The sequence below is a fragment of the Dyella sp. genome (assembly GCF_051954575.1).
In the GTDB taxonomy this organism is placed as follows: Bacteria; Pseudomonadota; Gammaproteobacteria; order Xanthomonadales; family Rhodanobacteraceae; genus Dyella_B.
Map to the genome: position 1 here is coordinate 1 of NZ_JBQCHP010000050.1, position 55,921 is coordinate 55,921.

The following is a 55,921-nucleotide window of genomic DNA, read 5'->3' on the forward strand; positions in this document are numbered from 1 at the left end:
TTGCGCAACGTCGATCGCATCCGGCGCATTCCGGCGGTGATCGTGCAAGGGCGCTACGACGTGGTATGCCCGATGCGCAGCGCGTGGGATCTGCATCGTTCGTGGCCGGAGTCGGATCTGCGCATCGTGCAGGATGCGGGGCATTCGGCGTTCGAGCCTGGCATCACGCATGAGCTGATCGAGGCGACGGATCGCTTCGCGCGTCGTTGAGGCTCAACGCTTGGCTCGCTGACTGATCTTTAGCCGATCGTCATTCCGGCGAAGGCCGGAATCCAGTCAAAATACGTTGTGCGAAGCACTTAAAACCGGTGTTGTGCCCTTCGGGCTCATGTTTGAACTGGATTCCGGCCTCCGCCGGAATGACGGAGAGGGGACGTGGGGTTTTCTGCAAGGACAGCCCCTCACCCCAGCCCTCTCCCCGGAGGGGAGAGGGTGCAAAAAGCATTACGCAGGCAGTTGTTTCGTCCCGAAAATCTTGTCCCCCGCATCACCCAATCCCGGCAAGATGTAGCCGTACTCATTGAGCCGCTCATCGATCGCAGCGGTGTAAATCTCCACATCCGGATGCGTCGCCTCGATGTGCTTCAAGCCTTCCGGCGCAGCCACCAGGAACAAGCCTTTGATGCGCTTGCACCCAGCCGCCTTGAGCATATCCACCGTGGCGACCAGGGTACCGGCGGTGGCCAGCATCGGGTCGACGATCAGCGCGATGCGTTCGTCCATGCGGCCGGTGAGTTTTTCGTAGTAGGTGATCGGTTGCAGTGTCTGTTCGTCGCGCTGCAGGCCGACCACGCTCACCTTGGCCGAGGGGATCAATTCCAGCACGCCCGGAAGCATGCCTAAGCCTGCGCGCAGGATCGGCACGATGGTGATCTTCTTGCCCTTGATCTGCTGCACGCGCACCGGACCGGCCCAGCCTTCGATCTGCGTCTCGACGGTTTCCAGGTCCTTGGTGGCTTCATAGGTGAGCAGCGAGGCGACTTCGGATGCCAGCTCGCGGAATTCCTTGGTGCTGATGCCGGCCCGGCGCATCAGGCCGAGCTTGTGCTGGATCAACGGATGGCGGACTTCGATGATCTTCATGCGGGCGGTTGTGCGAAGGATGTGTGCCGCAAGCATAGCCGGAAACGAAAAAGGCGCCGCCAACGGATGGCAGCGCCTCGAGCCTCGATGTCTGGGAATTTCAGTGCGCTTTTAGGCAGGCACTGACGGCGCTCTTGTAGTCGGCGCCCTTCTTGCCGGCGTTTTCCTTGCTGCATGCGGCCATCTTCTGCTGCTGGGTCATCTTGACCGGCGCAGCGGCAGCGGTATCGCTTTTCATGCAACTGCTGACGGAGCTCTTGTAGTCGGCGCCGGTCTTGCCTTTGGCAGCATGGCTGCAATCGGCCATTTTCTGTTGCGACGACGAGAGCGGTTTGGCTTGCGGTGCGGCGGCGAAGGCGGCGCTGGCGAAAACCAGGGCGGTACCGGCGACGAGCAGGTTCAGGCGCATGGACATGATGCTTCCTCCTGTAGGGGTGACCGGTGCGGATACCGGCTGGCGCAGTCTATGCCGTGCGAAGAAGGAGGGGAACGGGGGAGCTGGGAGCGTTTCGCGGAGCTTTATCTTCCGTAGGTTGGGGTGCAAACCCCAACATTGCCATCTCGATGGAGATAACGATGTTGGGGGTTTGCACCCCAACCTACGATTCAATCCTCTCCATAGGGAGAGGAGGCGCATCAAGCCGCCTGCGCTTCGCTCTTGCGCGGCCCTTCGCGCAACGCATGGCGTACATGGTCGATCACCATGTCCACTTCCGCGCTGGTGATCTTGAAGTGCGGGGTGAAGCGCAGCGAGTTGGCGCCGCCGTGGATCACGCCGATGCCGCGTTCGCGCAGGTATTCCTCGGTGGAATCCGCGCCGTAGCACTTGAACTGCGGCGCCAGTTCGCAGGAGAACAACAGGCCCGTGCCCTGCACCTTGGTGATCAAGCCGCCCAGCTCGTCCTTCAATGCATTGAGCTTGTCGACAAATTCCTTGCCGCGCGCGCGAATGTTGGCGCGCACCTCGTCGGTGAGCTGGTCCAGTGTCGCCAGCGCCACGTCCAGCGCGCGCGGATTGGCGGTCATGGTGTTGCCGTAGATGCCCTTTCGGTACAGGCCGGCGACGCGATCGGTCACCGCCAGCACCGAGAGCGGATATTGGCCGGCGTTGAGCGCCTTGGAGAAGGTTTCCATATCCGGCGGCGCGAGTTTTTCGAAGCCGGGATAATCGATGATCGACAACACGCCATGCGCGCGCAGGCCCGCCTGGATCGAATCGATCATCAGCAGCGAACCGTGTGATTCGGTCAGCTCGCGCGCGGCCTGATAGAACGCCGGCGTCACCGAGCGACCCGGATCGCCTTCGCCCATCACCGGCTCCAGGAACATCGCTTCGATAAACCAGCCATGTTTGTCCGCATCGGCAAACACCGCTTCCAATTGCGTGGTGTCGTAAGGCGCAACGGTAAGCAACGTGTCTTCGTGCCGATAGCTCGCCAGATGCTGCACATACGTGCGGCGCGAGGAATCCGAATACAGCGCCGGACGATCGGTACGGCCATGGAACGCGCCTTTCACCGCGATGCGCTTGATCGTGCGACCGGCATAACGCGCGCCCGGATCGGTCATCAGCTTGGCGTTCACGTCGGCGATGCGGCAGGCCAGGCCGACTGATTCCGAACCGGAGTTCAAACACAGGTAACGCGTGTACGGATTGCTGCCGCGATGGCGGCCGAGTTCGCGCTTCATCGCCTGCGCAAAACGCATCTGCGACACGCTCGGCGTCATCACGTTGGCCATTACTTGCGGACGCGCCAGCGCGGCATCGATGGCAGGGTTGTTGTGGCCGAAACCGAGCATGCCGTAGCCGCCGTTGTCGTGCACCACCGCGCCTTTCATCGTGATCACCCACGGACCGCGCGCGGCGGCCGGCAGATACGGATTGATGGCGTCGTCCGGATAGAAATTCACGAAGTCGCGCTGCGCCTGGGTCATTTGTTCGGCCTCATCCAGCTGCAGGAAATCGCCAAGCTCGGCGCGCAATTCGCGGTGACGGGCAACTGCATCGTTAATGGCTTGGGTCAGTTGCGGATCCAGCGCGGCCATACGCTCGATAGTGGCGTCGTCCAGGCCGGTGGTCCGCGGCTTGCCGCCAAATTCGCGCAGTTCGCGCAGCTGATCGATGACACCCATGACTACTCTCCTCGAATCTGACAGCGCCTCGCGCCCAAAGCGAAGCAGGCCGGCAGGATGTATTGCGTGCGTGAAAGCCGGGCGATCCGCCGGTTCGCACTGCGCCGCGTAGGGAAACTTGGGATGCACCGATCCATTTTGCGTAGGCGGCATGAACTGCAGAAAGCCCGCAGGGTGTGTTGCGTGGTGCAGATAAGACTGGCCGTCTTTTCAAGCCGCGCGACACACCCTGCGGGCTTTCTGCAGTTCACCTTTCGGGCCGTTACTGTCTGTCCGCATTCCTTCGGCTCGTCGGCTCGACAGACGGCCAGTCTGCCTTCGCCGACGAGCCTGTGGTCTGCGAACAGACAGTAACGGTGACGCCCACGCAAAATGGGTCGGCGCATCCCTTGCGCACGGGCATCAGGATAACGGGTGGAAAAGGGCGGCGGTACCCCCGCGGATGACGGCTGTCATGTCCGATCGCTGACGCGGACAACTGCAGAAAAGCGCTTGCCGTGCTTACGCTGCAGTGCAAGGAGGATCACCATGCACACTTCATCCGATGCAGTGGCCCGTCTTGCGGGCGTGGCGAAGCGTTACGGCAGTGTTACCGCGCTCGACGGCGTGGACCTTGTGTTGCAGCGCGGCGAGCTGCTGGCGGTGCTCGGGCCCAATGGTGCCGGCAAAAGCACCAGCATCGGCCTGCTGCTCGGCCTGATCCGCCCGGACGGCGGCCGGGCCGAATTGTTCGGCGTGGACCCGCAGCAGATCGACGCGCGCCGGCGCATCGGCGTGATGCTGCAATCGGCCATGCTGCCGACCACCCTGCGCGTGGGGGAACTGCTGCGCCTGGTGGCGAGCTACTACCCGCATCCGCGCACGCTCCAGGAAAGTGCGGCGTTGGCGGGCATCGGCGATCTGCTCAATCGCCCTTACGGCAAGCTGTCGGGTGGCCAGCAGCGCCGCGTGCAATTCGCGCTGGCCTTGTGCGGACGCCCCGAGTTGGTGTTTCTGGACGAACCTACCGTCGGCATGGATATCGATGCACGCCGCAAGCTGTGGAACGCGATGCGCAACCTGGTTGCCGAAGGCTGCTCGGTGGTGCTCACCACGCATTACCTGGAAGAGGCCGAGGCATTGGCGCAACGCGTGGTGGTGATGGCCAAGGGGCGTGTGCTGAGCGAAGGCAGCGTCGATGCGCTGCGTGCGCAAGTGCCGGTCACGCGCATCCGTTGCGCCACCGATCTGGATGCGCAGGCGGTATCCGCATGGCCACAGGTCAACATGGCGCAACGCGAGGGCGATCGTCTGCTTATCCATACCAGCGAACCGGAAAACGTGCTGCGGCGCCTGCTCGACGCGGACAGCTCGCTGAGCGCGCTGGAAGTACAGCGCGCCGGACTTGCGGAAGCCTTTACCGAGTTGACGCGCGAAGAAGATCAACAACAGGAGGCGGCGTGATGAACAGTTTGTCGATATCCGTGACTGCGACGCCCAGCGCCAACGAGATGCCTGCTCGCCGTGTCATCGGCGCCTATCTTGCCGAGGCGCGCAGCGAATGCCTGCGGTACATGCGCGCACCAGCGTTCATGCTGCCGATCATGCTGTTCCCCACGATGTTCTACTTGCTGTTCGGCCTGGTCATGAATGGTTCCGCCGGTGCACAAACCCTGCGTTACTTGCTGGTGAGCTACGGCGTGTTCGGCGTGATCAGCCCGGGCCTGTTTGGCTTCGGCGTCTCGCTGGCGCTGGAGCGTGATGGCGGCCTGCTCACGTATAAGCGCGCGCTGCCGATGCCGCCCGGTGCCTATCTGCTAGGCAAGATGCTGATGGCGATGGTGGCCGCAGCGGTGGTTGTCTTGATGCTGCTTGCGATCGGCTTGACGCTGGCACACGTCGCCTTGTCCTGGCCGCAGGCCGCCTTGCTGTTGCTTACCGGCATCGTGGGTGTATTGCCCTTTTGCGCGCTTGGCATGCTGGTGGGCACCTTCATCAAAGGCCAGGGCGCACCGGGCACGCTCAACATGGTGTACCTGCCAATGTCGTTCCTGTCGGGCCTGTGGGTGCCGATCGGCATGCTGCCGAAAGTTCTGCAGCAGATTGCCCCGATATGGCCGAGCTATCACCTGCACCAACTGGGTCTGGCGGCGCTGGGGATGACGCATGGCAATGTCATGCAACACATCGCAGCGCTGGCGGGTTTCACGGCAGTGTCTTTCTTCATTGCCGCGCGCAGGCTGCGGCGTTACGGTTGAAGTAGGATGTGGCCGGATGAGGGGAGGAAAGCAGCCATGAACGTTACGACCGCGGTGCGCGCATGGTTTACGCCGGCGCCGGATTCGGAGGCTGCGCGCAATATCCGCAAGGGCAAGTCGCCATGGGCCGATGCCATCCATCTGCTATGGTCGTTCTGGATTCTGGTGGGGCCGATCTTCGATCGTTTCACCTGGACGTGGTTCTGGCTTACGCTGGCGAGCTATCCGATTTTCCTCGCGCTTTACGCCAAATGCTGCGTAGCGTCGCAACGCCAATCGCTGATCTATGCGATGGCGATCATCGTGCTCTCCCTGGTGCTGCTGCCCTGGTATGCCAGCGGCCTTACTTATTTCTGTTTCGGCTGCGTGATGTTCCGCACCTGCCGGATGAGCCTTCGCCGCTATCTGAGTTTCCTTGCTTTGGTCAACGCGCTTTGTCTCGTCGAGGCGTGGCTGGTGCACTACCCGTGGCAGGCGGTGATATGGATGCCTATAACGACATTCATCGTCGCCATGATCGTCTGGGTTGAGCGAACCAATGACGAAAAGGATGCGCAATTGCGGCTCTCGCATGAGGAAGTACGCCGCTTGGCGGCAACGACGGAGCGTGAACGTATCGGGCGTGACCTGCATGATCTGCTTGGCCATACGTTATCGCTGATCACCTTGAAGCTGGAACTGTCGCGCAAGCTGTTCGATCGCGACAGCCAGGCCGCGCGGCGCGAGCTGGAAGAAGCCGAGCGCGTGGCGCGCCATGCACTGGCGGAAGTGCGCGCGGCGGTGACCGGCATTCGTTCCACCGACCTTGCCGCAGAACTGGCTTCGGCGCGCTTGCTGCTGGAATCCTCTGCGGTGCGGCTGGAATACGGCAGCTTGCCCGATTCGCTACCGCAAGAGGTCGAGCGTGCGCTGGCGCTGATCATTCGCGAAGCGATCACCAACGTTCATCGCCACGCTGCCGCCACCGAGGCCCGCGTGCGCTTCACACACACTACGGACAGGCTGGATATGCAGATCAGCGACAACGGCAAGGGAGGACTCACCGAGCTCGGCAACGGCGTCACCGGCATCGGCGAGCGCGTGCGCGCGATCGGCGGAAGCCTTCAGATCGACTCACCGCCGAAGCGCGGTACGCGCCTCTCGATCAGCGTACCCTTGCGCGGACGCAGCGAGCTGCCGCTTTCGGATGCGCTGCCGATGGAGAATCATCTGGCCGGGAGCGCCGCATGATTCGCGTATTGCTGGCCGAAGACCAGGCCATGGTGCGCGGTGCATTGTCGGCGCTGCTCAATCTGGAATCGGATATCGAAGTGCTCGGCTCCGCGCCCGACGGCGAAACGGCATGGCGCGAAGTGCAACGGCTCAAGCCTGACGTACTAGTCACCGACATCGAAATGCCCGGCCTCACCGGCCTGGAACTGGCGCAGCGCATCCACCGCCAGGAACTGCCGGTGAAATGCATCATCGTAACTACCTTCGCGCGCCCCGGGTTTCTGCGCCGTGCACTGGACGCGGGCGTGTCCGGTTATCTACTGAAAGATGCACCAGCGGAAAATCTCGCTGAAGCCTTGCGCATGGTGCACCGTGGCGGGCGTTCGATCGATCCGCAGCTTGCGCTGGAAGCATGGTCCGAAGCCGATCCCTTGAACGATCGCGAACGCCAGGTACTGCGTCTTGCCGGCGAAGGCCAATCGGCCAGCGATATTGCGATGAAGCTCAATCTCTCGCATGGCACCGTGCGCAATTATCTCTCCGAGGCAATTGGCAAGCTTGGCGCAGCCAACCGCATCGAGGCGTATCGCTTGGCAAGGCAGAAAGGTTGGTTGTAGCGAGCTGCATCGTAGGTTGGGTTAGCGCAGCCTAACCCAACATGTTCGAGGCGGCATCGTTGGGTTACGCTGCGCTAACCCAACCTACGATGGCGTTGCCAAGATAGCTGTGACGGTTGACGTGCCGGTGGAATCGGCGGGCCGGTTGTTCGTCGATGGCAAGCTGGTGCGTACGCTCGCGCCGGGCGCCTACGCGTTCTGGAATTTCCGATCCGGTCACGACGCGTACCAAGCACGTCGGGGTTTGCACCCCAACCTACGGGGCGGCAAAACTTCCTGCATCTCCCGGAAATACCACCGGGCTTTCATAACCATCGGCAGAGATGGCCGAGACCCCAAAGAACCAGTCGTCGATCACCACATCTTTCAATACGTAGCGATCGACGTCACCCACGTCACGGCTGTACTGCCATTGCGGCGCGGTCGTGTCACGCCAGTGCACGCGATAACCCGCCGCGCCAGGCACTTTCCGCCAGCTCAGTGTGGTGTCGGTGGTTACGGCGCCGCTGATCGAAACCGGTGACGGCGGCGCCGGTGCGCGTGCAAGCGATGCCATGGCGACGGTGTTCAAGGCCGTGACGCGAGCGAGATAGCGAAAGTCGATGCCATCGATGGTGTCGCCGTACTTGATGCCATGTTCCTCGCGCAGGTCCTGATGCTGGTGCGTGTAGTCTTCGTGGCTTTCGGTGACGCGCACGGCGGGATAGCCGGCTTCCAGAAACGGCACCTGATCGCCGCCGCGTCCATAGCGGTCCGTGCGATAAATCATGCGCACGCGCAGGTCGGGCAGATAGCGGTCGGCGAGCGCCGCCATGTAGCGCGCCACGTTGCGCGAGGGTGAATCGACTTCGCCACCGAAGTAGTTGCGCGTCTTGGCTTGCTCCGGCGTTTCCGTGCTGCGCGTGCCCTCGCTGAAGACGCGCACGGTAGTGTTGTCCTGCGAACCATTCTGGCCGCGGCTATTGCCGACGATGTCGTTGTTGAGATCGGCTTCCACGCGCCAGCCCTGCGCCTTGGCGTAGCCGGCCAGCGCCTTGCCGCCGTACAGGCCTTGCTCTTCGCCGGACAGCGCGGCGAACACCAGGGTGGCGCGGTTGTCCTGCCTGGACAGCAAGCGCGTGGCTTCCAGCAGTGCCGCCACACCGGAGGCATCATCGTTCGCGCCGGGCGCGTCGCTGGTGGCGTTCATCACGTCGCTGACGCGCGAGTCCAGATGCCCGGTCATGACGATCACCCGCTGCGGATCGCTGCTGCCGCGCTTGATCGCCACCACATCCATCACCTCGGTGGGTTTGGGGATGCGCTTGCCGGTGAAAACCTGAGAAGGTGTAACGATCTGCAGACAACCGCCGCACTCGCGCGAGATGCTTTCGAAGCGCGCTTTCACCCAACGCCTGGCCGCACCAATGCCGCGTGTAGGCGAGGTGGTATCGGAAAGGGTATGGCGGGTGCCGAAGCCGGCCAGCGCGGTAATGGTGTCGCGCAGCTGTGCTTCGTCCGGTGCGCTGGCCAGCGCGTGCAAATCGGGCTGGTCGTGCGGATAGGCCGCCGTGGTTTGCGCCAGGGAGGCGCCGGAAAGAGTGAGCAGAAAAGCCAGCGAGCAGGGGATGGCGTAGCGAGGCATGGCGTTGTCCGTGGCTGAGGTGGCGGCCGACTCCAGGTGATTCGGCCGTTTGAGCGATAATCGCCCGCCTCACATCATTGCGCACCCTCTTGAAAAAGTCCGACTTCCATTTCGACCTGCCGCCGGAGCTGATCGCCCAGGCGCCGCTGCCCGAGCGCAGTGCCAGCCGCCTGCTGGTGCTGCAGGCGACGGCACGTACATGGCAGGACCGCATGTTCCGCGACCTGCCCTCCCTGCTGCGCAAGGGCGATCTACTGGTGTTCAACGACACACGCGTACTGCCGGCGCGCCTGTACGGACACAAACCCAGCGGCGGCGCGGTGGAGATTCTTATCGAACGCGTCACCGGTGCGCACGAAGCGACCGTGCAGTTGGGCGTAAGCAAGAAGCCGCGCGAAGGTACGGTGATCGTGCTGGGCGATGGCAGCCATGCCACGGTGCTGGGGCGTGACGAAGGCTTTTTTCATCTGCGCTTCGAATCGCCGGAGCCGCTGGAGCGCCTGCTGCTGAAACTCGGCGAGATGCCGTTGCCGCCTTATATCTCGCGCCACGCCGATGCCAGCGACATGGAGCGCTACCAGACGGTGTACGCGCGCGAGCCCGGCGCCGTGGCCGCGCCCACCGCCGGCCTTCATTTCGACGCGCCGCTGATGAATCAGTTGCGCGGGATGGGTGTGGATTTCGGCTACGTGACCTTGCACGTCGGTGCGGGCACGTTCCAGCCGGTGCGCGCGGAAGAGCTTTCCCATCACACCATGCATCGCGAGTGGCTCAACGTCGGCGCGGGCTTGATCGAGCAGATTCACCGCGCGCGTCGTGCGGGCGGCAGGGTGATCGCGGTGGGCACCACGGTGGTGCGCGCGCTGGAAAGCGCCACGGTGGATGGCCAATTACGTCCGTTTGCGGGCGAAACGCAGATTTTCATTTTTCCTGGTTATCGCATCACCAGCATCGATGCATTGATCACCAACTTCCACCTGCCCCAATCGACCCTGCTGATGCTGGTGTCGGCGTTCGCGGGGCGGGAGTTCATCCTGGATGCCTATCGGCATGCGGTGCAGGAGCGGTATCGGTTTTTCTCGTATGGGGATGCGATGTTGATCTGGCCTGGGGGCGTGTGATTTCGAAAGATATCTCCCTCCCCTGCATGCAGGGGAGGGGAAGATCGCGGCGCGTTTGCGGATTCCGCCTAGGGAAAACGACGTTCAATGTCATAATTCCCCGATGACCTCCATGCACTTCAACCTCCTCACCACCGACGGCGCCGCGCGCCGCGGCCGTCTCACCTTCGACCGCGGCATCGTGGAAACCCCGGCCTTCATGCCGGTAGGCACCTATGGTTCGGTCAAGGCGATGACGCCGCGCGACCTGGTCGAGGTGCATGCGCAGATCATCCTTGGCAATACCTTCCATCTGTTCCTGCGGCCGGGTCTGGATATCGTCGGCGAGTTCGGCGGTCTGCATCGCTTTATCGGCTGGGACAAACCTATCCTCACCGACTCCGGCGGATTCCAGGTGTTCTCGCTGGCGCACAAGCGCAAGATCACCGAGCAGGGCGTGACGTTCGCCTCGCCGGTGGATGGCTCCAAGGTGTTTTTGTCACCGGAAGAGTCGATGCGCATCCAGACGGTGCTGGATTCGGACATCGCGATGATCTTCGACGAATGCACGCCGTATCCGGCCACGGAGAAGGTCGCGGCCGAATCGATGGAGCTGAGCCTGCGTTGGGCCGAGCGTTCTCGCCAGGCCTTCAACGATCTGAACAATCCCAACGCGCTGTTCGGCATCGTGCAGGGCAGCGTGTACGAAAACCTGCGCAAACGCTCGGCCGAAGGCCTGGTCCAGATCGGCTTCGACGGCTACGCAGTGGGCGGGCTGGCGGTGGGCGAGCCGGAAGCGGAGCGCAACCACACGCTGGATGTCACCGTGCCGCTGCTGCCGAAAGATCGGCCGCGTTACCTGATGGGCGTGGGAAGGCCGGAGGATATCGTTGAGGCCGTCCGCCGCGGTATCGACATGTTCGATTGCGTGATGCCTACCCGCAATGCGCGCAACGGTTTCCTGTTCACCGCCAGCGGCACGCTGCGCATCCGCAACGCCAAATACGCCAACGACACCCGCGTGATCGAGGAAGGCTGCGCCTGCTATGCCTGCAGCCAGGGTTTCAGCCGCGCGTACCTGCGCCACCTGGACCGCTGCAACGAAATCCTCGGCAGCCAGCTCGCCACGATCCACAACCTGCATCACTACCAGCAATTGATGGCCGGCCTGCGCGAGGCGATCGCGGCGGGGGGCTTGGAGGATTTCGTGGCCGGGTTCTACGCGCGGCGGCAGGGCGGGGCCGCCGATTGACGCCCGCTCCCCTCCGGGGAGCGGGCCGGGTGAGGGGGCAACCTCGCGAGGGTCTTGCCGATGGCGAACTTTTTTGCGGTTTCCGCGGACAAAACCGGAGATGTGCGGCCAGGCTTGCCGCCCATCCCGCCACTCGCCTCCGTGGGCGGTGGGCAAACGCAAAAAGCCGTACTCATGGCATAATCCAACGTCTTTTTATTGGGCTTGCGACAAAAACTCCAGTCGCAGCCACAACTTGCGGGATAAGCAGATGACTCTTCCGACGACTTTCGTGCTGGCGCAGGCGGCGCCAGGCGCAGCGGCCAATGGCGGCATTTCCATGATCATCATGATGGTCGTGCTGTTCGGCCTGATGTATTTCATGATGATCCGCCCGCAGATGAAGCGGCAGAAGGAGCACCGCCAGCTGGTGTCCAGCCTGGCCAAGGGCGATGAAGTGGTCACCAATGGCGGCATCGCCGGCCGCGTCGACGACGTGGGCGAGACCTTCATCACGGTGGAGATCGCGCCGAACGTGAAGATCAAGCTGCAGAAAAGCGCCGTGCAGCAGGTGTTGCCGAAGGGCACGCTGAAATCGTCCTGATCGCGGTGCGCCGCTCTTTCGATTCAATCAATTCACGCTCCCCGCGGCGACGTCGCCGCGGTTTATCCGGATGCAAGGCATGAGTGATTTTCCACGCTGGAAATACTTCCTGGTCGCCATCGTATTGGTGCTGGGCATCCTCTACGGGTTGCCCAACGTGTACGTGCCGCTGCAGGCGGTGCAGGTAACGCCCGCGCAAGGCACGTCGCTGGATCCAACGGTGCAGCAGAAGGTCATCACCACGCTGCAATCGGCCAAGGTTCCCTACGTCAACGAAAGCCTCAAGCATGACGCCAACCGCGGCGACTACCTGGTGATCGGCTTCGCCAACGGCGACCTGCAGAAAAGCGCGGCCGATACGCTGAAGACCGCGCTGGGTGATACCTACACGGTGGCGTTCAACCTGGAATCCACCGTACCGCGCTGGCTCACTGCGATCGGTGGCCGCGCCATGCCGCTGGGCCTGGACTTGCAAGGCGGCGTGCGCTTCCTGATGGCGGTCGACCAGAACGACATCATCGACCGGCAGGAAAACCGCTATACGCAGGACATCACCGCGCTGCTCAAAGACAAGAAGATTCCCTTCATCTCCGTAACGCGCAACGCCACGCGCGGGCAAGGTGTGAACGTGGTGCTGAATTCCGCTGCCGACCGCACCGCGGCCGGCGACGCCATCGCCGCCGAGTACACCGACCTGGCCATCACCGACGGCGCCAGCACCGGCGATCGCTTCGTGCTCAACGCCACCATCAAGCCGGACAAGCTGCGCGATCTGCAGGTCAACGCGATCCGCCAGAACCTTGCCACGCTCAGCAACCGCATCAATGCGCTTGGCGTGTCCGAGCCGATCATCCAGGCGCAGGGCGAAGACCACATCTCGGTGGAACTGGCCGGTGTGCAGGATCCGGCTGAGGCGAAGAAGGTAATCGGTGCGACCGCCACGCTGGAATACGTCGCCGGTCTCGGCGATGCGCGCGATCCGGCTGTGCAGGATGCGGTGAAGACCGGCAACATCCCGCCCGATGCGCATCTGTACTATGGCCAGCACGGCGAACCTTACCTGGTCAGCAAGAACATCATCGCCAGCGGCGACGAACTGGTCGACGCCGCCTCCGGCAACGATCCGCAAAGCGGCTCGCCGATGGTCAGCGTCACGCTGAACTCGGCCGGCGCGGCCAAGATGCTCGACTTCACGCGCGACAACGTCGGCAAGCCGATGGCGGTGGTGTACGTGGAAAGCACCACCGACACCAAGGTGGTCGACGGCAAGGAAGTGCGCACGCCCAAGACCACCTACACGGTAATCAATTACGCCACCATCAACGGCGTCTTCAGCAACAAGTTCCAGACCACCGGCCTGGCCAGCTCGAAGGCGGCGTCGGAACTGGCGCTGATGCTCAAGGGCGGTTCGCTCGCCGCGCGCATGGATATCGTGCAGGAAGGGGTGATCGGCCCCAGCCTAGGCCAGGACAACATCGACAAGGGCCTGAAGGCGGTGCTGCTCGGCCTCGCGCTGGTGCTGGTGGCTGCCGCGATCTACTACAAGCTGTTCGGCCTGGTCGCGGACGTGGCGCTGTTCTTCAACCTGGTGATCCTGGTGGCGGTGATGTCGATGATCGGCGTCACGCTCACCATGCCGGGCATTGCCGGTATCGTGCTGACGCTGGGCATGGCGATCGACGCGAACGTGCTGATCTGCGAACGCGTGCGCGAAGAGTTGCGCAACGGCTCCACGCCGCTGGCGGCGATCCGCGCAGGCTATGAAAAAGCCTGGGCGACCATTCTGGACGCCAACGTCACCCACCTTATTGCCGCGCTGGCGCTGACCACGATGGGCTCCGGTCCCATCAAGGGCTTCGGTGTCACGCTGCTGATCGGTATCCTCACCTCGATGTTCACCTCGGTCACGGTTACCCACGCAATCACCGCGCTCATCCATGGCGGACGCAAGCTCAAGACGCTGTCGGTGTAATCGGAGAGGGTCATGGAAATTTTCAATCACAACGCCAACGTCCACTTCCTGGGGCTGCGCAAGATCAGCATCGGCATCGCTATCTTGCTGATGATCGCCTCGATCGCGCTGTTGGCCACGCGCAGCCTCAACTATGGCCTGGATTTCACCGGCGGCGTCAGCGTGGACGTTACCTATGACAAGCCCGTCTCGGTGGAAGACGTGCGCGGCGCGCTCAGTACGGGAGGCATCGACAATGCCGTCGTGCAGAGCGTGGGTGGCACGCGTCAGGTATCGATTCGCTTCCAGCCCAAGGACGACAAGCACTACGTGCTGCAGGAAGGCAAATCGCCCAATCTCGACCTGATCTCCAACGACGTGTCCAAGGCGCTGCAAGCCGCACGGCCCGACGCCAAGATCGCCGGCAAGAACTATGTCGGCCCGCAGGTGGGTGAACAGCTGCGCAGCGATGGCGTGACCGCGGCCGTGTTCGTGATCATCGGCATCGGCCTGTACCTGTGGGTACGCTTCGAGCGCCGCTTCGCGATCGCCGCACTGGCCACCGAAGTGCACGACGTGCTGGTGACCCTGGGCGTGATCTCGCTGGTGCAGCGCGAATTCGACCTCACGGTGCTGGCTTCGGTGCTGGCGGTGATCGGCTACTCGATCAACGACAAAGTGGTGGTGTTCGACCGTATCCGCGAACTGTTCCGTTCCTCGCGCAAGGCCGATCCGGAAGAAGTACTCAACCGCTCGATCAATAGCACGCTGTCGCGAACCATCATCACTTCGCTGTTCACCAGCATCGCGATGGCCGCGCTGTATTTCTTCGGCGGCCCGTCGGTGCATGGCTTTGCCATCACCATGCTGATCGGCATCCTGGTCGGCACGCTCTCGTCGATCTTCGTGGCCAGCCCCATCCTGTTGTGGCTGGGCGTATCGAAGAAGGACCTGATGCCGGTGACGAAGGAAAATCCGGAGCTTGCGCGTCGTCCGTAATTTTTCGCGATACGCGAACATGCAAACGGCCCGGTTCGTCCGGGCCGTTTTGTGTTGTGCCGCAGGTGACGAAAAGCGACGGGTTTGTAGGTTGGGTTAGCGCAGCGTAACCCGACGTCTTCGAAGCAACATCATTGGATTACCTTCGGATCAAGCCCGGAGCAACCCAACCCACGCGTACAGTGACTGACGTAAAGCGACAGCTTTGTGACAGCCATTCGCGCTTGATGCACATCACATGGCGCGCACCGCGCGATCTAAATTTCATCCCGCATCGGTCGATAAGCAGGCAGGGCATTGTCGTCCTGAATGGAGTTCTCATGCTTGTCCTGATCGGTTCCGTGGTGGTGCTTGCCTGTGTGCTCGGCGGCTATCTGATGGCGCACGGCCATCTGCTTGCGCTCTGGCAGCCCTGCGAGCTGATGATCATCGGCGGCGGCGCGATCGGCGCGTTCCTTTCCGCCAATCCGCCCAAGATCGTCAAAGGCGCGCTGCAGAACATGCTTGCGCTGTTCAAGGGGCCGAAGTACCGCAAGCAGGATTACGTCGACCTTTTGGCCATGCTCTACGACATCTTCGGCGTAATGCGCAAACAAGGGCTGCTCGGGCTGGAGTCGCATATCGAGGATCCGCAATCGAGCTCGATCTTCAGCGCCTACCCTCGCCTTATCAAAGAGCACCACCTGATCGAGTTCACCACCGACTGCCTGCGCTTGATGGTCGGCGGCAACATGAATCCGCATGAGCTGGAACAGCTGCTGGAAGTGGAACTGGAAACGCATCACCACGAGGCGGAAGCGCCCGCGCTGGCGGTGACCAAGATGGCCGATGCCTTGCCGGGCTTCGGCATCGTGGCGGCGGTGCTCGGCATTGTCACCACCATGTCGCAACTGGGCGGCGATACCTCGCAGATCGGCGAACACATCGCCGGAGCGCTGGTCGGCACCTTCCTCGGCATTCTGTTGTGCTACGGCTTTGTCGGTCCGCTCGCCGCCGCGATGGAAAGCCGCGTGCAGGAAGACGGCAAGGCGTTCGAATGCGTGAAGGTGGCCTTGCTGGCCAGCCTGCGCGGCTACAACCCGAAAGTTTCAGTGGAATTTGCGCGCAAGACGCTGTCGCCGCAGGCGCGGCCGAACTTCCAGGACTTCGAAGATCATCTCAAGGATGCCACCCGCGTGGGAGCGGCGGCGTGAGCGAACAGCAACGGGACATGGTGATCGTGGTGCGCCGTTCGCGGCGCAGGAAGCACGGTCATCATGGCGGCGCGTGGAAAGTGGCCTATGCCGACTTCGTCACCGCGATGATGGCGTTCTTCCTGGTGATGTGGCTGCTCGGCATCGGCTCGCGCCAGCAACGCGCAGCGATCGCCGAGTACTTCAAGAACCCCAGCATGGCGCAAGGCACGGCGACGATGGCGCCGCCCGGCAAGATCGGCCCTGGCGGCGCGAGCGACAGCATGATCAAGCTCGGCGGCGCGATGGACATGCCGCACGGCCCTGGCAAGGACCGTCGCGCCTTGCGCGCGGACGCCGCAGAGATCGAGAAGCTGGCGCGCGAGCGCGAGAAAGAGCGCCTGGAAAACCTGATGCAGCAATTGCACGCTGCCATCGAAAAAAGCCAGGCACTGGAACCGTTCAAGGATCAATTGCTGCTGGACATCACGCCGGAAGGCTTGCGCATCCAGATCGTGGACAAGCAGAACAGGCCCATGTTCGACACCGGCAGCGCAACGCTGGAACCCTACACCGTGGCGATCCTGCACGAGCTGGCCGGCTTCATCGGCCAGGCGCCGAACAAGGTGAGCATTTCCGGGCACACCGATGACGCGCCTTACAGCGGCGTCAGCCACTACAGCAACTGGGAACTGTCCGCCGATCGCGCCAATGCGGCGCGGCGTGCGTTGCTGGATGGCGGCCTGGATGAAACGAAGATCGCGCGCGTGGTCGGGCTGGCGGCATCGGTGCCGTTCGACAAACTCAATCCGGGCGATCCGATCAATCGGCGCATCAGCATCATCATGATGACCAAGCAAGCGCAGGATGCGGCGTTTTCGCAGGAGGCGAGTGCTGTGACGATTGCGCCCAACGCGCCGCATGCACCGTAGGCTGAGTGGCAATCCCAGCATACGCGCGATCCCAGTCACGCCCCGCCGTCATTCCGGCGTTCGCCGGAATGACGATGAGGGGAACAAGCACTACGGACTGGTTGTAGGCTGGGTCTACGCGTTCTCGCCACTGTGTTGCACATTCAACGCAGCGAGCCGCTCCGGCGAGCCCACATCCGTCCACTCGCCACGGTGGTGACTGCCGCTTATCTCGCCCCGTTGCATCGCCGCTCGCAACAGCGGCGCAAGCTTGAACCGCGGATGCTTGTCGTCCGTCGTATCGCCATGGCCGGCAACATCACGCCAATCATCCAGCAACTCACGCCGAAAAACCCCAATGCCGCTGTACGTCAGCCGCGCATCACCTTCGTCACGCAGTTTGCCATCGTCACCCAAGGCGAAATCCCCACGTGGATGATGCGGCGGATTATCCACCATCAATAAATGCGCAACACCATCCGGTTCCGCCGGCAGCGCGCCGAAATCGGCATCGGTCCACACGTCGCCATTGATCACGATAAACGGCTCCGCTCCAAGCAGCGGCAGTGCGTGCAGCATGCCGCCGCCGGTTTCCAGTGGCGTAGGACCTTCATAGGCATAACGGATGCGCAAGCCCCAGCGCGCGCCATCACCCAGCGTTTCGGGAAACTGTTCCGCCAGGTGCGAGGTGTTGATTACCACATAATGCACGCCGATCGCCGCGAGCTTTTCCAGGTGCCACACGATCAGCGGCTTGCCACGCACCGTCAGCAGGGGCTTGGGGGTGTGGTCGGTGAGCGGGCGCATGCGCTCGCCAAGGCCTGCGGCGAAGATCAAGGCGTGCCTCACGTGTGGGCCACCTGGGTGAGGTCGCGGCCTTGCGCGTGGCGTTCGATCAGTGCGGCGAAGTCGGCCAGCTCCGGATAGCTGCGCGCCACCGACACCACGTAGTGATACACGCGCGGCACGTCGGCGAGGTAGCCCGGTTTGCCGTCGCGGTACCACAGGCGATAGAACTGGCCGAGCACGCGCACATGGCGATGCATGCCGGTGAGATCAAACCAGCGCAGGAAGCGTTTGGCGTCGAGGTCAGTACCGATCACACCTGCGTCGCGCAAGCGCTGGCGATAGGATTCCACCCAGCCTTCCACGCGCTCGCGCGGCCATACGATGTAGGCGTCGCGCAACAACGATGCGAGGTCGTAGGTGATGGGGCCGGCCAGCGCGCCCTGGAAATCGATCACGCCGGGATTGTTGTGTTCGACCACCAGCAGATTGCGGCTGTGGTAATCGCGATGCACGAAGACGCGCGGCTGTTCCTGCGCATTGCCGATGATCAACGCGAACGCCGCCTCCAGCACATCCCATTCATCGCTGGTGGGCGTGTGGCCGAGATGGCGGCCGAGAAACCATTCCGGCATCACCTCCAAGCCGCGGACCAGCACGTCGCGATCGAACGGCGGCAAATCGCGGTGATCCATCTGCGTCTGCATGCGCAGCAGCGCGTCCATCGCATCGCCGTAGAGCGCGTCGGCGTTGTGTTCTTCAAGTTCGCGCAGATAGAGCCGGTTGCCGAGATCTTCGATCAGCAGAAAACCTTGTTCGAGATCCTGCGCGTGCACGGCCGGCACATGCAGCCCGGCCGTGGCGAGCTGCTGGCCGATCTTCAGCCACGGACGCGGGTCTTCCTGCGCGGGCGGCGAATCCATCACGATCCAGCTTTGCCCGCCGTGATGCGTGCGCCAATAGCTGCGGAAGCTTGCGTCCGACGAAGCGGACTGGAGCGTGAGCGAATTATCGCGGAGCGTGGCGCGCGTCCAGGCGAGGCGGGCGGCGGCGCGATCGGTTGTGGTTTGCATGCAGGGGTTCGGTGCGGACACGCGGGAAGCTTAGAGCCTGTGTCTGCCGAACGCACGATGCCCGTAGGTTGGGGTGCAAACCCCAACGTCGCCATGCGGCATGACGACGTTGGGGTTTTTGATTCGCTCAGGACAGGTTGTACGCCCGCTCCTCGTGCTCGGCGATATCCAGGCCCACCTGTTCCTGCTCCGGACCCACGCGCAAGCCGATCGCCAGATCCAGCGCCTTGAGGATCACCCAGCTCAGCACACCGCTCCACACGATGGTGAAGCCCACGCCCTTGGCCTGGATCCACAACTGCAGCAGCGGCGAGGTGACGGCGCTATCGAAACCGCCCAGCTTCGGTGCGGCGAACACGCCGGTGAGCAGTGCGCCGATGATGCCGGCGACGGCGTGCACGCCGAACACGTCCAGCGTGTCGTCGTAGCCGAGCTTGTGCTTGAGTTTCGTCGCCGTGAAGAAGCAGGCCGAGCCGGCGGCGAAGCCGATCACCAGCGCGCCGCCCGGCCCCGCGGTGCCTGCGGCTGGCGTGATCGCGACCAGTCCCGCCACAGCGCCCGATGCCGCCCCCAGCACGCTGGCGCGCTTGTGCACCAGCCATTCCACCGCTACCCAGCCGATCACGGCGGCGGCGGTGGCGATCTGCGTCACCAGCATCGCCATGCCCGCGTTGCCGTTGGCGGCCACGGCGGAGCCGGCGTTGAAACCGAACCAGCCCAGCCACAGCAGGGCCGCGCCGATCACCGTGTAGCCCAGGTTGTGCGGCGGCATATGCGTATGCGGAAAGCCGCGGCGCTTGCCGATCACCAGGCAGGCGACCAGGCCGGCAATACCGGCGTTGATGTGCACCACCGTGCCGCCGGCGAAATCCAGCACGCCCAGGTCGCCCAGCAGCGAACCCGGCCCACTCCACACCATGTGCGCGATCGGCAGGTAGACCAGCGTCAGCCACAGGCCGCTGAACCACAGCATGGCGCTGAACTTCATGCGCTCGGCGTACGCGCCGATGATCAGCGCGGGCGTGATGATCGCGAAGGTCATCTGGAACATCACGAACACGCTTTCCGGCACCGTCTGGTACAGCGTGGAAGGCGTGAGTCCGGCCAGCATCGTGCGATCGAACGCACCGAGGAACGAATGCCAGTTCGTCACGCCCGCGTGCATGCCTTCAGTGCTGAAAGCGAGCGAATAACCGTAGACGATCCACTGCACCGTCACCAGCGCGGTGATCGCCAGGCACTGCATCATCACCGACAGCAGGTTCTTCGCGCGCACCATGCCGCCGTAGAACAGCGCTACGCCGGGAATCGTCATCATCAATACGAACGCGCTGGCTACCAGCATCCAGGCGGTGTCGCCAGCGTTGAGGGTGGGCGCGGGCGCGGCTTGCGCGAAGGCGGGCAACGCGAAGCCCGTCGCGGCCAGCGCGGCGATCGGCCGCAAAAGTTGTCGATGCCTGCCCATCTGCTGTTTCCCCTTGTTTGCGTGTATCTCAAAGCGCATCGGCATCCACCTCCTGCGTGCGGATGCGGATCACCTGTTCCAGGTCGCTCACGAAAATCTTGCCGTCGCCCACTTTGCCGGTGCGCGCGGCGCGGACGATTGCCTCCACCGCCAGTTCGACCTGATCGTCGGCCACGGCGATCTCGATCTTCAGTTTGGGCAGGAAGTCGACCACGTACTCGGCGCCGCGGTAGAGCTCGGTATGCCCGCGCTGGCGGCCGAAACCCTTCACCTCGGTGACCGTCATGCCTTGCACGCCGGCCTCGCCCAGCGCCTCGCGCACGTCGTCCAGGGTGAAGGGTTTGATGATGGCGGTAACCCATTTCATGCGCGACGGCTCCGTGAAGGTGGTTTTGCTGCAACACAGCAGCTTGCGTGCCAAGCCGGGGCGGGGCGCGGGAAGCCGCGCCGCAGCGCGGTTTCGGGCCGATTAGTGGGGTGAACCGGGCGTCGTTGTGAATGATTTGGTGCACGGTTTGCATTGTTATGGTGCAAACAGAGGCCGGCGCGGACGAGGTGGGCGTCGCGCGCCGCCGTTGCTGGGCTCTGGCGTTCACCGCGGCGACGGCGTGCAGGTTTGACCCTCCGGTCGCTAATCAGTACCATTTCAGTCCGAATTAGCCCGCGTCCTCTTTTCCCCATGTTTCGTGTCAGCCGACTAACGGACTACGCCACCGTGGTGATGACCTGCATCGCCGCGCATCCGGGCGATGACGTGCTCAGCACGGCCGCGATCGCCGAGCAGGCGCACCTGGAACTGCCCACCGTCAGCAAGCTGCTGAAGTCGCTGGGGCACGCGGGCCTGGTGGAATCCTTCCGCGGCGTCAACGGCGGCTACCGCCTGGCGCGGCCGGCTCAGCAGATCAGCCTGGCCCAGATCGTCGAGGCGATCGAAGGCCCGCTCGGCATGACCGAATGCACGCTCAGCGAAGGCCAGTGCGAACGCGAAGCCCAATGCGGCGTGCGCGGCAGCTGGCAACGCATCAATCACGTACTCGAGAACGCGCTGCGCACGATGAGCCTGGCCGACATGCTGCATCCGGCGGCACCGGCAGTCGTCACTGTGGCACTTACCGAATTGAAAGGCAGGACAGCATCATGACCATCGAGAACGATAGCCCCGTCGTGCTGCGCGACAACGCCGAAGTCGCCGCCGCGCTCGGCCGTCGCTACGAAGCCGGCTTCGTCACCGACATCGAAACGGACAGCCTGCCGCCAGGCCTGTCCGAAGACATCGTGCGCCAGCTTTCGGCGCTGAAAGGCGAGCCGGAGTGGATGACCGGGTGGCGCCTGAAAGCCTATCGCCATTGGCTGACCATGCCGACGCCACACTGGGCCAAGCTCAACATCGCGCCGATCGATTTCCAGGCGATCAGCTACTACGCCTCGCCGAAGAACAAACCCAAATCGCTGGACGAGGTCGATCCGAAACTTTTGGAAACCTACGACAAGCTCGGCGTGCCGCTGCACGAGCGCGCCAAGCTCGCAGGCGTGGCGGTGGATGCGGTGTTCGATTCGGTTTCCGTCGGCACCACCTTCCGCAAGGAGCTGGCCGAAGCGGGCGTGATCTTCTGCTCGATGAGCGAAGCGATCCGCGAACATCCAGAGCTGGTGCAAAAATACCTCGGCAGCGTGGTGCCGACCGGCGACAACTACTTTGCCGCATTGAACTCGGCGGTGTTCTCCGATGGCTCGTTCGTGTTCATTCCCAAGGGCGTGCGCTGCCCGATGGAGTTGTCCACCTATTTCCGCATCAACGCCGGCCACACCGGTCAGTTCGAACGCACATTGATCATTGCCGAAGATGGCGCCTACGTGTCGTATCTGGAAGGCTGCACCGCGCCGATGCGCGATGAGAACCAGCTGCACGCCGCGGTGGTGGAACTGGTCGCGCTGGAAAAAGCGCAGATCAAATACTCCACGGTGCAGAACTGGTACCCCGGCGACGAAGAAGGCCGCGGCGGCATCTACAACTTCGTCACCAAGCGTGGCGATTGCCGCGGCGACGACTCGAAGATTTCCTGGACGCAGGTGGAAACCGGCTCGGCCATCACCTGGAAATACCCCAGCTGCGTGCTGCGCGGCGATCGCTCGGTGGGCGAGTTCTACTCGGTGGCACTGACGCATCACCGCCAGCAGGCCGACACCGGCACCAAGATGATCCACATCGGCAAGGGCACCAAGTCGAAGATCGTGTCCAAGGGCATCAGCGCCGGCAAGAGTTCCAACAGCTATCGCGGACTGGTGAAAGTGGAGAAGGGTGCCGAAGGCGCGCGCAACTACACGCAATGCGATTCGCTGCTGATCGGCAAGAAGTGCGGTGCGCACACTTTTCCGTATATGGAAGTGAAGAACCCCACGGCGATCGTCGAACACGAAGCGACTACTTCGAAGATTTCCGACGACCAGCTGTTCTACTGCCGTGCGCGTGGCATCGGCGAGGAAGACGCGGTGTCGATGATCGTGGATGGCTTTTGCAAGCAGGTGTTCCGCGAGTTGCCGATGGAGTTTGCGGTGGAGGCGAAGAAGTTGCTGGAGGTTTCGCTGGAAGGTGCGGTGGGTTAGCTCTTCTCCCTCTCTCCTATGGGGTGAGGGGCGAATCTAGCGGGAAAGCTCTTCAGGCAAGCTCACCAAAAAAGCAAATCATTGGTTATGACTACAAGCATCACGGTAAGCCTAGCTAATGCCTTCGGAAGGAGTCGCCCAGTGAAAACCTCATGGCTGCTGTTGCTAGCTCTTGCATTTCCCCTCAGCGGGCTTGCTTCCGATTTGCCCTGTTACAACGCTCCTTCGCAAGCCGGCCTCAACGCCTGCGCTGCTTCCGAGTTCACCAAGGCCGACCAGCAACTCAACAAAGTGTGGAAGGCCATCCTGGTCAAGTACAAAGACCAACCGGTTTTCCTGGAAAAACTTAAAGCTTCGCAAAAGCTGTGGCTGCAATTTCGCGATGCGGAAGTTGACGCGCATTTCCCGATAGACAAAGGCGAGGATGCCACGCAATACGGTTCGGCTTATTCCATGTGCGTGAGCCAGGCGCAAACCGAGCTTACGCAGCAGCGCATCCAGCAGCTGCAAGCCTGGCTGAATGGCGCACAAGAAGGCGATATATGCGCCGGTTCCATCAAAAACTCTGCGGATTTGAAGTGACATGCTGAAGATCGAAAACCTGCACGCCCGTGTCGAGGGCAAGGACATCCTCAAGGGCCTCACGCTCACCGTGAACCCGGGTGAGGTGCACGCCATCATGGGGCCGAATGGCGCCGGCAAATCCACCCTGGGCAATGTACTGTCCGGGCGCGAAGGCTATGAAGTCACCGAAGGCTCGGTGATCTTCGAAGGCCGCGACCTGCTCGCGCTGGAGCCGGAAGAGCGTGCTGCCGCCGGGGTGTTCCTCGCGTTCCAGTATCCGGTGGAAATCCCCGGCGTGAACAACACCTACTTCCTGCGCGCCGCGCTCAACGCACAGCGCAAGCAGCGTGGCGAGGCGGAACTGGATTCCATGCAGTTCCTCAAGCTGGTGCGCGAGAAGCTGAAAATCATGCAGATCTCGGACGAGCTGCTGCATCGTGCCGTCAACGAAGGTTTTTCGGGCGGCGAGAAGAAGCGCAACGAAATCTTCCAGATGGCCGTGCTGGAACCGAAGCTGGCCATTCTCGACGAAACCGATTCGGGCCTGGACATCGATGCGCTCAAGCAGGTGGCACAGGGCGTAAATGCATTGCGCTCGCCGGAGCGCGCCTTTCTGGTCATTACGCATTACCAGCGCCTGCTCGACTATATCGAGCCGGATTTCGTGCACGTGCTGGCCGATGGCCGCATCGTGGAAAGCGGCGACAAGACGCTGGCGCTGAAATTGGAAGAACACGGTTACGCCTGGGTCAACGACCGCGATCCGGCCTTGGCCGATGGAGCGCGTGCATGAGTCCGTCACCGGCATCCGTGCCCTTCATCGACGCGCTGCGTGAAGCAGGTAGCCTGCGCCTGCCCGGTAGCGGGTTGGCATGGCTGGATGCGGCGCGGCGCGAAAATCTGGAAGCGTTCATCGCGGCCGGATTGCCGGATACGCGCGCCGAAGCGTGGAAGTACACCGCGTTGCGCGCATTGGGGCAACGACGCTTCGCGCTGGGCGATGTGGCGGCGGTTTCGCATCCGGTCGATCCTTATGCGCTGACGTTGCCCGGCATCGACGGCCCGCGCCTGGTATTCGTCAACGGCGTGTTCCGTGCCGACCTGTCGCGGCTCGAAGCCTTACCGCCGGGCCTGTCGCTGCAACCGCTCTCCCGCGTACTGGAGAACGATCCGGAACCGCTGCGCTTTGCGCTGAACAGGCACTACCGCGAAGCCGGCGATGCGTTTGCGCAGCTCAACGCGGCGCTGGCTGGCGATGGCGTGGTGCTTCGCGTTGCACCGGGCGTGCGGGTGAACAAGCCGATCCACCTGTGCTTTGCCGGCACGCCGGCGCAAGGCGATGCCGCGTGGCACGTGCGCAATGTGATCGAACTGGGTGAAAACGCGCAAATCGATCTGGTCGAACATCATCTGGCAACGGCGCAGCACAAGCACCTGGGTACGCTGGTCAGCGATATCGTGCTGCGCGATGGCGCGAAATTGCAGCATGCGCTGCTGCAGAACGCGGCGGACGAAAGCACGCTGATCCGTCGCGGCAGCGTGCATCTGGGCGCCAAGGCGCACGCCGCCATGCACGTGCTGGAACTGGGCGGCGCGCTGGTGCGGCACGACCTGCATGCGCAACTGCGCGGTGACGGTGCGCGGTTCGATACGCGCGGCGTATTCGTGCTGCGCGGGCGCCAGCATGTCGATACCCAGTTGTCGATCCGCCACCAGGCGCTCAACACCGCGTCTGAATCGATCTGGCGCGGCGTGGCGGACGAACGCTCTCGCGGTGTGTTCCGCGGCGCGATCGTCGTGGCCGAAGGCGCCGACGGCAGCGACGCCAGCCTCAGCAACAAGAACCTGCTGCTTTCGGCACAGGCCGAGATCGACACCAAGCCGGAGCTGGAAATCTACGCCGACGAGGTGAAGGCCGCGCACGGCGCCACCGTCGGCCAACTCGACGAGCGTGCGCTGTTCTACCTGCGTTCGCGCGGCCTGCCCAATGCCGAGGCGCGCGGCCTGCTCACGGCCGCGTTCTGCCGCGCGGTGTTCACCGCGCTGCCCAACGAAACCCTGCGCGATCATTTCTCCGACGCGCTACTGGCACGCTTACCCTCATGACCGCCAAGCCCAGCCATCCTTCCGTCGATTTCGATGTCGAGCGCATCCGCGCTGATTTTCCGCTGCTGTCGCGCACGGTACACGGCAAGCCATTGGTGTATTTCGACAACGCCAACACCAGCCAGAAACCGCGGCAGGTGATCGAGGCGGTGGACGAGCACTATCGCGTGCACAACGCCAACGTGGCGCGCGCGGTGCATCAGCTGGGCGAGGAAGCGACTGCCGCGTACGAAAACGCGCGCGACAAATTGGCCGCCTTCATCAATGCCGACTCGCGCAACAATCTGATACTCACCTCCGGCACCACGCATTCGATGAACCTGGTGGCGTACAGCTATGCGCTGCCGCGCCTGCAACCGGGCGACGCGATTGTCACCACGGTGATGGAACATCACGCCAACATCGTGCCGTGGCAGCTGGTCGCCGCGCGCACGGGTGCGACGGTAAAGGCGGCACCCATCGACCAGAACGGTGAGCTGATCCTGGAGAAATTCTTCGAGCTGCTCACGCCAGAGGTGAAGTTGGCCTGCGTCGCGCACGTGTCCAACGTGCTCGGCACCGTGAACCCGGTGCGCGAGATCGCGCGCGAATGCCGTAAGCGCGGCATTCCGCTGGTGGTCGACGGTTCGCAGGCGCTGCCGCATCGTCCGGTGGACGTGCAGGCGATCGGCTGCGATTTCTATGCGTTGACCGGGCACAAGATGCTGGCGCCGACCGGCACCGGCGCACTGTGGGCCAGGCGCGAACATCTCGAGGCGATGCCACCGTTCTTCGGCGGCGGCGAGATGATCCGCGAAGTGCGCTTCGACGGCACCAGCTTTGCCGACGCGCCGCACAAGTTCGAAGCCGGCACGCCGAACATCGCCGGTTTTGCTGGCGTGGGCGCGGCGATCGACTACTACCGTTCGATCGGCTTTGAAGCGATCCGCGCATGGGAATACGAGTTGCTGAGCTATGCCACCGAGCGCCTGCGCGAAGTTCCTGGCGTACGCATCTTTGGTGAAGCCAAGGAGAAAGAGCCAGTGATCTCCTTCCTGGTCGATGGCGCGCAGGCGATGGACATGGCCACGCTGCTCGACCTGGAAGGCGTGGCCGTGCGCTCCGGCCACCATTGCGCGCATCCGCTGATGCAGTTCTACGGGGTGCCGGCTACGTTGCGCGCGTCACTGGCGTTCTACAACACGCGCGAGGAAGTGGATGCATTTATCGCCGCGCTGCTGAAAGTGCGCAAGCTATTGATGTAACGCGACTCGTAGGTTGGGTTAGCGCAGCGTAACCCAACAATGTTGATCACTTCGATGAAGAGCTGTTGGGTTACGCTGCGCTAACCCAACCTACGAGGGCTCTCGTCTGAAGGATGGCGCGGCACGCTGAGCAGCTTGCTAGAGGCAAGCAGCACTAGCACACCGGCCAAGGCCAGCAGCCACGGCTGCGATAGCACCAGCGGCAGCAAGGGCTTCCAGCTGCCGGCATAGCGCACGGCCACGCCGATCAGCATGCCCACCAGCACTCCGAGCAACGCCCAGCTCAGATACAGCTCCAATCGCGTATCGCCTGCCACATGGCGGCGCACTTCCATCGCCACGCTGCTGGCGAAATCGGCGGGCAGGTTTTCGTCCAAGGGCTGGCGCAGTGCACGCATTACCGTGCGATAGCGCTGCAGCGCCTGGTCGTTGTTTTCGTCCAGCCCAAGCCGTTCCGCTCGAGCGGCGCGTTCCTGCAAGGCCCATTCGCGTTCCATGCGTTCGTCGTGGGGTTCGCGGTTCATGGTGCAACTCCGTACGCGGTTTCCAACTGCGCGCGCAAGCGAAGGCGCGTGCGAAACAGGTGGCTTTTTATCGTGCCGGTCGCCAGGCCGGTGATGCCGGCAATGTCGTCGATGGACAGCTCGTCCAGATGATAGAGCGTAAGCACAGTACGCTGCAGCGGTGGCAGCGTTTCGATGGCGGCGTGCAGGCGCGCCGCCATGTCGCTGTCGACGTAGGCGGCTTCCAGGTCGAAGCCATCGCTGAGTTTGTCGGAAAGATCCAGGCCGTCGCCGTCCTCACCGACATCGAGGATCGCAATGCGTTTGCGCTCCAGATAGCGCAGCGCCACCGTATAGGCGACGCGGCCGATCCACGATTTGAGCGCGCTTTCGTAGCGGTACTGGCGCAGGTGCTGGTGCACGCGCAGGAACGTATCCTGGCACAGCTCGCGCGCATCTTCCGGGTGGCGGACCATGCGGTAGATGATGTGCCAGCACAGCCCCTGGTATTCGCGCACCAGCCGCTCGAACGCGCCGGGCGCGTTCGCCAGTACGTTTTCAACCAGCTGACGGTCCTGATGGCTCATGCGCGCGGCAGCGCCAATCAACTGAGACGTCGCGCCAGCACGAAGAACAGGACAGAGCCAAGCCCGAAGGCGCCCAGTAGCGCAGCCACCACGCCAGCATTGATATCGGTCCAACCCGCGGCCTGGATGATGCCGAAAGCGATGGCCTCCGTGACGGTGAGAATGCCCCAGCGCAAGGCCGTCATCTGGTCGCGATGCGAATCGCTCTGCACAACGGCCTCCACCAGCTCCTTTGAACTGCACGCTTGCAGCATCTTGATGCGCAAGCGCGCGTTGACCAGAAGCCTGACGACGTAGGTGATGCCCAGGGTGATGCAAAGAAAAAGCACAATCGGAACCATGTTGCCTTTGTCCATCGTCTACTCCCGCATGAAGGGCGCCGAACGCAGCGCCGACGAGTATAGAGATACGGCCCGCGGCCAGCCGGTTGCAGTCCGGCGCCTTGCAACCGTTTTGGCATAGCGGGCATCTCCTTTTCCGTCAGTCCGTGTTCCAACCCGGTCAGCCATCCAGCCGCCGCATGCCGTGCCGGCAGGGGCTTGCTGCGCCCATTAAAAGGAAAATCGCCATGCGTTACCGAGTTATCGCGTTGTGCCTTGCCTGCCTTCCCGTAGCCGTACTGGCCCAATCGGTGCACACCATCGAGGTGATCAACGATACGCACAGCCGTATCGATACCTTTTCCGTGGCCCCGGCGGGCAGCAGCGATTGGACCGATGTGGATTTCCGCACGCCCATGCAGGAATCCACGTTCGACTATGCGGTTGCCGTCACGCTGGAGTACCACGACGACAGCGGCTGCCTGCGCGACCTGCGCACGGTCTTGTCGGACGGCCAGCGAATCGTCGCGCACAATTTCGACTGGTGCCATTTCCATGCCTACCGTCCCGGCACGCGCTTCCGCGGTCGCCACCCTGGTTCGCAGATCGTGCCATAGGGCGATTTTGGCTGGACGATGCCGCGGATTATCATGCACGGATGAATACCATTCTCGCCCCCTCATTCCGCGTAGCCGGCCAGGCGGACGTCAACGCCATCGTCGCCCTGGTCCAATCTGCCTATCGCGGCGATGCCAGCCGCCGTGGCTGGACTACCGAAGCCGATCTGCTCGACGGCCAGCGCACCGAGGCCGTGTTGGTCGCCGAACTGCTGGCCGACGCCAACAGCGCCGTGCTGCTGGCCCTGGCGGATGGCGAACTGCTGGCCTGCTGCCACGTGGAGCGTCACGGCGAATCGGCTTACTTCGGCATGTTCGCCGTGCAGCCGCCGCGCCAGGGCCGCGGCCTGGGTCGCCTGTTGCTGGCCGAGGCGGAGCGCCATGCACGCGACGCATGGCGATGCCGCGCCATGCATATGAAAGTAATCGACGTGCGCACCGAACTGATGGCCTGGTACGAACGTCGCGGTTACCGCCGCACCGGCGAATACTCGCCGTTTCCCTATGGCGACGAACGCTTCGGTCTTCCGCGGCGCGACGACCTGCGCTTCGAATTGATGGTGAAGGAGCTGACGGCATGAGCGAGGCGTGGGTGGAAGTGGGTACGCGCTCGGAGCTGCTGCCCGGCGAATTCAAGGTGGTATGGGATGGCGACACCGCCATCGCCGTGTTCAACATCGACGGCGATCTCTATGCGGTGGAAGACATCTGCACGCACGACAGCGGCGAACTGGCCGGCGGCGAGATCCACGGTCATGAAGTGGAATGCCCGCGCCATGGCGCGCGCTTCGATCTGCGTACAGGCGAGCCGACATGCCCGCCGGCGTACGAGCCGATCCATCGCTTTCCCGTGCGCGAGAGCGACGGGTTGATCTGGACGCGCGACGATCGTTGAACGTCACCGCCCCTTCATGGCGGATGTTTGTTTGTGGCTTGGTTCTCAAGTCGGCGCACCGACACAAACACGTCAAACGGTGTTGACGATTCTTTCATCGGACAATTGTTACACCGCAACATAAGCGCCGGGTGTTGCTTGCCGGCGCGATGACAGGCACATGGCTACGCCCATGTGCGAGCTCGGTTTCCAGGGAACGGCGAATACGGATGCAGATGCGGATGTCGGTTTCTCCGCATCACAAGCCTGTGTGAGTCAAATCAGGTGGATGGCGGTTGCTGATTGCTGTTCGGCCATCGTCGATTTTTGCGGCACCCATTGTGCAAGCGTCTCCTTTTCATGGCTCGAACCAGCCGTGACGGCCCGCTTGCGCCTTGAAAAAAGAGAGCGCAGCCGCCTGCGCCGGGAGAGTGTGTCCGAGGGGATAACCCGTTTGCATGACAACGCGAATGCAAACGCAGGCAAGGCAGCCGCATGCGTGTGAGTTCGAACGCCGGCCGGCCATGACTGAAGCGTGTGCATTCGCCAGGAGAACGCGTAATGAGTCACGAGTCACCTATGTCGCTTCCGTTGACCACCGCCCAGCGCGGCTTGTGGGTGGGCCAGAAGATCGGGGCGGCGGACGCCACCTTGAACATCGCCGAGATGCTTGAGATCCGCGGGCCGATACAGCCGGAGCTTTTCATGCGCGCGTTGCGGCAAGTCACGCATGAAGCAGAAACGCTGCGCGTGTGCATCATCGAACACCACGGGCGTCCAAGCCAGATCGTAAGGCCTGGTTATCACGGAAATTTTCCGTATGTGGACGTCAGCGGCGAAAGCGATCCGCGCGCGGCGGCCGAAGCGTGGATGCTGGCCGAGCTCAGCCGTCCCGTCGACCTGGCCAACGATCCGTTGTTCGTAAGCGCCTTGTTCAAGGCCGCCGAGGATTGCTACTACTGGTACCAGCGCGCGCATCACGTGGTGTACGACGGGTACAGCGGCGGCGCGATCGCGCGGCGCCTGGCCGAGCTCTACAACGCTTATCTGGAAGAGCGCGAACCTGCACCGTGTGAATTCGGTTCGCTGCAGGAGCTGATCGAAGCGGAGTCGGCATATCGCAACTCGGACCGCTTGCAGCGTGATCGCGAGTTCTGGAAGGAGAAACTGGCGAACCTGCCCGAAGCGGTATCGCTGTCGCGCCTGGGGCCGCACAGCAGCATGGGCGGCTTGCGGCGCAGCACCGGGCATCTGTCCATCGACACCGTGCGACGGCTGCGCGAGCTGGGCAAGCAGACCGCCACCAGCCTGCCGCAGATGTTGATTGCGCTGGTAGCGGCTTACTTTCACCGCGCCACCGGTGCGCAAGACCTGGTCATCGGCATGCCGGTGTCCGGACGCATCAACGCCGCCCTGCGCCGCACGCCGGGCATGGTCGCCAACATCGTGGCGATCCGCCTGCAATTTGCGCCCGACACTACAGCGGTCGATCTGTTCGCACAGGTCGCGCAAGTGGTCAGGCAGGCCTTGCGGCACCAGCAATACCGCTACGAGGATCTGCGCCGCGATCTGGGCCTGATCGGGCAGGGCAAGCACATTGCCTGGCTGGGGGTGAACATCGAACCGTTCGATTACCAGCTCAACTTCGGCGGTGCGCCCGTGATCTCGCACAATGTGTCGAATGGTTCCGGCGAAGACCTCACTGTGTTCGTCTACGACCGCGGCGACGGCAGTGAACTGCGTTTCGATTTCGACGCCAACCCGGTGCTATACAGCATGGCCGATCTGGACGACCATCGGCGGCGCCTGGCGCTGCTGGTTGAGGGCGTGCTGGCCGAACCGGATGTCCCGCTGTGGCGGATCGACATCCTCGGCGAGCAGGAACGTCACACGTTACTGCATACCTGGAACGACACAGCCGCACCGATCATGGACGAAAGCCTGCCTGCGCAAGTCGCGCGACAGGCGCAACTCGCACCTTATGCACCGGCGGTGCTGTTCGAAGATGCCGTGCTGAGTTACGGCGAGCTGCACGATCGCAGCGTGCGCCAGGCGCGGCAGCTGATCGCCGATGGCGTGCTGCCCGGCGACATCGTGGCGGTGATGCTGCCGCGTGGCGAGCAGTGGTTGATCGCTTTGCTGGCCGTGATGCGTGCGGGGGCCACCTATCTGCCGCTGGATCCGGACGGGCCGCCGGAGCGCATCACCATGATGCTCAACGACGCCGCGCCGATCGCCCTGCTTGCGTCGCCTGAGCTATGTGAGCGCTTCGGGCTCGGCGGGATGATGCGGCTGTATCCGGAAGACATCGACGTCGCACTGGAAACGCGTGGGGAAGAACCGGACCTGTCGCAGCCGGACGGCGTTGCCTACGTGCTGTATACCTCCGGTTCGACCGGACGTCCTAAGGGTGTGGAGGTCACGCATCGCAACCTGTGCAATCTGCTGCAAGGCATGCGGCAGCAATTGGCGCTCGATCCGGCCGATCGTTTCCTGGCGATCGGCACCATGGTGTTCGACATCGCGATGCTGGAGCGTTTCCTGCCGTTGAGTGCGGGCGCGAGCGTGGTGATCGCCAGCGGCGAAACCGTGCGCCATCCGCAGGCGCTGCTGCGCTTGCTGCAACGACATAGCGTCACGCACATGTGGGCGACGCCCTCGCTTTGGCGCGTGCTGCTGGCCAGTTCGGAAGCGTACCTGGCGCGGCTGCACGTGCTGGTCGGCGGCGAAGCGCTGAGTGCGGACCTGGCCGCCCATCTCGTGCAGCGCGCGGCGCGCGTGACGCAGCTATATGGCCCCACCGAAACCACCGTCTTATCCACCGCGATCACCTTGAAGGAGGTGAGTTCTCACGCGCCGCCGATCGGCCGCCCCATCCTCAACACACGGCTGTACGTGCTGGACCCGCATCAGCAGCTGGTGCAAACGGGCGCGATCGGCGAGCTGTACATTGCCGGCGCAGGCGTGGCGAGAGGCTATCTCAACCATCATCAGTTGACGGAAGCGCGCTTTGTGCCCGATCCATTCGCCAACGACGGCAGCCGCATGTATCGCACCGGCGACCTGGTGTATTGGGATAGCGAAGGGTCGCTGCATTTCGTCGGTCGCGCGGACGCGCAGGTGAAGATTCGCGGCCATCGCGTGGAGCTGGGCGAAATCGAAGCGGCAATGGTGCGCCACCATGCCGTCATCAACGCGGCCGTTGCCGTGCATCGCGAAGACGATGGCGCACCAACGCTGATCGGCTACGTGGTGCCGCATTCCGGCAAGCGGCTGATGGCCGACGAGCTGCGCGCGCATCTGGCGAAGTTCCTGCCCGACTACATGCTGCCTGCGCAGATCATGGAACTCGATGCGCTACCGCTGACGCCCACCGGCAAACTGGATCGCAAGGCGCTGCCCCTGCCGGTGCGGGTCGAACGCGAGCTTGCTTACACCGAACCCACGACGGAGGTGGAACGCAAGCTCTGCGCGCTATGGAAGCAGGTGCTGGGTGTTGAGCGCGTCGGCGTGCACGACAACTTCTTCCAGCTCGGCGGCGACTCCTTGAGCGCGGCGGAAATGATCGCGCGTTTCCCGGACCACTTCGGCATGGAGCTGCCGCTGGCCTGCTTGTTCGAAGCCTCGACCATCGCCGGCCTGGCCGGTTATCTCGAGCGCGCGCAGAACAAGAGCGATCCGCTGGGCGAGGTCTTGCCCTTGCGCGTGTCGCATCGCGAGCGGCCGTTGTTCTGCATCCATCCCGCGGTGGGACTGGGCTGGGCCTACACCAGCCTGCTGCGTCATCTCGACGACAAGCTGCCGGTGTATGCCTTGCAATCGAGCGGCCTGCGCAGCGGTGCATCGTTGCCAGGGAACGTCGCGCAGATGGCGGCCGATCATCTGGCGCAGATGCGGCGCATTCAGCCGGAGGGGCCTTATCGTTTGCTGGGCTGGTCGCTCGGCGGCCTGATCGCGCACGAAATGGCCGCGCAGCTGCAGGCGCACGGGCAGCAGGTGGAATGCCTGGCCTTGCTGGATGCCTATCCGTTCGTCGTCGACGACGCGCCGTCGGCGATCGATCCCGCGCATGACATCCGGGCGATCCTGCGCTTCCTCGGCTTCCACCAGCATGCCGAGCATCCGCCCGCGGATCTGCCCGCGCTGACCGCGCTGCTGTGCAAGGAATACGGCGTGTTCGATATGCCGTTCGTGCGGGAGATCTCGCGCAACGATCCTCAGTTGATCGAGCGTGTCTCCAACGTCACGCTCAATAACCTCATGCTTGCGCGCCGGCACGTGCCGCGGCGGATCGATGCCGATGTGCTGTTCTTCCGCGCCGCCTTGAAGGAAGACGTGGACCTCACAGCGCAGCTTTATGACCAACCGGAAGCATGGCGACCCTATGTCGACGGTTGGCTGGACGTGCACGACGTCGCCTGCCATCACCAGGGCATGCTCGATGCCGATGCGGTCGCGCAGATCGCCCGAACGCTGACGCAACGCCTGCATGCGCTCGCATCGGTGCGTCCGCTGGAGTGCGCGGCGCAAGTCGTGCCGGATGCCATGGATCATTCGCTTGCGGGAGGGCTGGCGGCTTATGCCTGAGTCCACGGCACCCATTGCGATCTTCACCATCGGCACGCAAGGCGATATCCGGCCTTGCGTGGCCCTGGGTGTCGGTTTGCGACGCGCCGGCCATGCGGTGCGCATCGTGACCAGCGTCAACTTCGAGCGCATGGTGCGTGGCGCGGGTTTGGACTTTTTCCCGCTCACCGCCAACTTCCAAAGCCTGCTCGATTCCAATCGCGAGATGACCGAGCAGGGTTTGAACATGGCGGCGATGGCGCGCATTTCGCGACGTTTCTATAGCGAGTGGGCCACGCATTGGGCGCGCGAAGGCATGGCTGCTGCCGAAGGCGCCGGCTTGGTGATCGGCGTGGCTAACAGCACCTTGCTGGCCAAGGCGGTGGCCGAGGCGCGCGGCATTCCCTTCGTCGGCGCGCAGTTGCAACCGCTGACGCCATCGCGCGTGATGCCGCCGTTGGTGTTGTCGGGCGCAGGCAAGCTGCCGCAAGCCTTGAACATGCCTCTGTACAACGTGTTGCGCCTGTTGGTGTGGTACGTGATGAAACCGGCCATCAACGACCTGGTGCGTCCACAGCTCGGCCTGCCGCGTTATCCGTGGTACGGACCTTATTTCCACAGCCGGCAGCAGCGTGTGCTGTACGGTTTCAGCGAAGCGGTCGTGCCAAGGCCGGTCGATTGGCCCGATACCGCGCAGATCACTGGTTACTGGTTTCTGGATGAACCGCACTGGCAGCCGTCGCAGGCCTTGCGCGAGTTTCTCGATGCAGGACCCAAGCCGATCTATGTGGGATTCGGCAGCATGGTGACTGCGCAGGCGGAACAGTTCACGACCTGCGTGCTCGATGCGATCGACCGTAGTGGCCAGCGTGCGGTGCTCGCCACCGGCTGGGGTGGTCTGTCGGCGAAAGAGGGCGCGCACGACGATCGGATCTTCATCACCAAAGGTGCACCGCATGACTGGCTGTTCCCGCGCATGGCTGCCGCGGTACATCACGGCGGCGCCGGCACCACCGCGGCGGCGGTGCGTGCCGGCATTCCTTCCGTGATCGTGCCGTTTTACGGCGACCAACCGTTCTGGGCGCGTTGCCTGCAACGCGTGGGCGTGGCGCCACCGGCGCTGGATCGCAAAAATCTAGCTGCCGAAGCACTGGCAAGCGCCATCGTAAGCGCGCTGCAGGAACCCGTGCGTCGATCCGCGGCGGCACTGGGCGAGCGCGTGCGAGCCGAAGATGGTGTGGCTGCCGCTTTGCGTTGCCTGCAAGCGTGGGGTTTTCTGTCGCCGGTCGTGGATGACGGCTACCGAGCCGTTGCGTAGCTGGCTGAAGTCGGCAGCGGGTGTGGCCCGTGCAGGTTGGATGGTACGGCAACGTGGCGAGTCTTCATCGGCACTGATGGGAATCCTATGCAAACCTTTGGCCTGATCTTTGTGCTTTACCAACCCACGGCCGAATTCGTGGGCAATCTTCACAAGGCAGCGGCACTGTGTGGAAACGTCATCGCTGTCGACAACTCGCCCGAGCCGAGCCCGCATCTTTACGAGACATTGCGAAGGGCTGGCGCCACCGTGATCTTCAATCGCAACCAAGGTGGCCTGGCCGGCGCCTACAACCGGGGCATGGAATTGCTGCTGCTGCGGGGCTGTGAGGTGGTTTTTCTGCTCGATCAGGATTCGCAGATCGATGAGCACTTTTTCGTAAAGATGATGGAGGCGTGCGCAGGGCTGGGCACCGATACCTTCATTATGGGCCCCAAGATTTACGAGATCCATTTGCAGCGATGCATGCCAGTGACGCCGCCGGGGCGAAGATTGCCCAAGCCGTTTCGCATCGATCAGGAGATGGAGGGACTGTTTCCCACGCTCTTCGTGATCTCTTCCGGTTCGGCCATATCCGCGCAGGCGTACCGTACCGTGGGTGCGTTCAAGGAGGATTATTTCATCGAATGCATCGACGTCGAATATGGCTTGCGCGCAACCAGCATGGGCGTGCCGGTTTACATGAATGCCGCGGTGACGCTGCGACAAACCACCGGACATATCGAGCGCCACGGCAAGCTGTTCACCACCAACCATGCGGCATGGCGGCGCTATTACGGCACGCGCAACGCCGTTCATTCGCTGCGGCTTTACCGCTCAAGATGGTCGCTGCATTGGATGAGCGGTCCATTGGCCCTCTACTGGGCGCTTTGCGTCATGCTGTTCGAACCGCAGAAGCTGCGCAAATTGGTTGCGATGATGGCCGGCTACGTGGATGGACGATTCGGCGTGCTGGGTACCTTCGAGCGTGCGCATCCAAGGATCGCTGCATTCTGCAATCGATCGGCGCGCAAGGACATCCTTATTCGCGACAACCCATCGGCCACTGTCGAATAGGCGGCGAGCATGAAACGGAAGCTCTCCACCGTGGAATATATGATCGAGGGCAATCTCACTTGCCTGGTCAGCGTGGATGGTCACGTGTCCATGAATCGCCTGCGCTCGGCGCTCGAGCGGGTGCAGCGCAAACACCCGGCGTTGCGGGCGCTTATCCGCCAGCAAAGCGACGGGCTTTACTACGAAGCGGATACGGCGGGCCCGATTCCGCTGCGCAGCGTCGAGATCGAGTCGGAAGAACATGGTGCAAGGGAACGCCAGGCCGAGCTGACTGCGGTCTTTGCGCATCATCAACCGCAGTTGCGCGTAGCCTGGTTGAGATCCAAGGCGAGCAACGAGCTGCTGTTTACGGCCTCGCACCGCATCTGCGATGGCATGAGCATGCTTATCTTGATCAGAGAGGTGCTGAAGTCGCTGTATCGTGACGACACCTTGTGCCCTTATGCACCCTTGACCCTTCACGACATCATCGGTGATGTGCGTGACGAAGATCTTCCCCGGCGCCGGCGCGTGGCACGCATCCTGAACGCGGTGTTCGCGCTGATCCCAGGTTCTCGCAGGCCAGTGGACAACAAGGAGCTTTATCGGGAATGGGGCGCAAGCCAGGGACTGTCGACCTTGCTGAAGCAACGCTGCAGGCTCGAAAAGGTTTCCATGCATGCCGCCTTGTTGACGGCGCTGGATATGGCGCTGCAGGCGACGTTCGGCAAGCGGGCGCCGGCATGGATCGAAAGCCCTTTCGACGGACGGCGCGATGAGCGAATACCCCAGATCAAGAGCGACATGCTCTTTTTCAGCGGCGGCAGTTTCAGGATCAGGACCGGGCAGGGCGATGCCAGGGATTTCTGGGAGCGCGCACGTGCAATGCATAAGCAGGTGCGTCTGAACATAGAACAGGAGCTGATCGATATCCCAGGGAAATATCAGTTCTTTGAGATGATCAGGACGCCTTCGGAAAAAAAGATGCGCTCGATCGTGCGGTTGCATAATTTCATGCGCGGACGCGGCCATCGGCGGGTCTTTTCATTTTCCAACTTCGGCGATATCCGCGTGCTCGGGGAGGACGCGCCGTTCGAGGTGAAGGACTTCCGGCTGTTCGTGCATTCGTTCGTCGTCAGGCTGCTGGGCATCTTCACCTATTCGCTGCATGGCCAGCTGCGGTTCGTGTATTTCGGCGACGAAAAATGTTTGAGCCATGCCGAAGTCGATGCGCTGCAAGGCCATTTCATGGCTGCGCTTGAAATGTGCGTGGAGCAGTGTGCAGAGGCGCCAGAATCCCTGGGTACATGGGAAGTCGTAGTCGAATGAGTTTCTTGGGCGCGCAAGAGCTGAAGACGTCGCAGGCAATGGCAATACATCACGCAATGCATAGGCATGACGACGTTGGGGTTTGCACCCCAACCTACGTGCGCATTACTTGGGCGCAAACTTCACCAGCACCCGCTGGCCAATCCGCAACGGCGCCGACGGCGGCTGGTCGAGCGTGAGCACGCATTCCACCGAGCGCGTGTTGGCGCGCACCTGCGGGTCGTCCTCCAGCGTGCTGGCGCCGAACACGTTGCCGATGCGCAGCACGTGCGCTTTCAGTGGCGCCATGCCACTGCCGCTGTCGTCGTCTACTTCGGCGGCCATGCCTTCGTGCACGACGCCGACGAAGGATTCGTTGAGTTCGGCGCGCACGATGCGCGGCGAATCGGGCAGCAGCACGAAGACGGGGCCGGTTGCCGGCGATACCGAGGCGCCGGGCTGCACCAGGCGCTGCACGATCTGGCCGTCGACCGGTGCATGCAGGCTGCGCAACGCCAGTTGATAGCGTGCGCCGGCTACCTTCTGTGCGGCCATCGCCGCTGCGGCGCGTGCGTTGTTCAATTCGACTTGCGTTTGTTGCGCGGCCTGGCGTGCGTCGTCCGCGCTTTGCACGTCGCCGGCCCCGGCCTTGGCGGCCTGTTCCAGGCGCGATGCGCGCAGGCTGGCGGATTTGGCGCGTGTTTCCAGCGCACCGATCTGCGCGGTGGCCTGCTGCTGTTCGGCCAGGGCGGAATCCAATGCCAGCTTGGCGGGTTCGAGCTGGAGCTGCGCCAGCAGTTGGCCCTTGTGCACCTGCTCACCTTCATGCGCGTCGACCTGCGCCACCACGCCTTCGCTGGGCATGGTGAGCTTCAACAGGCCGCCTTCGATATCGATGCGCCCACGCGCCACGGCCGAATAGGTTGGCGTGGCGGCGTTGGGCGCGGAGGCCGGTGCTTCGTCTTGCGAACACCCGGCCAGCAGCGCGGCGGCAAGCAGGGCAAGCGGAAGGCGGAGATTGCGCAGAGTCATGCGTAAAGTTCTCAGGAGTGCTCGGTGGTCATGGCGGACGCGGCGGGCGGCACATGGTCGCTCAGAATGCGGCCGTCTTCCATCGCCAGCACGCGGTCGGCGTGGTGGACCAGGCGCGGATCGTGGCTGACGCAGAGCACGGTGGTGCCGTGGGTGCGGGCAATGCGGTGCAGGATGTCGATCACGATCTGTCCGTTGGCGGCATCCAGCGCGCTGGTGGGTTCGTCGGCGAACAGCAGCTCCGGCTGCTTGGCCAGCGCGCGGGCGATCGCCACGCGTTGCTTTTCGCCACCGGACAATTCGATCGGCAACATGCTCATGCGCGGACCGAGGCCGACTTCTTCCAGCGAGGCCACCGCGCGCTTGCGCACCACATCGCGTGGCAACCCCATGTAGCTCAACGGCAATTCCACCTGTTCCAGCGCGGTCAAGGCGGGAAACAGGTTGAAGCCCTGGAACACAAAGCCGGTGTGCTGCAGGCGGAATGCTTCCAGCGCACGCATGCTCAAGCCATTGAGCTCGCGGCCCAGCGCGCGGACTTCACCCGCATCGGCTGGTTGCAGGCCGCTGAGAATCGCCAGCAACGTGCTCTTGCCGCAGCCGGAGGGGCCGGAGATCAAAGTAAGTTCGCCGGCGCGCACGTCCAGCGTAAGATCGTGCAGCACCGTGCTTTCGACGCGCCCGGAAACGAACGACTTGCGCACGCTGCGCGCCTGCAGCGTGACTGCATTGGTGGAAATATTGGAAGCATTCATGGGCATGTTCATCGCAGCAGGCTCGCCGGATCGGCGCGGCGCAAGCTACGCACGGAAGCCAGGCCCGATACGATCGCCAGCGCCATGCTCAGCGCCAGGCATGCCGCGGCGGTGAGTGGGCGCATTTCCATCGGCACGCTACGGCTGCGCGCGATCACCAGCAGGATCGCGCCGATTACCACGCTGCACAGCAAACCTAAGGCGCCCACCCAGAACGCCTGCTCCATCACCACCTTGCGCAACGAACCGCGGCCGACGCCGAGCGCGTTCAAGGTGGCGTATTCGCGGATCGAGCCGATCACCGCGGCGATCAGGGTCTGGCTGGTGATCACCGCGCCGACCAGGAACACGATGCCGGCCAGGAACAGCACGCCCGCGCCTGCGCCGGTGTCGAACATCCAGTACAACTGCGATTCGCGTGCGAAGGCTTTGGCCGTCCAAACGGTATACGGTCCGAACGCATTGGAACCGTTGAGGCGGCTGGCGACTTTTTTCGGTTTTACGCCGGGACGCAGCTTGGCTACGAAGTAGGTCATCCTGCCGGCGTTTTCGGGCGAGAGGTCGAGCACGCGCGCGGTCTCCAGCGAGGCGACAATGTTCACGCCGCCTAACGCACGCAAGCCGCTGCTCACACCCACTACGCGCACGCGCTGGCCATTGATGGCCGCGGTGTCGCCGATGTTGACGCCAAGGCTGTCCAGATCGGCCTTGTCCACGATCACCGCGCCCGGTTCGTTCAAGCGCGCGCGCAAGGCCAAAGGCAGGGCGCGCGAGAACATCATGCCGTCGGCGCGCGGATCGATGCCGGAGACGAACACCGACACGCCGCCGGTATCGCGCGGGCCGCGCCAGTCCGCATCCACCCAGCGGAACGGTTCCACCTTGACCACGTCCGGATCCATGCGCAGTCGCATCGCCACGTCTTCGCTGATCGGACGGCCGAGGTTCACGCTTTGCGTGCCCGGGTAACCGGCCCACAAATCGCCGGACGAGCCGGTGATGTAGACGCTGGCGCTGCCGAAGATACCCAGCACCAGCGCCGCCTGCAGCAATTGCAGCAGGCTGGCGAACCCCACCGCGAGAATCGCGGGCAGGAAGCGGCGCCATTCGTAGATGAGGGTCTTGCGCGCAAGGGCGACCATCATTTGGCCTCTTTCTTGTTGCCGAGCGCCTTGTAGTCGGCCGCCACGTTCACTGTCGGCTGCGGCGCGCCGCCCAGCGCCTTGTAGAGCGATACGTAGGCCAGGTCGCGTTCGGCGCGCGCGGAGACCAGCGCCAGTTGCGCGTTCTGCTGCGCGATGGCGGCGTCCTGCAGGTCCAGCGTGCTGGCCAGGCCCAGGCTGTGGCGCTTGTCCAGCGCGGCGGCGTTGCTGCCGAGCGCTTGCGCGGCCTTGCCGGCGGCGGTTTCGCGCAGGCGTGCCTGCTGCAGGTCGCCCATCGCGACTTCGGCTTCGGCCACGCCTTGCAGCACCGCCTGCCGATAGGCATACACCGCGGCGCGCAGCTCATGCTGATGCGAATGCGCTTGCGCGATGCGCGTGCCCCAATCGAACAGCGGCATGTCGATCACCGGACCGGCGGAGAAAATGCCGTCGCCGGAACGGATGAAGGTGTGATGGCTCAGCAGGTTCACTGACCAGTCCAGCGAGGCGCCCAGCCCGATGTGCGGATAGATCGCCGCGCGGCTGATGCCTGCGGCGCCGGCGGCGCGCAGCACTTCCGCTTCGGCCGCGGCGATTTCCGGGCGCGTGCGCAGCAGGTCGGCCGGCGCGCTGGTCATCTGCCAGTCGCCCAGTTGCGGTTGGGCGCCGCTTTCCTGCAGCCATGCCGGATCGGGTTCGTCCTGCCCGAGCAGCAGCGCGAGCTGTTGCGCGTTGGCGTCGATCGCGCGCTGCGGATCGACCAATGCCATTTCCGAGCGCGCCAGTTCGGCCTGCGCGGCGGCCACGTCGGTGGGCGAGGCCAGCTTCAGGTTTTCGCGCACCTGCAGCAGGCGCAGTTTTTCCTGGTTGGCATCGTGCACCGCATTCAACAGCCTGGCCTGTTCCTGCGCGCTGCGCAGCGCAATCCAGCAACGCGCCACTTCGGCGACCAGGGTGACGTAGGCGCCCTGCAACTGCGCGCGCGCCAGGTCCATGTTGCCGGCGGCCAGGCGATGGGTGCTCTTGAGCGCGCCGAACAGCGGCATTTCCCACAGCGCATCGAAGCCGACGATGAAATACGACGCGCTGGCGTCCGGCTGGATCACCTGGTTGGTATCGAAGCGCAGGTTCGGCAGGAACTTGTCGTCGGTGTGCCGGTACAGCGCGCGCGCGGCAAGCACGCGCTCGGCCGCTGCTTTCACGTCCAGGTTATGCGTCAGTGCTTGCTGTACTAGCGAGTTCAGTTGCGGATCGTTGAACGCCTGCCACCAGTTGTGCAGGTCCGGTTGCGCAGCATTCGGCGCGGCCGCGGGCGCATTGCGCCAGGTCTGTGGCACCGACGGTTTCAAGGCCGGCAACGGTGCTGCAGTGCAACCGGCCAGCACGGTCAGCACCAGCACGCAAAGCAGATTCAGCCCGGCTTTCGGCCGGCGGGACACGGGTGGTGCAAGGCGTGATGCGGGATCGTGCACGGAAGAAAACCGTCAATGGAGGCGTGCAAACGCTAAGCATAGCCGGTCGGCCCCTCGTTTGGCTGACGCTCGCAGCTTCCAGCGGAAAGGGACCCGAAAGGGGATGCTTGCCAAGATGGCTACTCCATAGATGTGGGTTTGGGGTGGCGCGCGTGACCGGTTGGAACATCCTCTGCGACTTCGACGGAACGATCTCCGTCGAGGACGTGATCGACTCGCTGCTGGATCGTTTCGGCCGTCCCGGCTGGGAAGCGTTGGAGCAGGACTGGCGTGCTGGCCGCATCGGCTCGCGCGAATGCATGAGCGGACAGGTCGCCTTGCTCGACGTGAGCGGCGAAGAGCTCGACGAGCACCTGGATGGCTTGTGGATCGATCATGCCTTCCCGCACTTCGTCACCCGTGCAACGGAACTGGGCGCACCGATCCGCATCGTCAGCGATGGCCTGGACTACGCCATCGACCGCATCCTTGGCCGCTACGGCCTGAACCATCTTCCGCTGGCAGCCAATCACCTGGCTCCCGGCACGCCGCCGCGCCAGTGGCAGCTCACCTCGCCGTTCCAGAACGCCGGCTGCCGCAGCGGCACCTGCAAGTGCGCGTGCGTGGCGCAGGCACGCGAAGGTGGTGCCAAGACTTTGCTGATCGGCGACGGCGCTTCGGATTTCTGCGCCGCCGACCAGGTGGATTTCGTATTCGCCAAGCACCGCCTGATCGAACACTGCCGCGCCGCCGGCATTCCCTATGTGCCGATCACCGGTTTCGAGGATGCGCTGGAGCTGCTGCCGCGTCTGCTCGACGGCAGCCTGCTGGCCGAGCACGAGCCACGGGTGTTGCCGGCGGTTTCGAATTTTTAGTTTTTGCATACGTCCGCCTTCGCCCTGGCGTAACCGTTCACTCCTTCGTGATGCTTGATAGTTCGAATCGTCATTCCGGCGCAGGCCGGAATCCAGTTCAAACATGGCGTACGAAGCACACAGCATCAAAAGGTTTTGTGTGCTTCGCACGGTTTGCCAAAACTGGATTCCGGCGTTCGCCGGAATGACGGTGAGGCGAGAGCAAGCATTGTCCAGATACTCACCACTTTCAGTCTCCTTTGCATGAATACCTACGATCCCAACGCCGCCTCCTACGTCATCCCCGACGACGAACTGCTCGCCGACGAAGCCCAATACAGCTCCTTCGGCGACACCGTGCACTACGTCGACCCGCCGAAGATCTTCCGCCACGGCCAGGGCAGCTACATGTACGACACGGCCGGCGTGCCGTTCCTCGACCTGCAGATGTGGTATTCGGCGGTCAACTTCGGCTACGGCAACAAGCGCCTCAACGACACGCTGAAGCGCCAGATCGACGTGCTGCCGCAAGTCGCCAGCCAGTACCTGCACCAGACACGCATCGAGCTGGCCAAGACCATCGCGGTCGACGCGCAGAAGAAGTTCGGCTTGAAGGGCCGCGTGCACTTCAACGTCGGCGGCGCGCAGGCGGTGGAGGATTCGCTCAAGCTGGTGCGCAACTACAAGAACGGCAAGAGTCTGATGTTCGCCTTCGAAGGCGGTTATCACGGTCGCACGCTGGGTGCATCGTCGATCACCTCGAGCTATCGCTATCGCCGCCGCTTCGGCCATTTCGGCGAGCGCGCGATGTTCATTCCGTTCCCGTATCCGTTCCGTCGTCCGAAGGGCATGACGCCGGAAGAATATTCCGACCATTGCGTGCGTCAGTTCGCCCGCCTGTTCGAAACCGAATACAACGGCGTGTGGGATCCCAAGGTCAACCAGGCCGAATACGCCGCTTTCTACGTCGAGCCGATCCAGGGCACCGGCGGTTACGTCGTACCGCCGCGCAACTTTTTCAAGGATCTGAAGAAGGTGCTTGATCAGTACGGCATCCTGATGGTGGTGGACGAAATCCAGATGGGTTTCTGGCGTACCGGCAAGCTGTGGTCGATCGAGCATTTCGGCGTCACGCCCGACATCATCGTGTTCGGCAAGGCGCTCACCAATGGCTTGAATCCGCTGTCCGGCCTGTGGGCGCGCGAAGAGATGATCAACCCGACCATCTTCCCGCCGGGCTCCACGCATTCGACCTTCAATTCCAATCCGCTCGGCACCTCGCTCGGCCTGGAAGTGATCAAGATGGGCTATGAGCTCGATTACGAGAAGACCGTGCCGGAGAAGGGCGCGTACTTCCTCGACGGCTTGAAGGATCTGCAGAAGCGCCACAAGGAAATCGGCGACGTCGATGGTCTGGGTCTGGCGTTGCGCGCGGAGATCTGCACCGACGACGGCTACACGCCGAACAAGGCGCTGCTGGACAAGATGGTCGACATCGGCCTGGCTGGCGACCTGGAACACAACGGCAAGAAGATCGGCCTCGTGCTGGACGTGGGCGGCTGGTACAAGAACGTGATCACCTTCGCGCCGTCGCTGGATATCAGCTATGAGGAAATCGATCTGGCGATGGTGCTGCTGGATCAGTTGCTGACCAAGGCGAAGAAGCAAATGTAATTCGCTCTTACTCCAAACATCGGAAACTTTTTTGTCGATGTTTCCATGCAGGGGAAACTGACAACACGGCGGCGCTTCGGCGCCGCCTTTTTTGTAGGTTGGGTTAGCGCAGCGTAACCCAACGATGTCACTTCGAACGGGCGAATGTTGGGTTACGCTGCGCTAACCCAACCTACGTATCGCGCGCTTGCGGAAACGCGATTTCCACCCGCAGCCCACGTCCACTGCTGCCGCTGCGATAGCGCACCCGCGCGTTATGCCACTCCGCAATGCGCTGCACGATCGCCAACCCCAAGCCGCTGCCTTGCTCTTCGCTACCCGGTACACGGAAGAACCGCTCGCCCAGGCGTTCGATCCACGCATGCGGCACGCCGGGGCCGTTGTCCTCCACCGCAAGGCAAATGGCGTTGCTCTCGCGTTCCAGCGACACCGTCATCAGGCTGCCGCGGCCGGCGTAGCGCAGGCCGTTATCGATCAGGTTGTCGAGCATTTCCTGCAGACGGTGGCGATCGCCATCGATCCATAGCGGACCGGCCGGGCCGTCGTAGCCCAGATCGATATCCGCGGCGAGCGCTTCATGCACGCGCTGGCCGACCAGTTCGGGAATCAGCAGTGCGAGATCAAGCCGCTCGGTATCGCCGGCTTCGTGTTCGGCGGTTTGTGCGCGGGTCAGCGCCAGCAACTGGCTGGAGGTGCGGTTGGCGCGCCGGATCAGGCGTTGGATGTGGTCCAGCGCATCCTTGATCGTGGCCGGGTCGTTGCTGGCTTGCGCGCGTTCCGCGTGCACGCTCAAGCCAGCCAGCGGCGTGCGCAGTTGATGTGCGGCGTCGGCGATGAAGCGCTCGTGCAAGGCCAGCATGCCGCGCAGGCGTGCGAACAAACCATCGATGGTGCGCGTAAGCGGCAGGATTTCCACCGGCACTTCGGCATCGCCGATCGGCGCCAGATCATGCTCGCGGTTGGCCAGCTGATTGGTGAGCGGTTCGAGCTGGCGCAAACCGGTGCTCACGCCCAGCCATACCAGCAAAAACGCTGCGATGATCAGCAAGGCCTGCGCGGGAATGCTCAACAACAAAATTTGGCGCGCTTCCAGTCGCCGATCGCGCAAGGTCTCGGCAACGGTCACTTCGAGTTGGTCGCTGGGTTCGCGCGGATTTGACATCTGGATGCTCGCCGCGCGCAAGGCATGCCGTTCGATCTGCACGTTGTAAAGCTGCGGCGCGGTGCCGTTGATGAACAAGCCGCCCGGTGGCTTTAGGCTGGGATTGCCCGCGATCAAGCCATGACTGGCGCTGAAGACGCTGAAGTAATTGCGGCCTTCCGGTTCGTATTCGAGCAGGAATTGCGCCTGCGGCGAGACCCGCCCGTCCGGACTTTTGCTGGCCATCATCTGCACCAGCGTCAGCGTGTCGTCGACCAGGTTCACGTCATGCACGTGATTGGCATAGATCAGCGCGCCAATGTAGGTGATCAGGCTGTTGAGCAGCAGCAGCGCCGTGAGCGGCACCAGCAGCGTGGTCAGCAATCGCCTGCGCAGACTCTGGCGAGCGCTGCTCCAGCGCAGACTCATGCCTGCTTGACCTCTTCCAGCAGGTAACCCAAGCCGCGGATGGTGCGCACCTGTGTGCCGGAATCGACGAGTTTGCGGCGTAAACGATAGATGGCGATGTCCAGGCCGTTGTCGGTGAGTTCCTGGTCCCAACTACACAGCGCCTCGATCAACTGCGCCCGGCTGGTCACGCGATCGGGGCGTGCGGCCAGCGCTTCGAGCAAGCCGAATTCACGCGCAGTGAGCTCCAGCGGTTTGTCATCCACCCAGGCGCGGTGGCCGGGCAGGTCCAGGCGCAGGCGGCCCAGGCTGATCTCCGGTGCGCCTTGCGTGGTGTAGCGGCGCAGCAGGGCGCGCACGCGTGCTTCGAACTCGGCCAGCGCGAACGGCTTCACCAGGTAATCGTCGGCGCCCAGATCCAGCACGCGCACGCGTTCGCGCAAGCCTTCGCGCGCCGTGATCACCAGCACCGGCAGTCCGCTGCCGCGCTTGCGCACGCGCTGCAGCACTTCGCTGCCATCCAGGCTGGGCAGCCCCAGATCCAGCACCAGCAAGTCGTACGGCGTGTCCTTCAGCGCGGCGTCGGCGCGCACACCATCGGCGACGTGATCGACGGCATGGCCCCCCTGGCGCAGCGCGGCGCTGACGCCGGCGGCAATGGAAGGGTCGTCTTCGGCAATCAGGATACGCATGGTCGATAGGCTCCCTCGGAACGTCGCGGTATGTCCATGATTTTCAGCGGGTTCCGTGTGACGTGGCTGAACAGCCGGCAGCTTAGCGCGTGCGATGGTATTCGCACAGATGCACCCGTAGCTTGGGGTGCAAACCCCAAGCTCGTCATGGGTGGGAATGTTGGGGTTTGCACCCCAACCTACACGGTTCGGCATGACGTTTGGCCGATGCTGCATCGATGCGCATGCCGCACGCTCGATGAATCACCGGAAGGGGAGATCGCACGATGGGCTTTGCAACGAACAGAAGCGGGGGATGGATCGCCGCCTGCATGGTGCTGTGGTCGTGCCAGGCGATCGCGCAAACCGTCACGCCGGCAGGCGAAGTACAGCGAACCGAAGTGGCGCCGGTGGCGGTATCGCAAGATATTCCATTTGCGCCCGCTCGCGGCACCATCATCACCACGCAAAGCGCGCCGAACGCCTGGGGCGGCGAGCGCACCGGCAACGAACCGACGCTGTCCGATCGCGTGGTGAGCTACAGCATCGATGCGGAGCTGGATGCCGCCAAGCATGCGGTGACCGGCAAGGAACACATGACCTGGCGCAACCGCAGCGATCGCGATGTGCACAGCGTGTACTTTCATCTCTATCTCAATGCATTCCAGAACGAAGGCAGCACCTTTTTCACCGAGCGCAAGGTACTCACCGCGCACGGCAAGGCGCGCGGCAACGCGGAACTGGAGAAAGGGCAGTGGGGCTGGATTCGCCTGCAGAGCGTGCAGCAGAACGGTGCATCGTTGACATGGAGCTATGTGCATCCCGATGGCGGTCCGGCCACGGATGAAACGGTGGTGCGCATCGACCTGGCGCAACCGGTGCCGGCCGGCGGCACGCTGGCGCTGGATATCGATTTTCTCAGTCAGCTGCCGCGCGTGGTGGAACGCACCGGATGGTGGGGCGATTTCAACCTGGTCGGCCAATGGTTTCCGAAGATCGGCGTGCTGGAACTGCCGGGCGAACGCGGCGCCACGCAGGTGCGCTGGAACGTGCACGAGTTCCATTTCTTCAGCGAGTTCTACGCCGACTTCGGTTTGTACGACGTGCGCCTGACCGTGCCCAGCGACTACACCGTCGGTGCGGTCGGCAAGCTGCAGGGAGCGCCGGAGCAGAAGAACGGCAAGGCCACCTATCACTTCGTGCAAGGCGACGTGCACGACTTTGCATGGGTCGCCGCCAAGGGTTACAAGACGCTGGATGGCAGCTATGAAGGGCCAGGCAGTCCGAAAGTGGCAGTGCGCGTGATCTATCCGCCGGAATACGAAGCCAGCGCCGCGCCGAGCCTGAAGTCTAGCATCGACGCGATCGGCTACTTCTCGCGCACGCTGGGCGCTTATCCGTACGAAACGCTGACGGTAGTGATTCCGCCATATAACGCCGACGAAGCCGGCGGCATGGAATATCCGACGTTCTTCACTTCGGAAGGCTACAAAAAGATCGAACCGGGTACGATGAACCAGATGTTGAGCGATTTCGTGAACATCCACGAATTCGGCCACGGCTATTTCTACGGCCTGCTCGCGTCCAACGAATTCGAAGAGCCGGTGCTGGATGAAGGGCTCAACGAATACTGGGATAACCGCATGCTGCGCGAGCGCAAGCAGGATCTGATCGTCGCCTCACCATTCACCAAGCGCCTGGGGATAACGCCGCACATCAGTGGCTTCGCCTTCGAGCGCATCACCGCAACACTGGATCACCCGGCCGATCCGCTCGCGCAAAACAGCTGGGATCGCCTTTCCGGCACCAGCTATGGCACCGTGTATTCGCGCACGGCCACAGCCATGCACGATCTGGAAGAGCGATTGGGCCGGCCGGCGCTGGAGAAGGCGTTCCGCCTCTACTACCAGCGCTGGCATTTCCGCCATCCGTCGGTGGCCGATTTTCGCGCGGCGTTGATCGACAGTTCTGGCGATGCCAAGGACGTCGACGCCATCTTCAACCAGTACGTCTACGGCACTGCCTTCATCGACGACAAGGTGGCCGACATCGACAGCTATGAGGAACTGCCGCAGGCCGGCGTCACCTGGAAGGATGGCAAGCAGGCCGAAGTGGTCGGCTCGGACCTGGACAAGGAAATCGACAAGAAGCGCAGCGAATGGGACAAGGCGCATCCCGACGCAAAACCCGGCGCGCCCGGACCTTATCCGTGGCACAGCACGATCACCGTGCGCCGTGACGGCGTGGCGGCGCCGGAACTGCTGCGCGTGACCTTCGAAGACGGCACCCACGAGGACGTCAGCTGGAACGACGATCGCCGCTGGGCGCGTTTCGATTTCGTCAAGCCGAGCAAGGCGGTGTCGGCCGAGCTCGATCCGAACCAGCACAATCTGCTGGACCGCGATCGCCTCAACAACAGCCTGACCACCGAGCCCAATGGCGCGGCCTCGCGGCGGTGGACGGCCGATGTTTCCGCGCTGCTGCAGACCATCTCTTCCATGCTGACAACCATGTGAGGACCACCGACATGTCTCGTTCCAATGGTTTTGCAGCAGTGTTTTCCGGCATGCGCGCGGCGGTGCAATGGCGTTTGCTGTTGCTGTGGCTGTTGATCATGCTGATTCCCGTGGCGCTGGTAGCCTTGCCGCTATGGCGCATGTTGAGCGGTCTGCTCGACGCATCGGTGCATTCGGTGCAGTGGGCCAACGGCTTCAACGACATCATGTTCGGCGACGTGATCGCCAGGTTAGGGGACCACCCGCAGTGGCTGGCGGCGGATTTACTGCTCGCGCAGGTAACCACCTTGCTGCTGTCGCCGTTCCTGGCGGGCATGGTGGTCGGCAGCGGCCGGGCCGGGCGTGCGTTGGGTTTCGGCGCCCTGCTGCAGAGCGGCCTGGTGGAATACGGCCGCATGTTCCGGGTGCTGCTGTGGTCGCTGATTCCCTACGGCCTGGTGATTGGCGTGCACATGATGGGTTTCCATCTGGTCGACAAGCACTCGGAACAGGCAGTACTGGAATCGCAAGCGGATCGCTATGCCGACATCGCGCACTGGGTGTTGATCATCGTGTTCGTGCTGATGCAGTCGGTCGTGGAATCGGCGCGTGCGGCGTTTATTGCCGATACGTCGTTGCGTTCGGCCACGCGTGCGCTATGGCGCGGCATCAAGCAGCTGTTCCGGCGGCCGGTGAAGACCTTGTCGTTCTATCTGGTGGTGACCCTGATCGGCCTGGTGCTGGCGTCGATATTCGGCTTGTTGCGCATTCACGTCACCGCAGTGGGCGCGATGGGCATGCTGTTGGCGCTGCTGTTGGGGCAGCTGATCGTGCTGGCGTTCGGCTGGATGCGCACGGCGCGGTTGTTTGCGCTGGCGGATGTGGCGCGTGAGGTGATGCCGCGTTGAAACACGCGGCTGCGTAGGTTGGGTTAGCGCAGCTACGATGTTCGTTCGCCTTTGAAGTCAACATCTCCTGGTTCGCATGCCCAGTCAGAAGCGATAAATCCCAGCCGGATATATCGGTGTATGGACGAGTAGGGCCAGTCCCTTGCCCTAACTACGTAACCGTGCTTGACCGGATTGATGTGGACGTAGTCGAGATGATTTTGAAGATCTCTTTCGTCCCGTAGCTGGTGTTCCCAAAAGCGGCGTCGCCAGATTTCGCGCTCACCTTTGCTCAGTCGCGAAGGGCGTATTGATTCGCGCCTTTCGATGGACTTTGAAAAATAATGTTTTATCAGTCGCCAGCGTTTCGAATAGTCCGCATCATGATCGGGCATGCTCCAGATGGCATGCATATGGTCGGGGAGTACGACCCAGGCGACGATATCAAAGTAGTAATGCGTTTTTACTCGTCGAACGGCGTCGCGCAGGGAATCGACTCGGTCGGTAAGCAGCGAGCTGGTGCGGTGGGCGAGATTGACAGTGAAAAAGCAGGTGGCGCCCGGCGCCTTCATGCGTCTATAGCGCATTCGTCTCTCCATGACGTGCGGTATGCGTAGGTTGGGTTAGCGCAGCGTAACCCAACGAAATCCGCGAGTTTTGTTGGTTTACGCTGCGCTAACCCAGCCTACGCTAATCCTCGGCGGCTCAGGCAAAAGCGTGACGCCGAAAACTGCGATGCGGCGGGTAATAGGCAAAAACGTGGTTGTCGCTGCCGAAGAAATCGATGTCTTCGATATGCTCGCCGCCGAGGCGTTCGGCGACGCGGTCGGAGGCGTCGTTACCCACGCGCACCAGGCTGATCACGCGCTGCAGATGCAATTGATTCCAGGCGTAGTCGAGAATCGCGGCGCCCGCTTCGGTGGCATAGCCGTGATGGCGGTGATCGGGCTTGAGCATCCAGCCCATTTCCACGTCCGGCCAGCCTTCCGGATGCAGCAATCCGGCGCGGCCGACGAATTCGCCAGTGGCTTTCAATTCCAGCGCCCACATGCCGTAACCGCGCAGTTGCCAGTGTCCGATCAGCATGGCCAGCGAACGCCAGGCATTGGTACGGTCGAGCGGCAGGCCATCGCCGATCCAGCGCGTGCTCTCCGCATCGGCGAGCATGGCTGCGTAGTCGTTGAAGTGGCGTTCGGCCAGCGCCGTCAGGCGAAGGCGCTCGGTTTCGATGGTGGGTATATCGATCATTGCCGCTCGGTAGCTAAGCATGCGCCGTCCAACACTCTGGCCAGGGCGCGGGTGGTGGTCATCAAGCTTTCGTCCCATGGCAGACCCACGATTTTCTCACCGGTGGCGGTGTCGATAAAGTCCTCTTCCTGGCCCGGCGGCAGCAGGTGACGGTAATCGACCGTGATTTCGGTGCCAGCCGGCAAGTTGTGCAAGGCGAACACGAAGCCCAGGTGCCATAGGCCGGTCGGCTCGAAGCTGTGGTTGATGTAGCACTCGTCCGGCCAGTCCGGCGACAGCGTGTAGCGGTTTTCGAACCAGCGCGCGCTGGCGTACATCTGCTCAGGCGTGGCTTGCAGCTCTTCCAGTCGATAGGTGCGCTCGATGGCGTCAGGCGCGGTGATGATGCGCCCCGCGTCGATGGCTTCTTCCAGGAACAGTCCCTTGCCTGCACCACGGATCGTGGAGGCGTCGATACGGTAGCGTGGAAGGATCATGTCGGCTGGCTGCGATGGACGGGTTCTGTTTTCAGCGCCGCGGAGTGTAGCGCAAGCGGTGATTGGCGATACGGTCCGGTGCGGACCGTACCGCCCATGCGAATCAGTCCTGAGTGGCCCCCTCCTTGGCCTCGCTGGACTTCTTGGCGTGCTTGGGCTTGGCCGGCGCCGCATCCGCCTTGGCGCCTTCGCCGCTCAGCAGGATCGCATCGTGATTGCGCTGCAACGTGGCCGCGCCGATGCCTTTGACCTGCTCCAGGTCGTCCACGCTCTTGAACGGGCCGTGCTCGTCACGGAAGGCGACGATGGCTTTTGCCTTGGCCAGGCCAATGCCATCCAGCGATTTGGCGATGGTTTCGGCATCGGCGGTGTTGATATTGACCGGCGTGGCGGCAAAGGCGGGCAGGGCGAGTGCCAGCGTCAGGCCGGCGGTGGCGATGATTTTCTTCAGCATGAAGGTGTGCTCCTTGGAATAAGCGGCCTATCCGTGCCGCACGAACACTTTGCGCCGCCGTCCGCGCAGCGGCCCAGTCGGTGCAGTACGTGCAGCCATGGCTGGATTGCGCCAATGTGAGTGTCAGCGCGGCGCCGTGGCGGTTGTGAGCGTAGGTTTTCCACCTGCAAGGCTGCCATGGTTCCCTGCAGCAAGAGTGGGATAGCGCACGCTGTTAAAATCGCGCTTTCACTTTCCCGATGGAGTCCGTATGGATACCGCGCGCGTCACCCGTTACATCAGCGATCTGTGGGATGCCGAGATCGTTCCGCAATTGGTGGAATACATCCGCATTCCGAACAAATCGCCGATGTTCGACAAGGATTGGGCAGCGCATGGCCATATGGACGCGGCTGTGAAGCTGATGGAAACCTGGGCGCGCAGCAAATTGCCACACTTGCCCGGCGCCACGCTCGAGGTGGTGCGCCTGCAAGGTCGTACACCATTGATTTATATCGAAGTGCCGGGCCAGGGCGATGACACCGTGGTGCTGTACGGCCATCTGGACAAGCAGCCGGAGATGACCGGCTGGTCGGAAGGGCTAGGACCGTGGACGCCGGTGTTGAAGGGCGACAAGCTCTACGGCCGTGGCGGCGCGGACGATGGATACGCCATCTTCGGCTCGCTCGCCGCCTTGCTGGCCTTGCAGGAACAGAACATTCCGCACGCGCGTTGCGTGATCCTGATCGAAGCCTGCGAAGAATCGGGCAGCTACGACCTGCCGCACTACGTGGATCATCTGGCGCCGCGCATCGGCAACCCGTCGCTGGTGGTATGCCTGGATTCGGGTTGCGGCAATTACGACCAGCTGTGGCTCACCACTTCGCTGCGCGGCATGACCGGCGGCGAACTCACCGTGCAGGTGCTGGAGGAAGGCGTGCACTCGGGCGACGCCTCCGGCGTGGTGCCGTCCAGCTTCCGCATCCTGCGCGAACTGCTGTCGCGCCTGGAGGACCCGGAAACCGGCCGTATCAAGCCGAAGGAACTGTACGCGGAGATTCCGCCGCAGCGTGTCGAGCAGGCCAAGGCCGCGGCAGGCGTGCTCGGCAAGGCGATCTATCAGAAATTCCCGTTCGTGGACGGCATGCAGCCGGTGACCGAAGACCTCACCGAGCTGGTGCTCAATCGCACCTGGCGGCCGCAACTGGCCGTCACCGGTGCAGAGGGCCTGCCGCCGTTGGAAAGCGCGGGCAACGTGCTGCGCCCGAAAACCTCGGTAAAGCTCAGCCTGCGCGTGCCGCCGACGCTGGACGGTGCCAAGGCCGGCGAATTGGTGAAGCAACTGCTGGAGAAGGATCCGCCGTATGGCGCCAAGGTCAGCTTCAAGCTGGAAAAGGACGGCAGCGGCTGGAACGCGCCGCGGCTTTCGCCGTGGCTGGAACAGGCGGTGGCCGAGGCGTCGCAGCATTATTTCGGCGCACCGGCCGCCTACATGGGCGAGGGCGGCTCCATTCCGTTCATGGGCATGCTGGGCGCCAAGTTTCCGCAGGCGCAGTTCCTGATCACCGGCGTGTTGGGGCCGCATTCCAACGCCCACGGCCCGAACGAGTTCCTGCACATTCCCACCGGCAAGAAAGTCTCGATGGTGGTGGCCGACGTCGTGGCGCGTCATTTCCAGCAGGGCGCGCGGTGAGCGACACCACGCAACTGGCGGCCAATTGGGGGGCGGTACGCGCGCGGGTGGACGAGGCCTGCCGCGCGGCAGGCCGCGATCCGGGCGAGGTGAGCATCCTGCCGGTCAGCAAGACCTTCGGCGCGGACGTGGTGCGAGCAGCATTGGCGCTGGGCCTGCACCGCTTCGGCGAGAACAAAGTGCAGGAAATCAAGGAAAAAGCCGCAGCGCTGGCCGGCGAAGCGATCGACTGGGTGGTGATCGGCCACCTGCAGACCAACAAGGCCAAGGACGTGGCGCGGCTGGCCAGCGAGGTGCAATCGCTGGACCGGCTGGAGCTGGCCGAAGCGCTGCACCACCGCCTGCAGCTCGAAAACCGCACCCTGGACGTGCTGGTGCAGGTGAAGACCGCGCGCGAAGAGAGCAAGCACGGTCTGCCTGCCGAAGCATTGCCGGCGTTCCTGGCGCACCTGCAGGTCTATCCGACCCTGCGGGTGAAAGGCCTGATGACGCTGGCGACGCTGTCGGAAGACCCGACTGAGGTGCGCGCCTGCTTTCGGCAACTGCGCGAGCTGCGCGATCAGTGTGTTGCGGAAGGGCATGAACTCCTGCGGCTTTCGATGGGCATGAGCGGCGATTTCCCCTTGGCTATCGCCGAAGGCGCCACCGAAGTACGCATCGGAACCGCCATTTTTGGTAACCGTTCGTACGCGTCGGCGTGAGGTTTTGCCCGCCGCAGGTGTAAAGCAGGGGAAAAATTTTTTGGCTGCCTGCTTACGGGTGAATCGTTGTTTCCGAAATAAATATCGAACCTTCAAGGGGTTGCGAAAGTTTCAGTGGCATTTCGGACTTTCCGAACGATAGGGTTCAGTTAACCCCATCCGAACATGTTGCCGGTGTTGCTTTGTTACTTTCACTACTTCGTCACGGCCGCCGCAGGGGGCGACGGCCGGACAAAGCAACCGCCCAGAGAATCACCGAATGCCAAACACGCGACTTGTACTCGCCGCGCTTGCCACGGCCTTGTGCTTTTCAGGCACCGCCCTCGCCACCGATACCGCCAGCAGTCTCCAGGCCCAGGTTTCCGGCAAAATTTCCTCCGCGTTGTTGAGTCCCCTGGCTGCTTTCAGCGCCGCACCTTCCCTGGCTCAATCCACGCTTCCCACCCAGCTTCCCATCGCCGCCCTGGCTTCCGCCAAAAGTGACGCTGCCGACGACGGCGCCGCCGATGCCGGCGAACAATTCAGCGATGCCAAGACCGACCAGGGCCTGCGCGACATGCTGATCGGCCTGGCCATGCAGCTGCGCCACGTGCGCTACGTGCGCGGTGGTCGCGATCCTTCCACCGGCTTCGACTGCAGCGGCTTCGTGCGCTACGTGTTCGAGCGTGCGCTGGGGCTGGAACTGCCGAACAATTCCGCCTCGCAGTACCTGATCGGCCATATCGTGCACCGCAACGATATGCAGCCGGGCGACCTGGTGTTCTTCCGTACCGCCGATCGCCGCGGCAAGGGCCGCATCTCGCACGTTGGCATCTACGTGAGTGATGGCCGCTTCATCCACTCGCCGCGCCGAGGCGAATCCGTGCGCGTGGACAACCTCGCCGACAGCTACTGGGCCAAGCGCTTCGCCGGTGCCCGCCGCCCGGACGCGATGGCGCAGATCGACGCGGGTTCCCACAACGGTTGATCGTTTTGCGGTGACGACTGTGAAAGGCCACCTTTTGGTGGCCTTTTTT

Annotated in this window: 54 protein-coding genes; 33 read left to right on the plus strand and 21 right to left on the minus strand. The window is 63.1% G+C overall.

The features are described 5' to 3' along the window. The coding region (locus ACTHNE_RS07280; RefSeq protein ID WP_440268898.1) for an alpha/beta hydrolase at positions 1-210 on the plus strand (210 nt) is incomplete at its 5' end. Between the two features lie 234 nt (positions 211-444). Here the strand turns inward: ACTHNE_RS07280 and upp are convergent. The 3 genes from upp to ACTHNE_RS07295 all read right to left on the minus strand — a co-directional run bounded on the left by upp (position 445) and on the right by ACTHNE_RS07295 (position 3,216). Then, a complete protein-coding gene (upp, locus tag ACTHNE_RS07285; RefSeq protein ID WP_324946506.1) occupies positions 445-1,083 on the minus strand; it encodes a uracil phosphoribosyltransferase in 639 nt (212 codons plus the stop codon). A 100-nt stretch (positions 1,084-1,183) separates the two neighbouring features. Continuing rightward, on the minus strand, positions 1,184-1,498 hold the full coding sequence (locus tag ACTHNE_RS07290) for a PsiF family protein (protein WP_440268899.1): 315 nt from the start codon (positions 1,496-1,498) through the stop codon (positions 1,184-1,186). 221 nt (positions 1,499-1,719) lie between these two features. Beyond that, positions 1,720-3,216 (minus strand): aminotransferase class III-fold pyridoxal phosphate-dependent enzyme, encoded by a 1,497-nt coding sequence (locus ACTHNE_RS07295; protein ID WP_440268900.1) that lies wholly within the window; start codon positions 3,214-3,216, stop codon positions 1,720-1,722. A 528-nt stretch (positions 3,217-3,744) separates the two neighbouring features. Between ACTHNE_RS07295 and ACTHNE_RS07300 the strand changes: the two genes are divergently transcribed. The 4 genes from ACTHNE_RS07300 to ACTHNE_RS07315 are packed head-to-tail and all read left to right on the plus strand — an operon-like array spanning position 3,745 to position 7,282. Further along, on the plus strand, positions 3,745-4,659 hold the full coding sequence (locus ACTHNE_RS07300; protein WP_440268901.1) for an ABC transporter ATP-binding protein: 915 nt from the start codon (positions 3,745-3,747) through the stop codon (positions 4,657-4,659). Further along, positions 4,659-5,453, plus strand: a complete 795-nt coding sequence (locus ACTHNE_RS07305) for an ABC transporter permease (protein WP_324941635.1) — start codon at positions 4,659-4,661, stop codon at positions 5,451-5,453. The genes ACTHNE_RS07300 and ACTHNE_RS07305 overlap by 1 nt, the downstream gene beginning before the upstream one ends. 36 nt (positions 5,454-5,489) lie before the next feature. Next, positions 5,490-6,683: a sensor histidine kinase gene (locus tag ACTHNE_RS07310; protein ID WP_324941638.1), complete on the plus strand. Its 1,194-nt coding sequence runs from the start codon at positions 5,490-5,492 to the stop codon at positions 6,681-6,683. After that, a complete protein-coding gene (locus ACTHNE_RS07315) occupies positions 6,680-7,282 on the plus strand; it encodes a response regulator transcription factor (protein WP_324941641.1) in 603 nt (200 codons plus the stop codon). The genes ACTHNE_RS07310 and ACTHNE_RS07315 overlap by 4 nt, the downstream gene beginning before the upstream one ends. A gap of 256 nt (positions 7,283-7,538) precedes the next feature. Here the strand turns inward: ACTHNE_RS07315 and ACTHNE_RS07320 are convergent, their stop codons facing one another. Then, positions 7,539-8,906 carry a M28 family metallopeptidase gene (locus ACTHNE_RS07320; RefSeq protein ID WP_440268902.1) on the minus strand — a complete coding sequence of 456 codons (1,368 nt, stop codon included), beginning with the start codon at positions 8,904-8,906 and terminating at the stop codon, positions 7,539-7,541. Positions 8,907-8,995: 89 nt separating this feature from the next. On the opposite strand from ACTHNE_RS07320, the gene queA reads away from it, so the two are divergent. The 7 genes from queA to motB all read left to right on the plus strand — a co-directional run bounded on the left by queA (position 8,996) and on the right by motB (position 16,895). After that, positions 8,996-10,027, plus strand: coding sequence for a tRNA preQ1(34) S-adenosylmethionine ribosyltransferase-isomerase QueA (queA, locus tag ACTHNE_RS07325; protein ID WP_440268903.1), 1,032 nt, complete (start codon positions 8,996-8,998; stop codon positions 10,025-10,027). Between the two features lie 103 nt (positions 10,028-10,130). Next, positions 10,131-11,258, plus strand: coding sequence for a tRNA guanosine(34) transglycosylase Tgt (gene tgt, locus ACTHNE_RS07330; protein ID WP_324941650.1), 1,128 nt, complete (start codon positions 10,131-10,133; stop codon positions 11,256-11,258). 250 nt (positions 11,259-11,508) lie between these two features. Further along, positions 11,509-11,841, plus strand: coding sequence for a preprotein translocase subunit YajC (gene yajC, locus ACTHNE_RS07335; protein ID WP_324941653.1), 333 nt, complete (start codon positions 11,509-11,511; stop codon positions 11,839-11,841). A 79-nt stretch (positions 11,842-11,920) separates the two neighbouring features. Next, positions 11,921-13,813, plus strand: a complete 1,893-nt coding sequence (secD, locus tag ACTHNE_RS07340) for a protein translocase subunit SecD (protein ID WP_324941655.1) — start codon at positions 11,921-11,923, stop codon at positions 13,811-13,813. A gap of 12 nt (positions 13,814-13,825) precedes the next feature. Then, positions 13,826-14,791, plus strand: a complete 966-nt coding sequence (secF, locus tag ACTHNE_RS07345) for a protein translocase subunit SecF (protein WP_324941658.1) — start codon at positions 13,826-13,828, stop codon at positions 14,789-14,791. 320 nt (positions 14,792-15,111) lie between these two features. Continuing rightward, entirely contained in the window at positions 15,112-15,984 is an 873-nt protein-coding gene (gene motA, locus ACTHNE_RS07350; RefSeq protein WP_324941661.1) for a flagellar motor stator protein MotA, read from the plus strand. Next, positions 15,981-16,895: a flagellar motor protein MotB gene (motB, locus tag ACTHNE_RS07355; RefSeq protein WP_440268904.1), complete on the plus strand. Its 915-nt coding sequence runs from the start codon at positions 15,981-15,983 to the stop codon at positions 16,893-16,895. Before motA ends, motB begins: the two co-directional genes overlap by 4 nt. A gap of 114 nt (positions 16,896-17,009) precedes the next feature. On the opposite strand, the gene murU is transcribed toward motB, so the two are convergent. From murU to ACTHNE_RS07375, 4 genes are all read right to left on the minus strand, one after another. After that, the gene (murU, locus tag ACTHNE_RS07360; protein WP_440268905.1) at positions 17,010-17,723 is read right to left on the minus strand and encodes an N-acetylmuramate alpha-1-phosphate uridylyltransferase MurU; all 714 of its coding nucleotides are present in this window, start codon (positions 17,721-17,723) and stop codon (positions 17,010-17,012) included. Further along, positions 17,720-18,733: an aminoglycoside phosphotransferase family protein gene (locus ACTHNE_RS07365; protein WP_440268906.1), complete on the minus strand. Its 1,014-nt coding sequence runs from the start codon at positions 18,731-18,733 to the stop codon at positions 17,720-17,722. Before ACTHNE_RS07365 ends, murU begins: the two co-directional genes overlap by 4 nt. Positions 18,734-18,860: 127 nt before the next feature. Continuing rightward, positions 18,861-20,198: an ammonium transporter gene (locus tag ACTHNE_RS07370; protein WP_440268907.1), complete on the minus strand. Its 1,338-nt coding sequence runs from the start codon at positions 20,196-20,198 to the stop codon at positions 18,861-18,863. Between the two features lie 28 nt (positions 20,199-20,226). Continuing rightward, positions 20,227-20,565 (minus strand): P-II family nitrogen regulator, encoded by a 339-nt coding sequence (locus ACTHNE_RS07375; protein ID WP_324941673.1) that lies wholly within the window; start codon positions 20,563-20,565, stop codon positions 20,227-20,229. A gap of 312 nt (positions 20,566-20,877) precedes the next feature. Here ACTHNE_RS07375 and ACTHNE_RS07380 point away from each other — a divergent pair, with 312 nt between their 5' ends. From ACTHNE_RS07380 to ACTHNE_RS07405, 6 genes are all read left to right on the plus strand, one after another. Next, positions 20,878-21,339, plus strand: a complete 462-nt coding sequence (locus ACTHNE_RS07380; RefSeq protein WP_324941676.1) for an SUF system Fe-S cluster assembly regulator — start codon at positions 20,878-20,880, stop codon at positions 21,337-21,339. Further along, entirely contained in the window at positions 21,336-22,802 is a 1,467-nt protein-coding gene (gene sufB, locus ACTHNE_RS07385) for a Fe-S cluster assembly protein SufB (protein ID WP_324941680.1), read from the plus strand. Before ACTHNE_RS07380 ends, sufB begins: the two co-directional genes overlap by 4 nt. Positions 22,803-22,943: 141 nt before the next feature. Continuing rightward, the gene (locus tag ACTHNE_RS07390) at positions 22,944-23,384 is read left to right on the plus strand and encodes a lysozyme inhibitor LprI family protein (protein ID WP_324941683.1); all 441 of its coding nucleotides are present in this window, start codon (positions 22,944-22,946) and stop codon (positions 23,382-23,384) included. A gap of 1 nt (position 23,385) precedes the next feature. After that, entirely contained in the window at positions 23,386-24,159 is a 774-nt protein-coding gene (sufC, locus tag ACTHNE_RS07395; protein ID WP_440268908.1) for a Fe-S cluster assembly ATPase SufC, read from the plus strand. Beyond that, on the plus strand, positions 24,156-25,472 hold the full coding sequence (gene sufD / locus ACTHNE_RS07400) for a Fe-S cluster assembly protein SufD (RefSeq protein ID WP_440268909.1): 1,317 nt from the start codon (positions 24,156-24,158) through the stop codon (positions 25,470-25,472). The genes sufC and sufD overlap by 4 nt, the downstream gene beginning before the upstream one ends. After that, the gene (locus tag ACTHNE_RS07405; RefSeq protein ID WP_440268910.1) at positions 25,469-26,716 is read left to right on the plus strand and encodes a cysteine desulfurase; all 1,248 of its coding nucleotides are present in this window, start codon (positions 25,469-25,471) and stop codon (positions 26,714-26,716) included. The genes sufD and ACTHNE_RS07405 overlap by 4 nt, the downstream gene beginning before the upstream one ends. Before the next feature lie 80 nt (positions 26,717-26,796). Here ACTHNE_RS07405 and ACTHNE_RS07410 read toward each other — a convergent pair whose 3' ends face one another. Genes ACTHNE_RS07410 through ACTHNE_RS07420 form a run of 3 tightly spaced genes read right to left on the minus strand, consistent with a single transcriptional unit; the run spans position 26,797 to position 28,162 of the window. Then, positions 26,797-27,240 (minus strand): hypothetical protein, encoded by a 444-nt coding sequence (locus ACTHNE_RS07410; RefSeq protein ID WP_324941695.1) that lies wholly within the window; start codon positions 27,238-27,240, stop codon positions 26,797-26,799. Next, positions 27,237-27,806, minus strand: a complete 570-nt coding sequence (locus tag ACTHNE_RS07415) for an RNA polymerase sigma factor (RefSeq protein WP_324941698.1) — start codon at positions 27,804-27,806, stop codon at positions 27,237-27,239. Before ACTHNE_RS07415 ends, ACTHNE_RS07410 begins: the two co-directional genes overlap by 4 nt. 17 nt (positions 27,807-27,823) lie before the next feature. Then, positions 27,824-28,162: a hypothetical protein gene (locus ACTHNE_RS07420; RefSeq protein WP_324941701.1), complete on the minus strand. Its 339-nt coding sequence runs from the start codon at positions 28,160-28,162 to the stop codon at positions 27,824-27,826. Between the two features lie 212 nt (positions 28,163-28,374). Between ACTHNE_RS07420 and ACTHNE_RS07425 the strand changes: the two genes are divergently transcribed. The 8 genes from ACTHNE_RS07425 to ACTHNE_RS07460 all read left to right on the plus strand — a co-directional run bounded on the left by ACTHNE_RS07425 (position 28,375) and on the right by ACTHNE_RS07460 (position 37,865). Next, complete coding sequence (locus ACTHNE_RS07425) at positions 28,375-28,743, plus strand: hypothetical protein (RefSeq protein WP_324941704.1); 369 nt, start codon at positions 28,375-28,377, stop codon at positions 28,741-28,743. A gap of 41 nt (positions 28,744-28,784) precedes the next feature. After that, entirely contained in the window at positions 28,785-29,324 is a 540-nt protein-coding gene (locus ACTHNE_RS07430; RefSeq protein ID WP_324941707.1) for a GNAT family N-acetyltransferase, read from the plus strand. After that, complete coding sequence (locus ACTHNE_RS07435) at positions 29,321-29,638, plus strand: Rieske (2Fe-2S) protein (protein WP_324941709.1); 318 nt, start codon at positions 29,321-29,323, stop codon at positions 29,636-29,638. Before ACTHNE_RS07430 ends, ACTHNE_RS07435 begins: the two co-directional genes overlap by 4 nt. A gap of 160 nt (positions 29,639-29,798) precedes the next feature. Then, the gene (locus ACTHNE_RS07440) at positions 29,799-30,122 is read left to right on the plus strand and encodes a hypothetical protein (protein ID WP_440268911.1); all 324 of its coding nucleotides are present in this window, start codon (positions 29,799-29,801) and stop codon (positions 30,120-30,122) included. A gap of 74 nt (positions 30,123-30,196) precedes the next feature. Next, the gene (locus ACTHNE_RS07445; protein ID WP_440268912.1) at positions 30,197-34,204 is read left to right on the plus strand and encodes an amino acid adenylation domain-containing protein; all 4,008 of its coding nucleotides are present in this window, start codon (positions 30,197-30,199) and stop codon (positions 34,202-34,204) included. Beyond that, positions 34,197-35,501 (plus strand): glycosyltransferase, encoded by a 1,305-nt coding sequence (locus tag ACTHNE_RS07450; protein ID WP_324938306.1) that lies wholly within the window; start codon positions 34,197-34,199, stop codon positions 35,499-35,501. The genes ACTHNE_RS07445 and ACTHNE_RS07450 overlap by 8 nt, the downstream gene beginning before the upstream one ends. An 87-nt stretch (positions 35,502-35,588) precedes the next feature. Then, entirely contained in the window at positions 35,589-36,557 is a 969-nt protein-coding gene (locus ACTHNE_RS07455; protein WP_324938311.1) for a glycosyltransferase, read from the plus strand. A 9-nt stretch (positions 36,558-36,566) separates the two neighbouring features. Further along, positions 36,567-37,865: a condensation domain-containing protein gene (locus ACTHNE_RS07460; protein ID WP_324938314.1), complete on the plus strand. Its 1,299-nt coding sequence runs from the start codon at positions 36,567-36,569 to the stop codon at positions 37,863-37,865. Between the two features lie 105 nt (positions 37,866-37,970). Here ACTHNE_RS07460 and ACTHNE_RS07465 read toward each other — a convergent pair whose 3' ends face one another. From ACTHNE_RS07465 to ACTHNE_RS07480, 4 genes are read right to left on the minus strand one after another with little or no spacing between them, the layout of a single operon-like run. Further along, positions 37,971-38,876, minus strand: a complete 906-nt coding sequence (locus tag ACTHNE_RS07465; protein ID WP_324938317.1) for an HlyD family secretion protein — start codon at positions 38,874-38,876, stop codon at positions 37,971-37,973. Between the two features lie 11 nt (positions 38,877-38,887). Beyond that, positions 38,888-39,631 carry an ABC transporter ATP-binding protein gene (locus ACTHNE_RS07470; protein WP_324938320.1) on the minus strand — a complete coding sequence of 248 codons (744 nt, stop codon included), beginning with the start codon at positions 39,629-39,631 and terminating at the stop codon, positions 38,888-38,890. Between the two features lie 8 nt (positions 39,632-39,639). After that, positions 39,640-40,773: an ABC transporter permease gene (locus ACTHNE_RS07475; RefSeq protein ID WP_324938332.1), complete on the minus strand. Its 1,134-nt coding sequence runs from the start codon at positions 40,771-40,773 to the stop codon at positions 39,640-39,642. Beyond that, positions 40,773-42,212, minus strand: coding sequence for an efflux transporter outer membrane subunit (locus ACTHNE_RS07480; protein WP_440268913.1), 1,440 nt, complete (start codon positions 42,210-42,212; stop codon positions 40,773-40,775). The genes ACTHNE_RS07475 and ACTHNE_RS07480 overlap by 1 nt, the downstream gene beginning before the upstream one ends. 185 nt (positions 42,213-42,397) lie before the next feature. Between ACTHNE_RS07480 and ACTHNE_RS07485 the strand changes: the two genes are divergently transcribed. After that, the gene (locus tag ACTHNE_RS07485) at positions 42,398-43,099 is read left to right on the plus strand and encodes an MtnX-like HAD-IB family phosphatase (RefSeq protein WP_324938326.1); all 702 of its coding nucleotides are present in this window, start codon (positions 42,398-42,400) and stop codon (positions 43,097-43,099) included. 243 nt (positions 43,100-43,342) lie between these two features. After that, positions 43,343-44,752 (plus strand): aspartate aminotransferase family protein, encoded by a 1,410-nt coding sequence (locus ACTHNE_RS07490; RefSeq protein WP_440268914.1) that lies wholly within the window; start codon positions 43,343-43,345, stop codon positions 44,750-44,752. 172 nt (positions 44,753-44,924) lie between these two features. Here ACTHNE_RS07490 and ACTHNE_RS07495 read toward each other — a convergent pair whose 3' ends face one another. Together ACTHNE_RS07495 and ACTHNE_RS07500 are read right to left on the minus strand one after the other, a co-directional pair. Continuing rightward, positions 44,925-46,322: a sensor histidine kinase gene (locus ACTHNE_RS07495; RefSeq protein WP_324942182.1), complete on the minus strand. Its 1,398-nt coding sequence runs from the start codon at positions 46,320-46,322 to the stop codon at positions 44,925-44,927. Further along, positions 46,319-46,993 carry a response regulator transcription factor gene (locus tag ACTHNE_RS07500; RefSeq protein ID WP_324942184.1) on the minus strand — a complete coding sequence of 225 codons (675 nt, stop codon included), beginning with the start codon at positions 46,991-46,993 and terminating at the stop codon, positions 46,319-46,321. The genes ACTHNE_RS07495 and ACTHNE_RS07500 overlap by 4 nt, the downstream gene beginning before the upstream one ends. Positions 46,994-47,304: 311 nt before the next feature. On the opposite strand from ACTHNE_RS07500, the gene ACTHNE_RS07505 reads away from it, so the two are divergent. Together ACTHNE_RS07505 and ACTHNE_RS07510 are read left to right on the plus strand one after the other, a co-directional pair. Next, positions 47,305-49,488: a M1 family metallopeptidase gene (locus ACTHNE_RS07505; RefSeq protein ID WP_324942187.1), complete on the plus strand. Its 2,184-nt coding sequence runs from the start codon at positions 47,305-47,307 to the stop codon at positions 49,486-49,488. Positions 49,489-49,499: 11 nt separating this feature from the next. Next, positions 49,500-50,375: a hypothetical protein gene (locus ACTHNE_RS07510; RefSeq protein ID WP_324942190.1), complete on the plus strand. Its 876-nt coding sequence runs from the start codon at positions 49,500-49,502 to the stop codon at positions 50,373-50,375. A gap of 32 nt (positions 50,376-50,407) precedes the next feature. On the opposite strand, the gene ACTHNE_RS07515 is transcribed toward ACTHNE_RS07510, so the two are convergent. From ACTHNE_RS07515 to ACTHNE_RS07530, 4 genes are all read right to left on the minus strand, one after another. Further along, entirely contained in the window at positions 50,408-50,941 is a 534-nt protein-coding gene (locus ACTHNE_RS07515) for an REP-associated tyrosine transposase (RefSeq protein WP_324942193.1), read from the minus strand. Between the two features lie 118 nt (positions 50,942-51,059). Further along, the gene (locus ACTHNE_RS07520; RefSeq protein WP_440268915.1) at positions 51,060-51,602 is read right to left on the minus strand and encodes a GNAT family N-acetyltransferase; all 543 of its coding nucleotides are present in this window, start codon (positions 51,600-51,602) and stop codon (positions 51,060-51,062) included. Further along, on the minus strand, positions 51,599-52,078 hold the full coding sequence (locus tag ACTHNE_RS07525; protein WP_324937517.1) for an SET domain-containing protein: 480 nt from the start codon (positions 52,076-52,078) through the stop codon (positions 51,599-51,601). Before ACTHNE_RS07525 ends, ACTHNE_RS07520 begins: the two co-directional genes overlap by 4 nt. A gap of 103 nt (positions 52,079-52,181) precedes the next feature. Next, entirely contained in the window at positions 52,182-52,532 is a 351-nt protein-coding gene (locus tag ACTHNE_RS07530) for a ComEA family DNA-binding protein (RefSeq protein WP_324937519.1), read from the minus strand. A 250-nt stretch (positions 52,533-52,782) separates the two neighbouring features. Between ACTHNE_RS07530 and ACTHNE_RS07535 the strand changes: the two genes are divergently transcribed. From ACTHNE_RS07535 to ACTHNE_RS07545, 3 genes are all read left to right on the plus strand, one after another. Beyond that, on the plus strand, positions 52,783-54,204 hold the full coding sequence (locus ACTHNE_RS07535; protein WP_324937520.1) for a M20 family metallopeptidase: 1,422 nt from the start codon (positions 52,783-52,785) through the stop codon (positions 54,202-54,204). After that, positions 54,201-54,905 (plus strand): YggS family pyridoxal phosphate-dependent enzyme, encoded by a 705-nt coding sequence (locus tag ACTHNE_RS07540; RefSeq protein ID WP_324937522.1) that lies wholly within the window; start codon positions 54,201-54,203, stop codon positions 54,903-54,905. Before ACTHNE_RS07535 ends, ACTHNE_RS07540 begins: the two co-directional genes overlap by 4 nt. 259 nt (positions 54,906-55,164) lie before the next feature. Further along, on the plus strand, positions 55,165-55,872 hold the full coding sequence (locus ACTHNE_RS07545; RefSeq protein ID WP_324937524.1) for a C40 family peptidase: 708 nt from the start codon (positions 55,165-55,167) through the stop codon (positions 55,870-55,872). Positions 55,873-55,921 lie beyond the last annotated feature (49 nt).

Bases quoted from the DNA above. Each gene is read 5' to 3' on its own strand.
- upp (WP_324946506.1), bottom strand. From the start codon at position 1,083: ATGAAGATCATCGAAGTCCGCCATCCGTTGATCCAGCACAAGCTCGGC.
- ACTHNE_RS07290 (WP_440268899.1), bottom strand. From the start codon at position 1,498: ATGTCCATGCGCCTGAACCTGCTCGTCGCCGGTACCGCCCTGGTTTTC.
- ACTHNE_RS07295 (WP_440268900.1), bottom strand. From the start codon at position 3,216: ATGGGTGTCATCGATCAGCTGCGCGAACTGCGCGAATTTGGCGGCAAG.
- ACTHNE_RS07300 (WP_440268901.1), top strand. From the start codon at position 3,745: ATGCACACTTCATCCGATGCAGTGGCCCGTCTTGCGGGCGTGGCGAAG.
- ACTHNE_RS07305 (WP_324941635.1), top strand. From the start codon at position 4,659: ATGAACAGTTTGTCGATATCCGTGACTGCGACGCCCAGCGCCAACGAG.
- ACTHNE_RS07310 (WP_324941638.1), top strand. From the start codon at position 5,490: ATGAACGTTACGACCGCGGTGCGCGCATGGTTTACGCCGGCGCCGGAT.
- ACTHNE_RS07315 (WP_324941641.1), top strand. From the start codon at position 6,680: ATGATTCGCGTATTGCTGGCCGAAGACCAGGCCATGGTGCGCGGTGCA.
- ACTHNE_RS07320 (WP_440268902.1), bottom strand. From the start codon at position 8,906: ATGCCTCGCTACGCCATCCCCTGCTCGCTGGCTTTTCTGCTCACTCTT.
- tgt (WP_324941650.1), top strand. From the start codon at position 10,131: ATGACCTCCATGCACTTCAACCTCCTCACCACCGACGGCGCCGCGCGC.
- yajC (WP_324941653.1), top strand. From the start codon at position 11,509: ATGACTCTTCCGACGACTTTCGTGCTGGCGCAGGCGGCGCCAGGCGCA.
- secD (WP_324941655.1), top strand. From the start codon at position 11,921: ATGAGTGATTTTCCACGCTGGAAATACTTCCTGGTCGCCATCGTATTG.
- secF (WP_324941658.1), top strand. From the start codon at position 13,826: ATGGAAATTTTCAATCACAACGCCAACGTCCACTTCCTGGGGCTGCGC.
- motA (WP_324941661.1), top strand. From the start codon at position 15,112: ATGCTTGTCCTGATCGGTTCCGTGGTGGTGCTTGCCTGTGTGCTCGGC.
- ACTHNE_RS07365 (WP_440268906.1), bottom strand. From the start codon at position 18,733: ATGCAAACCACAACCGATCGCGCCGCCGCCCGCCTCGCCTGGACGCGC.
- ACTHNE_RS07370 (WP_440268907.1), bottom strand. From the start codon at position 20,198: ATGGGCAGGCATCGACAACTTTTGCGGCCGATCGCCGCGCTGGCCGCG.
- ACTHNE_RS07375 (WP_324941673.1), bottom strand. From the start codon at position 20,565: ATGAAATGGGTTACCGCCATCATCAAACCCTTCACCCTGGACGACGTG.
- ACTHNE_RS07380 (WP_324941676.1), top strand. From the start codon at position 20,878: ATGTTTCGTGTCAGCCGACTAACGGACTACGCCACCGTGGTGATGACC.
- sufB (WP_324941680.1), top strand. From the start codon at position 21,336: ATGACCATCGAGAACGATAGCCCCGTCGTGCTGCGCGACAACGCCGAA.
- sufC (WP_440268908.1), top strand. From the start codon at position 23,386: ATGCTGAAGATCGAAAACCTGCACGCCCGTGTCGAGGGCAAGGACATC.
- sufD (WP_440268909.1), top strand. From the start codon at position 24,156: ATGAGTCCGTCACCGGCATCCGTGCCCTTCATCGACGCGCTGCGTGAA.
- ACTHNE_RS07405 (WP_440268910.1), top strand. From the start codon at position 25,469: ATGACCGCCAAGCCCAGCCATCCTTCCGTCGATTTCGATGTCGAGCGC.
- ACTHNE_RS07410 (WP_324941695.1), bottom strand. From the start codon at position 27,240: ATGAACCGCGAACCCCACGACGAACGCATGGAACGCGAATGGGCCTTG.
- ACTHNE_RS07415 (WP_324941698.1), bottom strand. From the start codon at position 27,806: ATGAGCCATCAGGACCGTCAGCTGGTTGAAAACGTACTGGCGAACGCG.
- ACTHNE_RS07420 (WP_324941701.1), bottom strand. From the start codon at position 28,162: ATGGACAAAGGCAACATGGTTCCGATTGTGCTTTTTCTTTGCATCACC.
- ACTHNE_RS07425 (WP_324941704.1), top strand. From the start codon at position 28,375: ATGCGTTACCGAGTTATCGCGTTGTGCCTTGCCTGCCTTCCCGTAGCC.
- ACTHNE_RS07430 (WP_324941707.1), top strand. From the start codon at position 28,785: ATGAATACCATTCTCGCCCCCTCATTCCGCGTAGCCGGCCAGGCGGAC.
- ACTHNE_RS07435 (WP_324941709.1), top strand. From the start codon at position 29,321: ATGAGCGAGGCGTGGGTGGAAGTGGGTACGCGCTCGGAGCTGCTGCCC.
- ACTHNE_RS07440 (WP_440268911.1), top strand. From the start codon at position 29,799: ATGGCTACGCCCATGTGCGAGCTCGGTTTCCAGGGAACGGCGAATACG.
- ACTHNE_RS07445 (WP_440268912.1), top strand. From the start codon at position 30,197: ATGTCGCTTCCGTTGACCACCGCCCAGCGCGGCTTGTGGGTGGGCCAG.
- ACTHNE_RS07450 (WP_324938306.1), top strand. From the start codon at position 34,197: ATGCCTGAGTCCACGGCACCCATTGCGATCTTCACCATCGGCACGCAA.
- ACTHNE_RS07455 (WP_324938311.1), top strand. From the start codon at position 35,589: ATGCAAACCTTTGGCCTGATCTTTGTGCTTTACCAACCCACGGCCGAA.
- ACTHNE_RS07460 (WP_324938314.1), top strand. From the start codon at position 36,567: ATGAAACGGAAGCTCTCCACCGTGGAATATATGATCGAGGGCAATCTC.
- ACTHNE_RS07465 (WP_324938317.1), bottom strand. From the start codon at position 38,876: ATGACTCTGCGCAATCTCCGCCTTCCGCTTGCCCTGCTTGCCGCCGCG.
- ACTHNE_RS07470 (WP_324938320.1), bottom strand. From the start codon at position 39,631: ATGAATGCTTCCAATATTTCCACCAATGCAGTCACGCTGCAGGCGCGC.
- ACTHNE_RS07475 (WP_324938332.1), bottom strand. From the start codon at position 40,773: ATGGTCGCCCTTGCGCGCAAGACCCTCATCTACGAATGGCGCCGCTTC.
- ACTHNE_RS07490 (WP_440268914.1), top strand. From the start codon at position 43,343: ATGAATACCTACGATCCCAACGCCGCCTCCTACGTCATCCCCGACGAC.
- ACTHNE_RS07495 (WP_324942182.1), bottom strand. From the start codon at position 46,322: ATGAGTCTGCGCTGGAGCAGCGCTCGCCAGAGTCTGCGCAGGCGATTG.
- ACTHNE_RS07500 (WP_324942184.1), bottom strand. From the start codon at position 46,993: ATGCGTATCCTGATTGCCGAAGACGACCCTTCCATTGCCGCCGGCGTC.
- ACTHNE_RS07505 (WP_324942187.1), top strand. From the start codon at position 47,305: ATGGTGCTGTGGTCGTGCCAGGCGATCGCGCAAACCGTCACGCCGGCA.
- ACTHNE_RS07510 (WP_324942190.1), top strand. From the start codon at position 49,500: ATGTCTCGTTCCAATGGTTTTGCAGCAGTGTTTTCCGGCATGCGCGCG.
- ACTHNE_RS07515 (WP_324942193.1), bottom strand. From the start codon at position 50,941: ATGCGCTATAGACGCATGAAGGCGCCGGGCGCCACCTGCTTTTTCACT.
- ACTHNE_RS07520 (WP_440268915.1), bottom strand. From the start codon at position 51,602: ATGATCGATATACCCACCATCGAAACCGAGCGCCTTCGCCTGACGGCG.
- ACTHNE_RS07525 (WP_324937517.1), bottom strand. From the start codon at position 52,078: ATGATCCTTCCACGCTACCGTATCGACGCCTCCACGATCCGTGGTGCA.
- ACTHNE_RS07530 (WP_324937519.1), bottom strand. From the start codon at position 52,532: ATGCTGAAGAAAATCATCGCCACCGCCGGCCTGACGCTGGCACTCGCC.
- ACTHNE_RS07535 (WP_324937520.1), top strand. From the start codon at position 52,783: ATGGATACCGCGCGCGTCACCCGTTACATCAGCGATCTGTGGGATGCC.
- ACTHNE_RS07545 (WP_324937524.1), top strand. From the start codon at position 55,165: ATGCCAAACACGCGACTTGTACTCGCCGCGCTTGCCACGGCCTTGTGC.